Raw genomic sequence first — 55,196 nt, 5'->3', positions numbered from 1 at the left:
GCCTGGGCAGTGGGTCAGCGGGGCCGCACCCACCCTGCTCTGGGGGGTCATGCCATCCAGACGGTCTTTAGGTTGCAGAACTCCCGGATGCCTTCCATGGACAGCTCCCGCCCGTAGCCGGATCGCTTTATGCCGCCGAAAGGCAGCTCTGGGCAAGAGATGGTCATGCCGTTAACGAACACGGCACCTGCCTGGAGTTCACGGACCGCGCGGTCGACCTCGTCGGTGTCGGTGCTCCAGAACGCCGAGCCCAGACCGAACTCGAGGCCGTTGGCGATCTTGAGGGCCTCATTGAGATCTGCTGCCGGGTAGAGGGAGGCTACGGGTCCGAATGCTTCCTCCGACCAGAGTCGCATCTCGGGGGTCAGACCTGTCACAGCTGTCGGAGTGAAGTACCAGCCGCCCGCGCGCTCGTTGTCGGTACCGGCGGCAATGATGGTTGCCCCCTTGGCGCGAGCGTCCTCGACGAGCTCGATGATGTCGCGGCGGCCGGTTTCTGTCGCGAGGGGCCCGATCTCGGTGGCTGGATCGCTGGGGTCGCCGATTACGAGCGAGCACATTCGCTCGGCGAACTTGCGGGTGAACTCGTCGTAGACGTCCTGGTGGACGATGAAGCGCTTGGCGTTGATGCACGCCTGCCCATTGTTGGTCATCCGGGCCTTGACGGCCGTCTGGACAGCAGCGTCGATGTCCGCAGACGGCATGACGATGAACGGGTCGGAGCCTCCCAGCTCCAGCACGGCCTTCTTCAGCACGTCCCCTGCCGTGGCTGCGATGGAGCGTCCGGCTCCTTCGGATCCCGTAAGGGTAACCGCCGTGACGCGCGGGTCCCGAACGACATCCGCAACGCGGCGAGAACTGATGAGCAGGCTCGAGAACGAGCCTTCGGGGAACCCTGCCCGGGTGAAGAGCCCACCGATGTAGACCGCTGACTGCGGGACGTTCGACGCGTGCTTCAGGACGCCGGCGTTGCCGGCCATCAGGGCAGGCGCGGCGAAGCGGACAACCTGCCAGATCGGATAGTTCCACGGCATCACGGCAAGGATGACGCCGAGGGGATCGAACCGTGTGCCGCTGCGGAAGCATTCACGCCACCGGGGTTCTCCAGCGTCCTACCGGTGAGGAACTGCTCGGCGTTATCGGCGTAGAAGCGCATCGTGTACGCCGACTTCGTCACCTCCGCCCGGGACTGGGCGATGGGCTTGCCCATCTCCTTCGTGATGAGCATCGAGACGGATTCGATTTCGGATTCCAAGAGGTCCGCCGCGGTGCGCATCCAGGCGCCCCGTGCATTCCAGCCTGCTGCAGACAGCAGTGGCACGGCAGCAGCAGCCGTCGCGAGCTTGTGCTCCACGACGGCGGCGCTGTCCTCTTCGAATGCCGCCAGTTCGGCGCCGGTGGCCGGATCGATACTACGGATGGTTCCCATAAGGGGTCCTTTCTGAGTCATTGCGGTTTGACGCTGCGCGTCAGATCAGGATCGAGAGGGCGTTCTCGATACGGCGCTGGAAGGCGGCAAGCCACTGGGCGGCAACCGCACCGTCCAGAACGCGGTGATCGGCGGAGAGGGTTACGGTCATGATCGTCCCTACGGCCAGCTCGCCGTCCGGGCCCACGACAGCAGCCGGGCGCGCTGCGCCGATGGCCAGGATCCCGGACTGGGGCGGGTTGAGGATGGCGGTGAACTCCTGGGTTCCGTGCATGCCGAGGTTCGACACCGAGAAGCTGCCTCCCTCGAGCTCGTGCTGCCGAAGAAGGCCCGCGCGTCCCCGCTCGGCGAGGTCGGCTACTGCGGCGCTGACTTCCGACAAGGGCATACGCTCTACGTTCCGGAGCACTGGAGTGGTAAGTCCGCCGTCGGTCGCCACTGCAACTGAGATGTCAATGGACGAATACCGGCGGATTGCCTCCCCGGTCCAGATTGCATTTGCCTCGGGGACGTCACCAAGCGCGCCGGCAACGGCTTTGAGGACGAAGTCGTTGATGGAGATCTTCCTCGTTCCCGTCTCGTTGACCTGACGGCGCAGAGCCAAGAGGGCGTCGACCCTGCAATCAGCCGTGAGGTAGAAGTGTGGAACTGTCGATTTGCTCTCCGTCAGCCGCCGCGCAATGGCCTTGCGCATCCGGTCGAGTGGAACATCCTCGAATGCGGCCGACTCCGGTACGGGGGTTGTACGGGGAGTCTTCGGCTTGGGGTCGGCCGGCTCGACGGCAGCACTGGGCTGCGTCTTCTCGGCTGGCTCTGCGAGGTGGGGTTCTAGGTCACGGTGGACGACGCGCCCGCCGGGACCCGTTCCGGTCACCGAAGCCAGGTCGACACCGTGCTGGCGTGCGAGCCGACGCACGAGAGGGCTCACGAAACGTCGCTCGGAGTCGCCGACGCCCGGGAGCACGTGTGCGACGCGCCCGTTGGGCGTGAGACCCTCAGCTCCGGGGGGCGACTGCCGAGTCGGTTCGGACGTCTGCGGCGCCGATTCCGGTGTCACGGCAGCAGACAGGCCTGCACCAGCAAGTGCGGCCTCGATGGCGCCCTCGGCCTCGCCTTCGCCTAGGAGAACGGCAATGGCATCTCCAACGGCGACGTTGTCTCCCTCTGACACAAGAATCCGTCCGAGTGCGCCGGCGAATTCTGCTGTCAGTTCCACGGTAGCTTTCTCGGTTTCGACCTCCGCGATCGGCTGGTCGACGACGAGCATGGAGCCTGGCGAGACAAGCCAGGACTGGATGGAAGCCTCGGAAGCGCCCGCGAGCACTTCCGGCATGCGCAGAATTTCGGCCATCAGCTTACCCCGAATCCTTCACGTACCGTCTCAAGGGCGGCGACAATTTCTTCCGTCCGGGCAATGGCGGCCCGTTCGAGCACTTTCGAGATGCTGGGTGACGCTTCTTCACCGGTGACCCTGGCGACTGGCTGGTCCAGCCAGTCGAAGTAGCGGCGCTGGATCTCGTCGGCCAGCCACCCGCCGTACGAGGTGCCTTCGGCACCTTCCTCCACGATCAGCACTGCGTTGGTCTTCTTGATGCTCTCACCGATGGTGTCCCAGTCGATGGAGGCACGGTCGAGCCACCGAAGATCGATGAGCTCGGCGTCGACGCCTGTCTGTTCGATGGCTTCGAGGCTGTGTCTGACCATCGAAAGGTAGCTGATCACTGTGAGTTCCGATCCCCTGCGCCTGATTGCGGCGCGCCCCGGCGGGATGATGTAGTCGAGGTCCTCCGCCGGCACGTAGTCCTTGACTCCGTAGAGGTCGACGTGTTCGATCACGAGGACGGGATCCTGCAGGGCAAGCGCGGCGTTCATCAGCCCGACGTAGTCTGCCGCCGTGGACGGGGCGACGATGCGCCAGCCCGGGCTGGTGGCGAAGATTCCCGCTGGATCCATCAGGTGCTGCGACCCGTAGCCGGAGCCCATGGCGACCTTGGTGCGCAGCACAAGCGGTACGGGGTTGTCGCCGCCGAACATGTGGCGGGCCTTGCCGATCTGGTTGAATAGCTGGTCGGCGGCGACCCACATGAAGTCGGGGTACATGAACTCGACGACGGGCCGGAAGCGGCCATCGAGGGCCATGCCGCCGGCGAGTCCGACGAAGGCGTTCTCGCTGATCGGCGTGCCGAGGATGCGGCCGTCGCCGAACTTCTTGGCGAGGCCCTTCGTGGCCCCGTTGGTGCCGCCGTTTAGACGGTGGACGTCCTCCCCCATGACCACGATCCGGGAATCCTGCTCCATGCGCTGATCCATTACCTCGGCGACGGCATCGATGAACTTGACATCGCGGCGGGGACCTTCCATCGTGGCCGGGTCCAGCACGCGGAACTGCTCGAGCTCGCTCGCGTCGCCGCGGACGCCGACGTTCACGAACCCGACATCCGGCCAGAGTTCAGGACGGATGCGACGCTTGCCGGGGCGTTCCGGGTCGCTCTCCAGAAGCTGGTCGACGGCCTGCTTCATGGCCTCTTGGACTCGGCTGCGAAGGGCAGCGACGCGCTCTTCGTCCAGCTGCCCGCGCTCGATCATCTTCCGCGCCACGATGTCCAAGGGGTCGCGTGCCCGCCAGGCAGCCTCTTCTTCCTTCGTTCGGTAGCCGAAGGCGCTTCCGGGGTACGGGCCGTTCTGATGGAAGAAGCGGTAGACCTCCACCTCGATCACGGTGGGGCCTTCGCCGGAGCGCATTCGCTCGGCAGCCTCTTCCATGGCCAAGTACACCGCGAGTGGGTCCATGCCATCGACGCGCCACGATGGGATGCCGAATCCCTGGCCGCGAACGGAGAATCGGGGGTCGGCTGTGATCTCGTTGGCTCTGGTCGAGACGGCGTACAGGTTGTTCTCGATAAAGAAGCACACCGGGAGCTTCCATGCTGCCGCGAGGTTCATCGATTCGAGCACGGAACCGATCTGGGAGGCGCCGTCGCCGAAGTAGTTAATCGTTAGGTCCGTGGTCCGGCTGTGCTTCTGGGACCAGGCATTCCCGGCAGCCATCGGGGCGCCGCCCCCGACGATCGCGTTCGTGCCCAACGCGCCCGCTTCGAACCACTGCAGGTGCATCGATCCGCCGCGTCCGCGGCAGTAGCCCTGGGCAAGTCCAAGGATCTCGGCAAGCGTACGCTGAAGCACCGTCTGGATCGCGGGGGTCACCGGGTCGGAGGGATCGAGCTTGCCGTCGCTGACGTGCGTGAGCGCCTTCGCGAGGAACTGGTGGTGGCCCCGATGGGAGCCGTTGACACCGTCACTGGAACCCAGGCCGACGATCGAGCCGACCGCGCCACCTTCCTGGCCGATGCTCGAGTGGGCGGGACCGTGCACGAGGCCCTCCCCTGCAAGCTCCAGAACCGATTCCTCGAAGGCCCGGATCAGGTGGAGTTCGCTGAGCATCGTGCCCAGCAGCACCGGATCCGCGGCATCCCAGTCGGCATCGGTCGTCGAGAGCTCGACCCAGTCGGCCCCTGTCTGCAATCGTTTCCTATTTGGCATCATCGCCACCTTCGTCATAGTCCGGCGGAAGGCTCCGCCTGAAGTTCTGGTAAGGAGGCTAGCCGATGATTTTATACAATACAAGACAAATTGAGCAGAGATACCGGCTAATCGTCGTTGTTGGCAGCCATATTGGATATAATCGAGGGCCTAGCTCGATGAGGAGATGAAGATGAAAGCAGCAAATCGACCGGGGATCCCTGGTATGCGCGGGACCGACCATATTGGCTTTACAGTCCCCGACCTTGAGGAGGCTCACAGCTTCCTCGTCGATGTGTTGGGATGCGAGGAGGTTTACACGCTCGGGGCGAAGCAGTCCGACGAAGACTGGATGAGCACTCATCTGGGTGTTCACCCGCGCACGGTCATCCGCGAGATCCGGTTCTACCGACTCGGGCACGGATCCAACTTCGAGGTCTTCCTGTACGAATCGGCGGACGGCCAAGATGGGCAGCCTCGCAACAGCGACATCGGCGGCCACCACATCGCCTTCTACGTAGATGACCTCGACGTTGCCGTAGGCTACCTGCGCGAGCGGGGGGTCGAAGTCATGGGCGAACCGACGGCGAGCAAGCAGGCGGCTGCCGGGCAGCACTGGGTCTACTTCCGCAGTCCATGGGGCATGCAGTTCGAGCTCGTCAGCTTCCCTGATGGTAAAGAATATGAGAAGAGCGCCGGGCTTCGGCTGTGGCACCCGGCCCATCCCGCAGAGTGAGGACAAGAATGGCTGCAATCGAGCTGACTGCCCATGGGGCGACCGGGGTGCGGATCGCGGCGACGCTCCGCGACGCCATCCTTGCCGGCGATTACGTTCCGGGCGAGCGGATCAGACAAGACGAGCTGGCAGAACAGCATGGAGCGAGCCGGCTGCCGGTCCGCGACGCGTTGAGGATCCTCGAGGCCGAAGGATTGGTCACCCTTGTGGCCAATGCCGGCGCCTGGGTCTCCCGCATCAGCCAGTCGGAATGCCAAGAGATGTATCGGATGAGGGAGCGGCTCGAGCCCCTGTTGCTCGGGTTGAACATCCCGCTCCTCGCTGACGAGCAGATCGACCTCCTCGCGCGCCTGGCCGATGCTATGGAGGCTACGACGGACGTCGAGCGCTTCTTGCAGCTGGATCGTGAATTCCATCTCAGCTGCCTCAAAGCCGCGCAGACGACCGTTCTCGGCGACACCGTGCGCAGCCTGTGGAACCGGACGCAGCACTACCGTCGGGCCGCTACCCGGCTCTTCTACAGCGCCGGCGACCGGAGTGTGCACTACGACCACCAGCTGCTCGTTGGTGCGATCCGGCGGCGCGACGTCGAAGAGGCCGAGCAGGTGCTCGCCAGCCATATTCGCCGCAGCAGGCTGGGGCTGGGAAGCCATCCCGAGGTGTTCGGTGACAGTTGAGGCGGAGGCATAGCTCAGTTCGGTGTCACGTGACCTTCGCAACCGCCGACCAGTCCAGCCGGCGAAGTCCGAGGAGGCAAGCGTCTGCTCGAAGATCTCCTCCAGGATGGATGCGGTCGGCAAGGCGATGGAGGACTCCTTAGCCGCCGCCCGGGCCAGAGAGAGGTCCTTCAGGCTAAGTGCGATGCTGAAGGAGGGCGATCGTATGAACGGTTGTGATGGCCGGACCGTAGCCGGCGTACGTGATCCCTGTGTACGCGGGCCGAGCCCGTGGCCGAACGGCAGGACGAAGGCCGCCAACTCGTCGGCGAACCCGAATTCGTCTGCTGTCGGAAAGAGCTGGGCGATCTCGTCCGACCTGACGCTGGGGCGCAGTTGGGCAGCGTCGCGGCTTAGTCTCGCCACGCGGGCGCGACGCTTATCAGAAGGAAGTGCCTTCAAAATTGTAGTGTTCTCCCGAAACACATCTGCATGGACCGCCGGAAGGGGTCGTATCAGAGCATCGTCCCGGTTGTGGCGATATTCCAACCATTGCGCCTAACCAATGCCACTGTCCGTCACGGTTCTCTCGGTGTCCGCATTCTGGACATGAGCCCGACGTAGGGGGCGGTTTCTTACCCGAAGTGCTGTTTCCGCGCATTCTAGGAATTCCTCTTGGCAGGAAATTGGGTGGCGAGATGGAGCGACCCGACCCCAAAGTGGACACTTGAGGTCCCAGCTAAAGCCGTAGGTGGCCTGCTGTCAATAGCTCTTCGTAACGCGGGGCCAGGCGCTGAAATTTGTGTTGACTGTGAGACAGATCACCCGTTACTATGTGTGCAATCGATTGCACGATTATCGGCACGAGTGTCCGGAAAGTGTGGTCCCCAGTCTGACAAGGAAGTTGGAAATCGTGAGCATAAAGTTCCGAAAATTGTGGGTCGCAGCCAGTGCGGGCGCGCTGGTCGTGACACTAGCCGGGTGTCAGGCGCCAGCCGCAGGGCCAGAGACGCCGATGCGAATCGGCGCCTCACTGCCCCTGACCGGTGAGTTCAGCCAGGGCGGCGCGGATACCCAACGCGGTTACGAGATCTGGGCCAAGCTACAGAACGAGCAGGGCGGGATCCTTGGCCGAAAGGTTGAGATGATCTACAAGGATGACGCCACCAATCAGAACACGGTGGTGTCCAACTACAACCAGCTGCTTTCCAACGAGGGCGTGGACCTGCTGCTGGGCACCCAGTCCTCGCTGCTGAATATTCCGGCCTCGACAGTCGCCGAACGTGCCGGGATGCTCTACATCTGTGCCTCCTGTGCCTCACCGGAGATGTTCAACCGCGGATTCAAGTACAGCTTCTTCTCGCAGCAGGCCATGGCCTCCGACCAGGGGGCGACGTTCGCCGACTGGATCATTGGCCTCCCCAAGGAGAAGCGTCCGAAGAAGGTGGCCTATCCTTCGTTGGACGATCCCTTCGCCACCCCGGTCGCGGAGGGCATCAGGAAGAAGCTTGAGGCAGCTGGAATCGAAACGGCCTACGCCGACACATACCCCGTGGCAACCAAGAACTTCGACGCGATTGTGACGGCCATCCGAGACTCCGGAGCCGAGGCGGTGGTTCAGGGGGCGCAGTTCGAAGACGGTGTGAACTTCGTCCGCGCCCTCAACCGCGCGAACTTCCATCCAGAAATCCTCTACCAGAGCTCTTCGCCGACCTATGGTCAGCAATACGTCGACGGCGTTGGCAAGGCCAACACCGAGGGTGTGCTCTTCTCCTCCAGCTACCACGTCGACGCCGATACCAAAGGCAATAAGGAGTTCGCCGCCCGATACCGCGAGATCTACGGCGGATACCCTCCCGAGGACGCAGCCGACGGGTACGCGGCCGGCCAGGTGCTGGCCGCGGTCGTCGAGGGCGTCGGCCGCACAGATGACCAGAAGGCGCTGGCCGACTGGCTGCGGGGCAACGAAGTGGAGACCGTGCTCGGGAAGCTGTCGTGGAACGAAGACGGTAGCCCAAGGGGCGATTTCCTCCTCGGGCAGTGGCAAAACAACGTCAGCGAGGTGGTGCTTCCCGGTGAGGCTGCCACTACCACACGCATTACTCGCTGGCGCGGCGAGGCTTTCTAAGACCGAGAGGCACTTGAGATGACAACCCTCCTCCAGCTCCTGATAACCGGCCTCCTGGTCGGTGCGGTGTACGCGCTCATGTCATCAGGGCTCACCCTGATTTTCGGCGTGATGCGTGTCGTCAACCTGGCCCACGGTGCCTTCGCGGTGCTGGCGGCCTACCTCACCTACACGGTCTGGACCTGGACTGGCCTGGACCCGCTATTATCCGTCCCCATCATCGTCGCGGTGATGTTTGGCATCGGCTGGCTCAGCTACAACCTCGTGGTGCGGCACGTGCGCGGAAGCCACATCTCCATGACTGTGCTGGTGACCTTCGGCATCGCCCTCACCATCGAGGGCATCGCCGGATTCGTCTGGGGCAACCAGTCCAGAACGGTCCGCACCAGTTACACGGACACCTCGGTCCAGATCGGACCGTTTTTCCTGCCCACAGCAACACTGCTCGCCGCGGCAATCGCGGTGGCCTTGCTGGGTGCCCTGTTCTTTATCCTCAACCAGACCTGGACCGGCCGGGCAGTCCGCGCTTCGGCCGTCAACGAGAGCGGGGCACTGCTAGTCGGCGTCAGCGTGAAGTCCATAGCGGCCAGTGCCTTCGCACTTGGCATCGCCACACTCGGTGCCGGCGGCGCCATCATCGCCGTGATGTATCCCTTCATCCCCGGAACCCACTATCAATGGATCGCCCGCCTGCTGGCGATTGTGGTCTTGGGCGGCCTCGGTAGCCTGATGGGCGCCGTCATCGGAGCGTTGTCGATCGGTGTGGCGGAACAATTCGCCACCCAGTATGTCGGCGCCTCATGGGTCGAGATTGTGCCCTTCCTCGTCATCATCATCATTCTGATAGTGCGCCCTCGGGGCATTCTCGGGCAGAAACTCAGGGAGGACGCGACGGTATGAATACCACCAACACGCATGCAAAGGCGAGCACACCCAGGTCCGTGACGGTGCCAGACGCGAGTAAGGTCCCGGGTTGGGCGAGGACGGAGACTGTCCGGCGCATAGTCACGGTCCTGCTGGGGATCGCAGCGATTGTCATCGCGCTGTTCCCCGTCGTTCCGAACCGCTCCGCACAATCCACCGTGATCATCGCCCTGGTGGTGGCCGTCGGCGCTGTCGGATTGAACATCATCACTGGCTACACCGGATACCTGTCCATCGGCCACTTCGCCTTCATCGGCGTCGGGGCATACTTCGTGGCGATTTTGGCCAAGGCCGTTCCCGGGGTGGCGCCATTGGTCTGGGTCCCGGTCGCTGGACTGGTCACGGCCCTGTTGGCCGTTCTCCTGGGCCTGGTGACCTACCGCTCTCGTGGACCGTCGTTCGTGATCATCTCGATCGCGATGCTGTTTCTGATGCGGTTCGTCGCCACCGAGTGGCACGCCGTCACCAACGGCACGTCGGGTATCACCCTGCCGATGTACTCCTGGCCCCGCGAGTGGGGCAACTGGCCCATCCACATCTCCCTGGTAGTCCTGCTCGGCCTGTCTCTGGCCCTTTCGGGGTGGATTCGTCGCACGAAGTTCGGCCTCGGTCTCATCGCCATCCGCGAGGACGAGGGCAAAGCCGGCACGGTGGGCGTGAACTCTCCGGTCTACAAGCTGCTCGCCTTTGGTGCCAGCGCCCTGCTCGTCGGCATGGCCGGCGGTGTGTACGGATACTTCATGGGATTCGTGGACCCTGTGAACATGTTCTCGATCCTGCTCAGCGTCCAGTTGGTGCTCGCCGTAATCCTCGGCGGTCGCGGGACACTGTTCGGCCCGGTTCTCGGCGCGTTCATCGTTGTTCCGCTCGATATCTTCGCCAACAACACCGGTGGAGGAGGCAACACGCGACTGGTGATGTTCGGTCTCTTGCTGATTTTCCTAGTGGTGCTGCTGCCCAAGGGCGTTCTTCCCTCCCTGTCGCATCACTTGGAACGGATCCGAACTCGCGGCACGGTCGGCCTGTCCGGCACCCGTCTCGGCGCCGCGGACGAATTATCGATCCGTGACCGTCCCGAGGTGCCCGACCCGGCCGAGCTGGCGGAACGGCTTGAGGCTGCGCCTCCCATCCTCGAGGTGAAAGGCCTATCCAAGTCCTTTGGTGGGAACCAGGCCGTCAATGACTGCACATTCACCGTCCCCGAAGGGTCCATCACCGGACTCATCGGGCCGAACGGCTCCGGCAAGACGACGGTCTTCAACCTCATTTCCGGGACCCTGCTCCCGGACGCCGGCACTGTGCGGATCGGGGGGACCGATATAAGCCGGATGCCCTCCTGGGGCCGAGCACATCGCGGCCTCGGCCGAACCTTCCAGAGCACCAGGCTCTTCAAGGAAATGTCGGTGCTGGAGAACATTGCGGCGCCCCTCGGGTCATTCTCAATCCCGCAGCTGGGTCTGGACGCCGTCAGCGGCAGGGAGGCAGAGCGGGCCCGGGAACTACTGGACTTCGTGGGCTTGTCTCGCTATGAGCAGGCCAAGGCGGGCTCGTTGTCCTATGGCCAGCAGAAGCTCGTCGAGCTGGGCCAGGTCCTTGTCCTGGATCCGAAGCTCATTCTCTTGGACGAGCCGGCCGGCGGCATCAACCCGACGCTCATTGAGCGTATGGGGGACCTCATCCGTGACCTCAACGCCCAGGGCAAGAGCTTCCTGCTGGTCGAGCACAACATGCCGTTCGTCCTGGGACTCTGCAACCCGGTCCGTGTCCTTGCCCAAGGCCACATAATCGCCGCGGGATCCCCGGACGAGATCCAGACGGACGACGCCGTCATCGACGCCTATCTGGGAGACGACTACTTGCTCGACAGCGACAACTCGGCAACCAGGCGGATGGCCATCGAAGGGAGTGCATCATGATCAAGCTCGAAGGTGTATTCGCAGGCTATGGTGGTGGAAACGTCCTGCAAGGTGTGGATTTCGAAGTCGGCCGCGGAGAGCTGGCCTGCATCGTGGGTCCCAACGGGGCCGGCAAGTCCACTGTCCTGCGGGCGGTCAGCGGCCTCATCCATCCCGGCCAGGGACGAATTCTCCTTGACGGAGACGACATTTCCCACCTGACACCGCAGCAGATACTGACCAAGGGCGTGGCCCAGGTCCCGCAGACCAACGGTCTCTTCCCCAACATGACGGTCAAGGAGAACATCCTCCTCGGCGCCTACGTGATCCGCCATGATCGGCAGCTCGTGAAGAAGCGGCTGGCTGAGGTACTGGACGCATTCCCCTTGGTCAAAGGTCGGCTCTCGACCCGGTGCGGACTGCTATCCGGTGGCCAGCGCCGCATGGTCGAGTTCGCTCGCTCGCTGATGCTCAACCCCAAGCTCGTACTGCTCGACGAGCCTTCCCTGGGCCTGGACCCAAAGTCCCTGGGGGTAATCGACGAATCCGTGGCCATGATGCGTCAACGTGGCACGGCCATCCTCATGGTCGAGCAGAACGTCCGCTTCGGGATGCGCATGGCCAGCCGAGGAATCGTCATGGAGTCCGGTCGGGTCCTGCTTGAGGGACCGGCCCAGGAAATCAGCCAGAACCCAGAGATGGTCGCGCTATATTTCGGCGGCGTCATCCAAGGGAGCGGCACCGCTGCCTGACACCCAGATCCCGGCCGGGCTCCCCGGCCGCACCAGAACCACCCACCAACAGAAACACACACGAAAAGGACTATCCCAATGAACACGCAACCCACTATCGGCTGGATCGGCACTGGACGCATGGGCTCGCAGCTGGTGCTGCGCTTGCTCAAGGCAGGATTCGACGTCACGGTCTACAACCGCACCGCATCCAAGGCAAAACCCCTGGTCGACGCCGGCGCAGGCCAAGTCGAGCGACCGGTGGACCTGGCCGACCGGGATATCGTCTTCAGCATGGTTTCCGCGCCCCGGGACCTGGAACAGGTGATGACCGGCGAGGGTGGTCTCCTGACCGATCCGGACCATGCCCCGCGCCTCATAGCAGACTCCTCGACGGTGTCGATTGACGCCTCTGAAAAGCTGCGCGCCGCCGCCGCGGAACGTGGTACCGAACTGCTGGCCACCCCGGTGAGCGGCAACCCGGCGGTCATCGCCGCCGGCAAACTCTCCGTGGCAGTCTCCGGACCACAGGCCGCCTATGAGGAAGCCCTGCCGGTGCTCGAGCACTTCGGTCAAAAGGTCACCTACGTCGGTGAGGGCGAGGTGGCCCGCCTGGTGAAGATCGCCCACAACATCTTCCTGGGAGTGGTCACCCAATCGATGGCCGAGATCACTGTGTTGGCCGAGAAGGGCGGGGTGCGTCGACAAGACCTCCTCGACTTCCTCAACGACTCGGTGATGGGCTCCGTCTTCACCCGCTACAAGACCCCGGCCCTAGTCAACCTCGATTTCACGCCGACCTTCACCCAGGTTCTGCTGCAGAAGGACTTCGACCTCGGGCTGGCGGCCAGTCATGAGCTAGGTGTCCCGATGCCCGTGGCCTCGATGACCCGCAACATCGTTGCGCAGGAGGTCGGTAATGGGAACACCGAGGACGATTTCGCTACCCTGATCCGTACCGTGGCCGACGGAGCCGGCCTCAAGCTGATCCCCGAGGACGCGTCCGTCTCCAACGGACTGGAGCCTCAGGGATGACCCACCACAACCATGGATCGGTCGATGCCGCCCGGTTCCAGCGCCCGTCGCAGCGCCCCCCCGAGGTCAGACCCCTCGGCGCACCAGGCCAGATGGGCGTCGACTACGAGCACCGCGTCGACTTCGACCGGTTACGCTCGTACCGGCTTGGCCGGGCCCAGGAGGTTCTCGAAGCCAGCGAATGCGGCGCGTTTCTGCTCTTCGACTTCTATAACATCCGGTACACCACGCAGACCTGGATCGGTGGTGCGCTCGGAGACAAGATGATCCGGTACGCGCTGCTGATGCGGGGTAAAGATCCCATCCTCTGGGACTTCGGTTCTGCCGTGCGGCACCACCAGCTCTACTCTGACTGGATGCCGACGGAGAACCACCGACCCGGCTTCCTCGGATTCCGCGGTGCCGTTGCTCCTGAAGGCGGTGCAGACCTGATGGTCACAGCCGTGAAAGAGATCAAGTCGCTACTGAAGGAGAACGGGCTGGCACACATGCCGGTCGGATTGGACATCGTCGAACCACCGTTCCTGTTCGAGATGCAACGGCAAGGCCTCACTGTCCGTGATGCCCAGCAGTCCATGCTGGACGCCCGTGTAATCAAGAACCAGGACGAGATCATGCTTCTGAACCAGGCGGCCGCGATGGTCGACGGTGTCTACCAGGACATCACCGAGGTGCTGCGCCCCGGCGTCAGGGAGAACGAGATCGTGGCCCTCGCGAACAAGCGACTATACGAGTATGGGTCGGATCAGGTCGAGGCCATCAACGCGATCTCCGGGGAGCGATGCAACCCCCACCCGCATAACTTCACTGACCGCATCATCCGCCCGGGAGACCAGGCCTTCTTCGACATCATCCACTCCTTCAACGGTTACCGGACCTGTTACTACCGCACGTTCGGGGTCGGGTGGGCCACCTCGGCGCAACGGGATGCCTACGTCACCGCCCGCGAGTGGATGGACCGCGCCCTAGACGCCATCCGCCCGGGGGTGGGGTCGGACGAGGTCGCGGCCGTGCTGCCCAAGGCCCAGGACTTCGGGTTCGACAACGAGCTGGCCGCCTTCGGCCTCCAGTTCGCGCACGGTCTAGGCCTGGGACTGCACGAACGGCCCATCATCTCCCGCTTAAATTCCATGAAGGACCCGGTGGAGATCCGGCCCGGCATGGTCTTTGCCATGGAGACCTACTGCCCTGCCTCGGACGGCATCTCAGCAGCACGAATCGAGGAGGAGGTCGTGGTTACCGACTACGGCATCGAGGTCCTCACAAAGTTCCCCGCCCAGGAGCTCTTCGTGGCCGGACAGTATTGATAGTCGAGAAGGGCGAGGAGCGGGGTCTGCCGTGTTTGCAGGCCCCGCTCTTGCCGTCGGCACAACCGCGGGACCCAGGAGGGCACGGGCCTCTGAACGGATGCCCGTACGCGGTAGAGGGCAGAGGCGCGCGGCGTGCAGGCCCGGTCACGCCGGACTCCTGGCATGGTCCGCGACGAGCTTCCGGTGCACCATGAAATCAGCCGGGCGGGGGTGCGGTGGATCCCCTGACCATGAGCGTTACTGGGAGCGTCAACTCCATCCCCCCACCCCCCTCGTCGTGTAACTGTTGGACAAGTAGCCGGGCACTTTCGATGCCGAGTTGGCGCAGGGGCACCCGGACGGTGGTCAGCGGCGGGGAGAACTCGTCGGCGAACGGCATGTCATTGAACCCGACGATGGACATATCCCCCGGGCAGTGCAGACCCCGGGCACGCAAGGCACGCAGGGCCCCGAGGGCCATGAGGTCGTTACCTGTTACCACGGCGGTCGGCCGCGACCACGCTTCCGGAGAGGCGTCGAGAAGGTCGCTCATGATCTCTTGCCCGCCCTCAGGGGTTAGTGGTCCACAATAGCTTCCCGTGACGGTCACCTCTGGATGCCGCCGGCTCCACTCGTCGAAGGCCGCGCGGCGCCCTTCAGTGGTGGACAGCCACTCAGGACCGTGAAGGTGGGCGATGCGGACGTGCCCGAGGGTTGCCAAGTGGTCGAGGGCTTCCCTCATCCCACCGGCGTCGTCACCGTGCACCACCGGGAATGGACTCGACGCAGCCGCGCGGTTGACGAGCACGGCTCGAACTCCTTGCTCATGCAGCCGATGGAACGACTCCCCCTCGTCCAACTGCGCCGTGGCCAGGATGAACCCATCGACTCTTCGCTGTCGCAAGGACGCCAAGGCCACCTCATAGGCATCCAGGCCGCCCTGGATGTCCGTCACCAGTGCCGTGTAGCCGGCCGGACGGAGGATCGAGTCTATCCCGCTGATGATAGGCGGGAAGATCGGGTTGAGGAGGTCCGGGATGACCACGCCCACAGACATGGACTCATTCGTCCGCAGGCCCCGGGCCACGGCGTTCGGCACGTAACCGAGCTCGCGAGCCGCCCGCTGCACGCGGCGAGTGGTTTCTGGACTCAGCTTGACCTGCGTCCGCGGGTTCAAAGCGCGGGAGACCGTTGACCTATGGACTCCGGCGACGCGGGCGACGTCGTCGATCGTGGCCGTCAAACCACTCACCTCTCTCCGGTGGAGTACGGACCGGCCTTCCGACATGACCGGGACACAATTCGTGACGCCGTCTAAGCACATAATAGGCCAGACCTGACCCTGGAGTGGTCAGCGCCGCGGTTCAAGATTTCCGGACGAGAGACAATGCCGTCCAGTTTCCCAGGCGGACTTCGGCAATGACGCACCGCGTCGCAGGGGTGGCCGGCGCCTGTGAGGTAGCGTGCAAACCCCCATCCGCCAACAAACGCATCGACGCAGCCTTTGCTGTCACATCGGCACCTTGGGTGCATTGATGGAATCCACAGTAGGCCTCCCTGCGCGGCGAGGACTAAAAGGGACATCCATTCAGGCCATCGCAGATGCAACCGGCCACTCAAAGGCGGGGATCCTCAATCGGTTTGCGGAGCGACGACCCGTTCGTCAGGTGCGCATTCAGGTGCATGCAGTTGGGGTAAACCCGGCGGACACCTTGATTCGCTCTGGTGCCGCGGCCCTGCCGACGTCCACCCCCTTACGTAGCGGGTCTCGATGCCGCGGGCATCATCGACGAAGTGGGAGCCGGAAGCGGTGGCGGATCGGAGATGAGGTCACGACATTTCAACTTGGTCGGATACTTCCCCTGGAAGGAAGCGGAAACAGCCACGGAACCGGACCCGAGAAACAATCGAACTACAGCCCGTCAGCGGCAGATCGCCAGCAAGGCACGCACCGTCATCGACGCAGCTCTCGCCACGGCCATTCCTGGCTACGCCAACACCTTCGGGCACAACCCAGACCCTGAAGCTTTGGACGGCTCTAACAGCCCGACGAAAGGTCCATTATCGGCGATCGGTCTGGGCTGAGAGACTCCCGCATCTGGTGGGGAAATGTGCTGGCTCGGGCGAGCTGATGACCCTGTTGTCCACGATCCAGATTTGGGGGGTGGTTGATGTCGACGGAACAGTTATGCCGGGGTCGTCGAAAGATCTGGACGAGGCCCAGTTCTTGCCTAGCCCTAATGCTCCTCGGCCTGCAAAGGTTGGGCGCGGCGCATCGGCCGAACCGTACATGCCTCTGACACTGCCGAAAGTCAGGGTATGTCGACATACATTTAAACGAATGGCTCGACGTCATGACAGGGGGACGCCCCCAACCGTCGCCTGGATACTGGTCATAGCCTTTCCCACGATGAGCTTCGTGACGACTACCTCAAGGATGTCTGGACCCGTCCCGAGAGTGAGGTCCGAAAATACTGCGGAATTTCCTTGGCTACTCCAGGCCGGCAAATTTAGTTGACAAACTTCATCTGCAAAATCTCAGGAGTTTGTCTAAGTCGGCAGTGAAAGATGACCAACAGGAGGATGGTCGCCACGCCTCACGGAGTAGGAACGCCGACTCATTACCAGCGCAACGATGCCACCAGATGCAGCTGTGTGGCAGAAGAGATTTCCAGAGCGAGTCGGAGATCCAGAAGAGTCCTGGTCCGGGACCATTTCAGTCACGCAGCCGCAGTGAAAGATGCCCTTCTGCCTGGCCTCGACTCCGTCTCCTGACGACAGTTCTTCACAGGATCGGAAGAAGATCATTCCCTCGATGCTCACTGCCGGGACCCTTTCAATCTTCGGTGCTCGTCAAGGTGCATGAAGAGCGTCGTCGGTTAGCTCATGCCCTCATTATTAGGAGCCGGATTTCAACCTTGTAGATAGCAGGCTGTCCCGGTTGCGGCCGAGCGGCTATTCAGCTCACTCCTGCGGCTGAGGAATCGGGAAGGTTCCATCGACCTTATGTGTCCTGACAGCGGCCAGATCACGGCCGGCGATATAGCCGAAAGTGAGGGCAGGGCCTAGGTTGATGCCACCAGCGGGGTAATGTCCGCCCATGATGCTGGAGTGGTCGTTCCCGGCGACGTACAGCCCGGGTATGGGGGCTCCGTTTTCGGACAGCACCCTGCCGCGCCCGTCGGCGTCCAGCCCGGCGAAGGTGCCGAAGCTGCCCGGCACCACCCGCACGGCATAGAAGGGCCCCTTCTCGAGGGGGCCGAGAGACGGGTTGGGTGTCTGTGTGGGATCGCCGCCGTAGCGGTTGAACGCGGTCCCGCCCCGCCCGAAGTCGGGGTCAACTCCCCGGCGCGCGTTCTCGTTGAAGCGTGCCACAGTGTCCCGCAGGCCCGCTGGATCGATGCCGCAGGCGACGGCCAGTTCCTCGATCGTGTTGCCCTTCTTCAGGTATCCGGACCTGAGGTAGGGGAAGAGTGGGACCGGAAGGGGTTTGGCCATTCCCAGGGGGAATCTGCGAACGAACCTGCTGTCGGCGATTTGCCATGACTCGACGGTCTCGCCCTCAGGTGTTGCTGCCAGGAGCCCTTCGACGTAGTCGTAGTATCCGTTGGCTTCGTTGACGAACCGTTTCCCTTCTTTGCGGACTCCAATGCTGCCCGGTTTCGCCCGGTCCATGATGTGCGGAAAAACCCCGGTGCGTCCACTGCGGTAAGGCACCTCATGGGCAGCCGCAACAGCCTCAACCTCATCCCGGACGGTCTCGCCCTGCTGGCCAAGTACGCCCAGCAGGCCCAGGCTCTGATGACCCACCGCTTCGCCTTCGAAGATCTTCAGCAGGCCTTCCACCTGATGCAGGACCGCACCGAAAAGGTGGGCAAGACCTCATTGAAATGCCCGCCTCACGGCAGGCGCGCCCTGCTTTGCACAGCAGTGCAGCCGAGCGTGCGACGGCAGGATCGCGGCCATGAACGGCGTCCCGGAAAGCATTCTCACTCCTGCAGACCGGCTCTCCGACACCTATGACATGGTGGTCATGGGCAGCGGCGCCGCCGGACTGGTCGCAGCCATTCGGGCAGCGGACGCCGGACTGTCCGTCGTCGTCCTTGAAAAGGCAGCCCTGCTGGGCGGAACCACCGCCGCGGGCGGCGGCGTGATGTGGGCGCCCAACAACCACCTGGCCAAGGCCGCAGGCTATTCCGACAGCCAGGCCGACGGCATTGCCTATCTAACCGAGGCAGCCGGGCACGTGCTCAGCATGGAGGAGATCGAATGGTATGTGGCCACGGCTCCCCGGGCGGTCAGCTACCTGAATGAGTCCACCAAGGTGGCCATGATTCCCATCTCCCGCCCGGACTACCACATGGAATGGGAAGGATCCGCCGACGGGGGCCGAGGGCTGGACAACAGCCCTTTCGATCCGGCCGGCTACCCTGGCCTGTCAGCCCTGATCCGCCCGTCCTCGTACTTTCCCCTGCTCACCATGACGGAGCGGGACGGCCTGAACGGCCGCGCCGCGGACCCGGCCCTCCTGGCCGAGCGGGCGGCCCGGGGTGTCCGGACCATGGGAGGCGCACTCGTAGGCAGCCTGCTGGCCAGCGCGCTGGACCGGGGAGTGCAGCTCGCCGTCACTGCTCCGGTGAAGGAACTTGAAGAATCGGAAGGACGATGGTCCGTCGACGTTGGTGGACGGGCCGGCCGGGAAGCGGATCATCGCCTCCGCGGTTGTGCTTGCCTCCGGAGGCTTCGAATGGAACAGCAGGCTCCGCCAGGCTTTCCTTCCGTTCCCCGTAACACCCATCAGTGCCCCCTCCAACGAAGGGGACGGGCTGGAACGTGGGCTGAAGGCCGGGGCCGCCGTTGCTGACATGACCGCCATCTGGGGCGTACCGGTGATTTCCACCCCGGAACACGAGTATGACGGCCGGCAATCCGGACGCATGGGCAACGTGGAAATGACCCTGCCCGGATCCATCACGGTCAATGCCAAGGGGCGCCGGTTCGTCAACGAGGCGCTGAATAATCACGATGCCGGCCGGGTCTTCGCCTCGATTGACCCGCAGACCGGCCAGCAGGAAAACAACCCCGCCTGGCTCGTCTTCGACTTCTCCTACCAGCGGAAGTACCCCGTGGCCGGTTCCACACCCGGCCAGCCTGCGAGCTGGATGTCCAGCGCACCTACCCTGGAAGAACTGGCACGGAAAATCGGCGTAGACGCCGAGGGGCTGACCTCGACCGTGCGCAGGTTCAATGCAGACGCCGCCACGGGCGTGGACCGGGAATTCCACCGCGGCGCCACACCCCAGGACCGGTTCCTCGGCGACGCCGCAAGCACCCCAAACCCATGCCTGCCTCCTCGAGCCGCCGTTCTACGCCGTGACCACCCACGCAGGGGTCCTGGGTACCTCCGGGGGTCTCGCCACCGATTTCGACGGGCGCGTCCTTGACCGCCACCAGCAGCCGATCCCAGGACTCTTTGCCGCCGGAAACGTGTCAGACGGCGTCTTCCGAAACAACTACCCCGGCGGAGGCGCCACCCTTGGCTCTGCCATCACGAGGGCCTTCGCCGTCGGGGAACACCTGGCCACGTCCCTGGCCCCCACCTGCCCGCCGCTGCCGGCCAATGCCGGAGCAGCCATACCCGCCGTTCCCCAAGCCGGCTGACCATCCCCACCCACAACCAGGAGCAACAATGTCAATGGAGACTTTGCGCACCGACAGCGCCCCAGCGCGCCAGCGCACCCCCAACCAGGCCAAACGCGCCGCCGCAGCCGCCTACCTCGGCGGCACCTTGGAATACTACGACTACTTCATTTACGCCTCCGCCGCGGCCTTGGTATTCGGCCGGATCTTTTTCCCCTCGGCTGGCGGCGCCGCTACCCTCGCATCCCTGGCCACGTTCGGCGTAGCCTACGTGGCACGACCGTTCGGGGCCATCATCCTGGGCCACTTCGGCGACAAACTGGGACGCAAGAACGTCCTGGTCGTCACGCTCGTACTAATGGGTGGTTCGACATTCCTCATCGGCTGCCTGCCAGACTTCAACACAATCGGCATCTGGGCACCCATACTGCTCGTCGTCCTGCGGATCTGCCAAGGGCTCTCAGCCGGCGGAGAGACCGCCGGAGCCAGCACACTGACCATCGAACAGGCACCGGACAACCGCCGAGGCCTCTACGGTTCGTGGGCCCTAAACGGCATCGTCACGGCCCTGATCCTGGCCAGCCTGGTGTTCCTGCCCATCGCCGCCCTGCCGGAGAAGGACCTTCTCAGCTGGGGCTGGCGCGTCCCGTTCTGGTCCTCGCTGGCGGTACTCGTACTGGCCTACGTGATCCGGCGCACCCTCCAAGAACCCGAGATCTTCGAAGAAACCAAAGACAACCACCAGACCGCCAAACTGCCCCTGGTCACCGTCATCAAAGATCATGGCTGGGACGTGGTCCGGGTCGGCTTCGCCTCCCTGTTCACCGTCACCAACACCGTAGTCACGGTCTTTGCCCTGGCATTCGCGACGCAGACGGTTGGGATCCCGACCATTTCCACCGGCAACTTCATGCTCATCCTCCTCGCGGGCCTGGCTACGACGTCCCTGTTCTACGGCGCGGCCAACGGACTCTACCCGGCGTTCTTCTCCGAAATGTTCGATGTGAAGGTCCGCTACTCCGGAGTGGCCATCGGCCTCCAACTCGGCCTCCTCATCGCGGGCTTCAGCCCTGCCATCGCCACGTGGCTAAACGGAGGAGATAAAGCTGACTGGGTTCCACTGGCAGCCTTCACCGCCGTCGTGTGCTTGCTGGCGGCCGTCGCCGCCGCTACAGCCAAGGAAACGTTCCGCACACCCCTTCATCTCCTGGGACAGAAGTAACAAAAAGAAGAGCCGACGGCGGCGGACCTCCCCCGCCGTCGGCTCTTCACCCACGTCCCAACGACCACAGTCAGGCCGAGAAAAGGTCAAAGAGATTCCAGCTCCGCCCACTACGCGGGCGCGACAGTTCTGGCCCAAATCGATCGCAAGATCAATCGGATGAACCCCGAACATTTCAGCGGCTATGTCATGTAGCCATCCCACCCAAGCGAAATGAACGGTACGAAGAAGACGACCGCTCAGCGGAGCGCCACTCCCCCGGAACCTGCCCCATCATGTCGTCCCGGACAGACGGGCCCATGAAGCAGTAACACGGCAGAAAGGCGGCGTACCTCACGCTGGTCAGCACCGTGGTGAACAAGGGGCAGCAGTTCGACATCTGTGCGGCGGTGTCGTGACAGTCGGGATCTAAGCCCTCGGACGGGCTGCTTCGCCACAATATTGGCCCGCGGGAGCACAGGTCATCGCGGTGGACCAAGCTGTGCCGCAGCATGTGCGGATGAACCGGTCTGTGGTGCGACGAGCAGCCACCTGGTCCGGGCGATAGTGCTGAAGCCAGTAGACGAACCGACCTAGATAAGGGGCGCTCTCCCGCCACGGCTTACGGATCGATGCAGCCCAGTCAAAGAACAGTGCCAACGACGCGGCATAGGACTGGCTGGTGGACTCCGCACCGTCCCGGCCAAACCGGTGGTGCAGCAGGAAGTCATCCGCCTCCACCACTACCCGATACGCCGGATCGAGCACCGTCCAGTAGCGAAAGTCCGAAGGCAGCCTCACCGGGAAAGACCTGAAGGTCGCCATGGCACTTTCACCCCCTGCACCTCATCCCAAGGATGCTAGAGCTCGCGACGTGAAGGACGTGCCCGACACACCGATAGCTGCTGTTCCAGACAGATGTCGCAGGATAGAAATGCGATGTGCGCGACAGCCCCTTTGGGCCCAACAGAACAGGTACTTCCCCGACGTTTTGGCGGCCGCGGTCGAACAAATCCCGCCGGGGTGTGTTGTCGATGGTGAGCTCGTCGTTTGGTCTGAGCACATATTCCCCTATTTTCCCCGGCTCCACTGGTACGGAATGGGTATGCGGGCGGTAGCGGTTGCCCTCGGTAGTGGCATGAGGAGGTCATCTCCGACATGGTGCGAAGAATGAAACTGGCGGCCGCTTCCCCGAGGAGACGCACCACATCCGCAGAACCCTCGCCTTCACCCAGCTCGACTACGTCGCTACGCTTTGGACGCGCCGGAAGTTAGAACCGAATCGCGAGCACGCCCTCGAAGTTCGCCGACAGCTGGTACCACCTGCTCTGCGACGAAGGCCGAACCAGCCCGCGCAGAGACCCCAAGACTCCGGGAGGCGGACCTTGTTGGATCCGCCTCCCAGAGTCTTGAGAGCGCTTACGCTTAGGCCATAGTGGTCTCCGTGACCTTCGAGGCCCTTACTTCAGCGGGAACACCGGGCTCGTCGCGCCCGTACAGCCAGTCGTTGTACTGGAAGTTGTTGTCCCCGCGGCTCTTGAACAGCATGTTCCGCAGCACCCGCGCAACGCCATCGACGTGCCATGACTCGCCCCAGATCCGTGCCGCCCGCTGGACCCGGGCGGTCCGGGCTGCGCGGGCTTCGTTGAAGTCGCGGAAGGCATCTTCCCAGGCGCCGGCGTCGATGCCGTCCTCCGTGAAGACGCGCCCGCGGGTGGCGTCCTGCAGGACGGCTGCATCCTCCAGCGCCTGGCATGCGCCCTGGGCCAGGTACTGGAGCATTGGATGCGCGGCGTCCCCGATCAGCGCCATGCGGCCGGCAACCCAGTTTTCGATCGGATCCCTGTCGTACATGGGCCAGCGGATGCCGGTGGCCAGGTTCTTCAGGGCGTCCTGGACGGCCGGGACGCAATCCGCATAGGCCGCCTCAAGCTCATCAACGCCGCCGTACTGCTCTTCGCCCCGTTCAAACGAGGCAGACTTGAACACGGCCACGGTGTTGAGCAGTTTGCCCTTGCGCAGCGGGTACTGCACCAGGTGGCAGTTCGGCCCAAGGTAGACAATCACGTCTTCGAGGTCCGTTGCAGGGGTCTCCGGGGTGATCGACACGGTCCCGCGGTAGGCAACATAAGCCGACGACACCGGTCCATCATCTGCCACGCTGCCCCTCAAGGTGGACTTCAGACCGTCCGCTGCCAGGACCGCGTCAGCCTCGTACACTGTACCGGCGGCCGTGTAGGCCCGGGCCTTGCCGCCGTCGGTCTCCACCTTCTGGACGAGGACGTCGTTTACAAGCGTGACTCCGGCTTCCTGGCAGGCTTCGAGGAGGATGCGGTGCAGATCGCTGCGGTGAATCACCACGTATGGCGCGCCGTAGCGTTCTTCGAACTCGCCTCCGAGGGTCTGGCGGGTCAGCTCCTCGCCGGTGACGGCGTCGCGGAAGACCAGGCGCTTGGGTTGCACGCCGATTTCCAGGGCCTTCTCCAGCAGGCCCCAGCGCTTGAGCACGCGGGATGCGTTCGGTGCCATCTGCAGCCCTGCGCCCACTTCACCGAAGGCCGGCGCCACTTCCACCAGGGTGACGTCGGCACCGTTCTCCTTCAGGGCGAGGGCTCCGGCGAGTCCGGCCATGCCGCCGCCCACTACCAGGACATCGGTGGACGCGTTGACGTTAGACATTTGAAGCTCCTACTGCTTTTGAGGACGATGTGATTTTGGTGCCGATGAATCCGAGCAGCACGGCTGCTACGGCGGCGGATCCGGCGAATGCCAGGAAGTTTGAATTGACGCCCAGGCCGGAGGCGAGCAGCAGCCCGCCCACCTGTGGCGCCGCAACGGCGCCGATCCGACCGACGCCGAGGGCCCAGCCGAGGGCCGTACCGCGCAGGTGCGCCGGATAGTGGCTGGCGACCGCCGCGATGATGAGGCACTGGGTGCCGTGCGTGCCCACGCCGGCGAGCACCAGCATGAGATACACGACGGCGACCGGCGGCCCCGTGACCAGGACCAGGAGCCCGGCGGCGGCGACGGCGGCCGCTGCGATCGCCGTTGGGATGGGGCCGAACCGCGTGCCAGCCCAGGCGGTGATGACGGAGCCGGCCACCGCTCCGAGATTGAGTGCCAGGGCAAACGTCAGGGCGGACCCGAGGTTGTATCCGGCTAGCTGCATGAGGTTGGGCAACCAGGTTCCCAGTCCGTACCAGGCGAACAGCGTCACCAGTGTGGCGATGGCGTACAGCACGCTCATCCCCATGAACGGGGCCCGGAGCAGGGAACCAAAGCCCGCCGGGTCATTGGCACCCCTGGCGGCGTCGCCATCCCGTTCGGACGCCAGCGTCTCCGGCAGGTACCGCAGTCCCAGCGGGATGACCACCACGAGGGCGAGGACTGCCACGAGGAACATGATGGGCCAGCCGAAGGCGGGAATGAGCGGAATACCGACCAGCGCTGCGATGGAGCCGCCGATGGGAACGCCGGACATCATGAGCGTGGCAATGGTGGACCGCCACCGGGCGGGAACCAGCTCTGCCACCAGTGCGTTCGCGGAAGGCACGAGGCCACCAAGCCCGATGCCAGCCAGGAGCCGCAGTCCGCCGAATACGGCGGCGTTCGGGGCGAAGGCACAAAGGATGGTGAACACGGAAAACAGCACGGCGCACCCGATGATGGTCCGCCGGCGGCCCCAGCTGTCGGACATGCGGCCGGCAAAAATCGCGCCGATCATCATGCCGACGAAGGCCATGGAGCCGACCGTGCCGGCAGTGGCCTTGGTGAGGCCCCAACCTGTGTCATTGATCAGCGAGGCCTGCACCGTTCCGTAAACGATCAGGTCATACCCGTCGAAGACGACCAGCAGCCAGCAGACCAGGACAGCCATCGCGGAACGCCTGGGAAATCCGGCCGGGCCACTTGCGGGCCCGGATCCTGCGGGATCGGAACCCGCACTTGGGCGCTGCTGCACTGCAGCGGAAAGTTTGTGATTCATCCCACTACTGTGCTGGCCGCTGAGTCCCGCCGCCTATAACATTCTGTCATGCAGAATCTTCCCGCCCGGCGGATGCCCACGTACCCCATCGAGGCGGTGGACAACGCCCTGCAGCTCCTTCAACTCCTGCGGGACGTGGGCAGCCTCCGGCTCAAGGATGCGGCACAGGAGCTGGGCGTGGCACCGTCCACAGCTCACCGGCTGCTGGCAATGCTGGTGTACCGCGGGTTCGCCGTCCAGGATGAGTCGCGCCGCTACGTCCCCGGCCCGGCCATGGGCGCAGGCCCCGCGGGCGTGAGCTGGACGCGGCCGCTGCTTGAGATCTCGCGGCCCCATATGGAACTCCTGAGTTCACGCACCAGCGAAACCGTAAATCTGATGATCAGGGTGGGTACCAAGGTCAGGTTCCTCGACACCGTGGAGGGCACCAACGCGCTGCGCGTGGGTGACCGGCAGGGTACCGTCATGCCGGCCAACAAGGCCTCCGGTGGCAAGGCCATGCTCGCAGAACTGGAGCCCTCGATGCTGGAGCAGCTCTTCCGCAGTCCAAACGCGGGAATCGGTGGCGACAACATTCCGGACGACGAGTATCCCGGCTTCCTGCGTGAGCTGGAAACCATCCGGACCAACGGCTTCGCCGCCAACTTTGAAGGCACCGAGGAGGGGATCAGCGCCTTCGGGATTGCCATCCACAACGGCCACGGCGACGTGGTGGGAGCTCTCAGCGTCGCCACCCCGGTAGCCCGGTTCCGGAAGCTGTTCGACGCCGGACTCGTTGCGGTGATGATGGAAACCCGGCGCCAGCTTGAGATCGACATCGCAGCCAACCCGGTGGACCCTGCCGCCCGCGCCTGACAGTATCTTGCCGCCTTATTCTGGACAGCAGAATGTTCTGTGGCCCAGCGGACTTTTCTCCTTAGTGTCGAATCCACGCCGCAATCAGTCCGCATGCAAGGAGAAGGCAACCGTGTCCATCAGCGCTGAAAACCACACGCACCAGTCTGTCGCCGCAGACCAGTCTCTTCCGGAGCCAACACCGGAAGAGGCCGCCCAGCTTGAACAGCTTTACCGCGACTTCGACAAGGAAAACCTGACCCCGTTGTGGACGGAGATTGCCGACCTGATGCCCATGGTCCCCTCCCCCAAGGCGGTGCCGCACGTCTGGCGGTGGAGTGATCTGTATCCGCTGGCAGCCCGCGCGGGGGATCTGGTTCCGGTCGGGCGGGGCGGGGAGCGCCGGGCGATTGCCTTGGCGAACCCGGGCCTGGCCGGCACGCCGTATGCGACGCCGACGCTGTGGGCCGCGATCCAGTACCTGGGCGCCCGTGAGACTGCCCCGGAGCACCGGCATTCGCAGAACGCATTCCGGTTCGTGGTCGAGGGCGAGGGGGTGTGGACGGTGGTGAACGGGGATCCGGTGGCGATGCGCCGCGGGGATTTCCTGCTCACGCCCGGCTGGAACTTCCACGGCCACCACAACGACACCGACCAGCCAATGGCGTGGATTGACGGACTGGACATCCCGTTCGCGCACTATACGGACGCCGGGTTCTTCGAGTTCGGCACCGAGCGCGTTACCGACGAGGCCACCCCGGCCATCTCCCGCTCGGAACGGCTGTGGGCACACCCTGGCCTGCGACCGTTGTCCGGGCTGGAGGACACCACGAACTCCCCGATCGCTGCGTACCGGTGGGAACACACCGACGCAGCACTTCGCGAACAGCTCCTTTTGGAGGACGAGGGGCATCCGGCGACCGTGTCCCAGGGCCATGCCGCCGTCCGGTTCTCGAACCCCACCACCGGCGGGGACGTGATGCCCACCATCCGGGCCGAGTTCCACCGCCTCCGTGCCGGCGCCGCCACCGAGCCACTCCGCGAAGTGGGCTCCAGTGTGTGGCAGGTCTTCGAAGGCACCGGCAGCGTGAGGCTGAACGGCGAAAGCAAGGCCCTGGCCAAGGGCGACCTGTTCGTCGTCCCCTCCTGGACCCAGTGGTCCCTGGAAGCGGACACCGAGTTCGATCTGTTCCGGTTTAGCGACGCCCCCATCTTCGAACGCCTGAACTTCAACCGCACCTACACCGAAGGACGCACCAAATGAGACTCCTCACCCTCCGCACCGCCGAAGGAACCAAAGCTGTCCGCCAGGACGGCGGCACCCTCACCGAAATCAACGGCTTCGCCGACGTCGGGGAACTCCTCCGCACCGAAAACTGGGAAACCACCGCGAAAGCCGCCAACGGCGCAACCCACGCGCTTGACGGCGCCGACCTCGCCGCCGTCGTCCCCTCCCCCGGGAAGATCATCTGCGTAGGCCACAACTACCGCAACCACATTAAGGAGATGGGCCGGGAAGTACCGGAGCACCCCACTCTGTTCGCCAAATACGCCGAAAGCCTGATCGGGCCCAACGATGACCTTGCCCTGCCACAGGAATCGGACGCCGTCGACTGGGAAGCCGAGCTCGCCGTCGTGATCGGCAAAACCGGCCGGCGGATCAGCGAGGCCAACGCCGCGGACCACATTGCCGGGTACGCGGTGCTGAACGACATCAGCATGCGCGACTACCAGTTCCGCACCATCCAGTGGCTGCAGGGCAAGACCTGGGAGAAGTCCACCCCGTTCGGCCCGGCCCTGGTCACCAAGGACGAATTCACCGCCGGTCCCCTGATGACCTCGGCGGTGGACGGCGAGATCCAGCAGCAGACCCCCACCGGCGACCTGGTCTTCACCCCGGAATACCTGGTCTCCTACATCTCCACGATCATCACGCTGAATCCCGGTGACGTGATTGCCACCGGCACCCCCGGCGGCGTGGGCCACGCCCAGGACCCCAAGCGCTACCTCCAGGAGGGCCAGGTCCTGGTCACCTCGATTGAGGGTCTGGGCCAGCTGAAGAACCGCGTGGCCAAGGAAGCCTGATGGTTGCCCGCCACGATCTGACGACGGATCCGCAGCTGCTCGAAGGGCTGCTGCAGGCCCGCCGCGGCACGGCCTTCTTCGCCCGCAAGCTCAATGAGCTTTCCGACGCGGAGCTCGACGGCGATTCGCTGCTGCCGGGCTGGACCCGCCGCCACGTGGCGGCCCACATCGGCTACAACGCGCGGGCCATAGCGCGGCTGGTCGAGTGGGCCGCTACCGGGGTGGAAACGCCGATGTATGCCTCCACCGAAGTCCGCAACCACGAGATCAGTTTCGGCGCCACGCTCAGCCCGATCGCCCTGCGCAACCTCTTTGACCACTCAGCAGTTCACCTGAACGTTGAATGGCGCGACCTGCCCGCCGACGCCTGGCAGCACAAGGTCAAGACCGCCCAAGGCCGCATCGTTCCGGCCGAAGAAACCGTGTGGATGCGCACCCGCGAAGTGTGGGTCCACGCCGTCGACCTGGACAACGGCGCCACATTCTCGGACATCCCGGAGCCCATCCTGGAGCGCCTTCTCAACGACATCACCGGAGCCTGGGCGGCCCGCGGCACCGACAAGAATCTGGTGGGCAGGGTCACCAGCCGGCAACAGGAGCAGGCTTTCGGCGACACAGCGGCTGTTTCACCGCTGGAGATTTCCGGTCCTCTCGCCGACATGGCCTGCTGGGCCACCGGTCGGGCAACAGCAGGTGTCACTGCCAGCCGTGAAGGCAAACACGTCACGCCGGTGCCGCCAGCACCGGCGTGGATCTGAATCGACACCATTTATGTACGAAAAGGGAGGCCAGCAGCGCTGGCGTCCCTTTTCGTGGTTCTACTCGCCCGGCGGTTCTACTGCGCGGCCTTGAAGTCGCCGTCGATAGGCGGCATTTGGCCAGAGATGGCCCGGCCGTGGGGTCCGGTGAGGAACAGCACCAGGGCAGCTATGTCTGCCGGATCGACCAGCCTCTTTACTGACTGGATCGCCAGCGCTTCTTCCAGCTCTTCTTCTGGTGTGCGGCCGGACAATTGCGCCCGGCCTGCGATTACGCTTTGGAAGCGGGGTCCGTCCACGGCCCCTGGGATGAATCGAGATTGCGGTGATTCCGTACTGTCCCAGCTCGAGCGCCAGCCTCTTGGTGAAGCCAACGAGCCCCCACTTGGTGGTCGAGTAGGCCGCCCTGTTGGGATACCCGAAGCGGCCGGCCAGGGAGGACATCACGATCACGGAACCCGCGGCGGATTCCTTCAGCAGCGGGATGGCCCGCTGGGTGACATTGAAAGTGCCGTTGAGGTTCACCGAGATCACGCTCTCCCACGCATCGGCAGGAAAGTCCTCCACAGGGGCAGTGGATCCGGAGATTCCGGCGTTGTTCACCAGCACGTCCAGGCCGCCGAGCTCTTCTTTGACGTCGCAGATGACGCCTGACACACGTCGGCGGCCTTGCTGATGTCCCAAAAAAGCAGACGTAAGTGTGGACAGTAATGCACCAAGGATTTGACCCATGTCGGCAGCGTCACTCGATGGTGCCGTTGCCCGTCGTCGCACCGTCGGTGAATGCCGACTGCTGGTACGGTCTGCCCCGGATGCGCTGGGCATGAAATCCGGTGGTGAAGGGGCAAGAGCGGGCTTGGGACCTAATAGCATGTACCGTCTACGAACCGATCGTCGGGGTGGGCCTGAAGGCGTTCACGGTCCTGTCCAAGACAACCTGGGCGTCGCTTCCGGAGTCGAGGATCGTGTTCCTGGCTGACGCGGAATCGACCATGACGGTTGTGACGGCGAGGCTAACCGACGCCTCGGTGGCCAGCAGGGCGTCCACTTGGGCCGCGAAGCACGAGTCACTCGATTTGGCGGAGACGTCCATGGCCACCACATGGTTGTTGGAGACAAAGTTGCCCGCCCCCGCCGCCAGCCGGATGATCACAGGCGCGGCGCCCGCCGGCCGGATGCTCCCGGAGTCGATGACCTCGGAGAAGTGGTTGCCCACCACGGAATTGTTGCTGCCGCTGACGCTGAGGAGTCCGGTGAGGTCGTCCAGGCCGTTGTCCACACCCAGGAAGGGTGTCCAGGGCTCGTGGTCGCGGAGGAAGTGGTTTGTGGCAACGAGGTTTTCCGAGCTGTTGTCCTCGAGGACCACCATCCCGGGGTAGAAGGAATGCAGGCGGTTGTTGGTGACGCTTGACCGGGTGACGCCTTTGAAGTGGAGGCTGCTGGAACCCCGGGGGAAGACGTTGTTCGCTGTGACCAGGAGCCCGCCGTGGTTCTCGGCGTAGATCGAGTGGCCCTTGAAACCTGCGCCCACCAGGTTGTCGGTGATCTTTGAGGCCTGTCCCCACCCCCGCAGTTCAATGCAGCTTCCGCATTCGGCGATGAAGTTGTCGTGGATGGACAGCGCGTCCGCGTGGTGGATGGTGAGGGCGTGCTCCAGGTAGACGAACCCCATGCCTGTGACCCGGAACGAGTCGTTGGCACTCGCGGCATAGATGCCGGTCTTGCCGTTGACGTAGGTGTTTTCAGGATGCAGCCCCGGGCCGTCCGGAACGAAGTGCAGCCCGTCGATGCAGAAGTTGGAGAACTCCACCGAGCTGATCCGGGGGCTTCCGCTCCGTTCAATGTAGAAGGCGGCGCCCTTGGCTTCCTCCGCTTCCCCGGCAGGAGGAAGGTCCACGATGATCCGGCTCCCGCCGGGCCACAGCTCGTGCAGGTCCGGCCACTCGTCCTCGGGGACGTTGAAGCGGATGCTCGACGACGTGAAGCCGTGCCCCGAGCCCTCGATCCGGAGGAAGCTGACGTCGATCAGCACCTGGGTGCGGAGGTGGTAGTCCCCCGGCGGAATGTAGATCACAGCGCCCGGCTTGCCGCCGTCGTTGACATCGGTGGCGGACTGCCGTTCCTTGATGTCGGCGATGATGCTGTTGATGACTTCGCCCACGTCCTTGGCCGGATTGCCGACCGGCCAGGTGGTCACGTTGTAGTAGTTGTTGCTTGTCATGGGTTCTTCCCTTTGTGTCCTGTCTCTCATGGTGCCACTGTTTGATGCTCCGGGAGTTCGGCCTGCAACTCCTCGGCCGTTGGCGGGTTGGCGCCGGGCCGGCTGACCGTGATGGCCGCTGCCTTGGAGGCCATCCGGCCCAGCGACTCCAGCACGGATGGTGGCAGCCTGTCCGCCCCGCGCATGAGGAGTCCGTAGACCAGGGCGGACATGTAGGAGTCGCCGGCGCCGATGGTGTCCGCCACCTCGGCCGTGACCGGGGGGACGGCCACCTGCGCGCCTGCGGCGGTGAGCAGGGATCCCTCCGCTCCCCTGATGAGGGCGACGAGCCCGGCCCCGAGGTCCAGGATGCGCTGTGAGATGTCCTCCAGGGACAGCCTCGGGTAGAGCCACAGCGCGTCTTCGTCGCTGAGTTTGACCACCTCCGTGAACGGGACGAGTTCCTCGAAGATGGTCTTGGCCTCAAAGTGGCTTCCGAGCAGGGCGGGGCGGATGTTGGGATCGTAGGTGACGATGCATCGCCGGTGTGACTGCTCAAGAAGCTCCTTTACCGCTGCCGCCCCCGGCGCCAGGAAGGTGGCTATGGAGCCGGTGTGCAGGACTTTGGGCAGCGTCGCCGGGGCGATCCGCGGGAGGTCCCAGCGGATGTCGAAGTCATAGTGCGCGGACCCGTCGGACGCCAAGGTCGCCGTTGCCGTGGCGGTGCGGCCGGGCCCCTTTGAACCGGGCAGGAGTTCAACGCCGGCGCTGCGCAGGTGCTGCTCGATGGCCGCGCCATGCGGGTCGTCGCCGATCGAGGTCAACAACGCGGTGGCCGCACCCAGCCGCCCGAGCCCGTAGGCCACGTTTGCCGGTGACCCGCCGGGGTGCTCCACAGTGCCCCCGGACGAGACAACGATGTCCACAAGGGCTTCACCGACAACCACAACGTCAAGGCCCGGTTGGGGGTCATCGTTCGTGTGCATATTTCGGACCTTTCTTGGATTAGCCATCCTGCCGTCAGGTAAGGGTTGAGACCGTAAGTTTCTGGACGGTTGCCGGGCCTCCCCCGGCCGCCAGCCAGTTCTCCTGGCTTTCGGCGTCGGGGAAGATGAGGTCAGTCAGGACCACCGAGCCGCCCTGCGCGAAGACCTCCACCGAGCAACGGTCGACGACGATCTGCAGCTTCAGCACCCCGTCCTCAAGAACCAGCGGGGCTGACTCCACGGAGGAAAACTTTTCGTGGAAGCCCGTGTCCCCTGACCGGCTGCGGTCAAGGACGAGCCTGCCAGTGGCGGCGTTATAGCCCAATGCGGTGCCCGTGCTTCCGTCATCGTTGGCGAACAGATGGAAGGCCACATGTTCAGCACTTCCGGGCAGGATCTCCGCCTCGATGACCTGGGCGCTGCCGGGTGCCGCAACCGGCAACCGCAAAACCGAGTCCTGCAGTTCGAACGTTTCTGTGATGATCTGCTCCGCGGCTGCAGGCGGCGCTTCTCCGGCCGGGGGGCCGGCCAGGACAGGCTGCTGGACTAGGCGGGCGGAGCCGTTGGCTGCGGTGAGGTGCACTTCCCGGGCGAGCGTCATGGAGGACCGCCAGGGCGCGGTGGGCAGCTGGTTGGCGTAGTCCCAGTTGTTCATCCAGCCGATGATGATGCGCCGCCCATCGGGGACGTTGCTGAAGGAGACGGAGGCATAGCAGTCCCGTCCCCAGTCCAGCCACAGGCATTGCTGCAGGGCGGCCGCGGCTGCGGCGGGGTCACCCAGGGCGCTCACCCCGGCCGGCGCGGCCACTGAAGAGGCGTCCGGGACGAACCGGGCGCCGTCGAACTGGCCCACGAAGTACTGGCCGCCGGAACCTCCCGCCACCGCACCCGGGTTGACGTTGACGATCAGGACCCATTTGACGTTGTCCGCGTCCCCGTCCACGGCCAGGGGAAAGAGATCGGGGCATTCCCATTCGCCCTGGTCTGCGTTCATCGGGCCGAAGTCGCTGAGGAAGTCCCAGGTCTTGAGGTCGTCCGAGCGGTAGAAGACCACCTTCTGGTGCTGCGCTTCGACGGCCACCATGACCCAGCAGCTGCCATGCTCCCCCTGGTAGCGGAAGACCTTGGGATCGCGGAAGTGTGCGGAGTTCCGGGTGAGTACCGGGTTGCGCTCGTACTTGTGCCACGTCATCCCCGCGTCCGTGCTGTAGGCCAGGGACTGCGCCTGCGTGCCGTGGTGTTCGGACGCCGCCTTGTACGCGCTGGTGTAGATGGCCACGAGGGCGGGTGCATCCGCCGTGCCAAAACCGGACGTGTTTCCGTGGTCCACCACCACGCTGCCGGAGAAGATGTCCTCGGTTTCGTCGCAGGCGATGGCCACGGGGTGTTCCGTCCAGTGCAGCAGGTCACGGGAGATGGCGTGGCCCCAGGACATGTTGCCCCACACGTTGCCGTAGGGGTTGTTCTGGAAGAAGAGGTGGTAGAGGCCGTCATGGAAGACCAGGCCGTTGGGGTCGTTCAGCCAGGTGTCCCGGGCCGTGAAGTGGACGGCGGGACGGAACCGGGCGGTACCGGCCGGAGGTGTTTCCGGGCGTGCGGCATCAAGGAAAGTGGACATGTTTGGTGCGGTCCTCGTGGAAGTGGAAGGGGCTGGCTGCTAGGGCCGGGGAGCCGCAATGGAATCGCGGCGCACCAGCGGGCAGCCCAGGATGGTCGGGTGGAGTGCCATGAGGGTCAGGTCTGTCTTCCCTTCGACGGCGTCAATCAGGTGCTCAGTGGCCCAGGCACCCATCTCGTAGTGGGGCAGGGCCACGGTGGTCAGGCCCGGGTGCAGGTTGGCGGCAATCAATTCCTGGTCATCGAAGCCGACCACGGAAAGGTCACCGGGGATGCTGAGCCCCAGCTCGGCGGCAGCGCGGTAGGCTCCCATCGCCATCCGGTCGTTGTAGCAGAACAGCGCCGTAGGCATATCGGCGCGGTCCTCGCGGGCCAGGATCCGCCGGGCCGCCTCGTAGCCGCCATGCACTTCGGAGACCTCGGACTCGACAGGTGCCGCATCGCCGTCGAGCCCCGCTTCGGTCAGCATTGCCCGGAAAGCCTGGAGCCGCTGGCGGGTTGCGGGGACGTCATCGGTGTTGTTGATGAAGCCCACCCGGGTGTGGCCCGCCTCGAGGAGCGCCCCCACGGCGGCGCGTGCACCGCCGTCTTCGTCCGGGATCACGGCGGTGATGTTTCCGCCGCGGGCCACCGAGTCCACCAGGACGGACGGCACGCTGCCGAGGTTGGCCGGCAGCTCCACGTTGCGGTGGTACATGGTGGCGTAGAGGATGCCGTCCACCCGGCGTTCCAGGAGGGCCTCGACGTCGGCCCGCCGGGATTCGAGGCTCGCCGAGCCGGAGGTGTTGATGATCATGAGGCCGTACCCCCGGGCCTTGGCGGCCTCGTCGGCACCCAGGATGATGCGGCCGGCGTGCGGGGTGGTCGCAATCTCCTCGCTCACCAGCCCCAGCATGCCGGTCCGCTGCGTGCGCAGGGCCTGGGCAAGGCGGTTGGGGCCGTAGCCGAGCTGCTCGGCGGCGGACTTGACCTTGTTCCTGGTCTCGGGGCTGATGCGGGCGTAGGAAACGTCGTTGAGCACGTGGGAGACAGTTGTCACGGACACGCCGGCAGCGACGGCCACGTCCTTGATGCCGATGTTCTTGTTGCTCATCTGTGTCCCACGTCCTTATGGTTTGTCCGGTATAAGTAGGCTACCGAGGAATGCCGGCGCCTTTGGCTAGCCCTTGACGGCGCCGAGCGTCATGCCCGCCACGATCTTGCGCTGCAAGAGAAGGGTGAGGAGGATGACCGGGATGGAGTACACGGCGGCCAGCGCGGTCATGGATCCCCAGTCCAGGCCGAACTGGGTCTGGAAGTTTGCGATCACTACCGGTGTGGTCTGTGAGCGGATCGCTGTCATCAGGAGTGCGAAGAGGAATTCGTTCCAGGAGGCGAGGAAGGCGAAGATCGCGGTGACGGCGATGCCGCCGGAAACCACAGGGATGACCACCCGCCAGAGGGCACCGAGCCTGCTGCACCCGTCCACGGTTGCCGCCTCCTCCAGGTCCTGTGGAACCGCTTCGAAGAAACTGGACATCAGCCAGATGGAGAGCGGCAGGGAAATAGTGGTGTGCGCGATGGACAGCGCGATGGGTGTGTCCGCCAGGCCCACGGACCCCATCATGGAAGCCAGCGGAATGCCGATCGCCACCGGCGGGACCATGCGCGTCACCAGGGCGGCCATGATGAAGATCCGGCCGCCCAGTGTCTTGTACCGGGTGATCCCGTAGGCGGCGGGAACCGCCAGGACCAGGGAGAGCACGGTGCTGATGATGGCCGTCTGGATGCTGTTGATGAACGACGCCGGCACGCCGCTGCGGCCCAGCGCGTTGACATAGTTCTCCAGCGTCCATTCCCGCGGAAGGATGGTGGGCGGAACGGCGATAGTGTCGATCGGGGTTTTGAAGGACGTGAACAGCAGGTACAGGAACGGGAATCCGTAGAGCACCATGGCTGCCGCGAGGAGGATCCACAGCAGGGTCCTGGTGCTGCGCCGGCCGGCCTCCAGCCCTTCCCTGTTGACGCTGCGGCGCTTGCGGGGACGTGCTGCGGTGGTCCGGGCGGCAGGTTCCGCGGACGCGGAAGCCGGGGTCCCGGCGTCGTGCTTGGTTTTTTCGTCGACGCGCATCAGGTGTCCTTTCCTGGCCGCCAGATCGTGGCCACCGCGAAGAATGCGACGGCGAGCATGGCCAGCAGGTAGATGGTGCCCATGGCGCTGGCCAGGCCGGGATCGCCGAAGCGGATCATGGTCCGGTAGATCAGCAGGCTCATGGTTTCCGAGGCGGACTGGGGGCCGCCGTTGGTTTGGATGAGGATCGTGTCGAAGGCCCTTGCCGCGTCGATGCCGCGGACCACCAGCGCGACGGCGATGACGGGGCGGAGCAGCGGAAGGATGATCCGGAACAGCAGGGCCGGTGCGCGGGCACCGTCCAGCCGTGCGGCTTCGATGAGGTCGCCGGGGATGTTCTGTAGGCCGGCGAAGAGCACCAGGCACATGAACGAGGTGGTCAGCCAGATGTCCGGGATGGCCACCGAGTACAACACGATGCCGGGGTCTGACAGCCAGCCGATCTGGTTGGGATTGTCCAGGATGCCGGCCTGGTGCAGGAGCGTTCCGATGAGGCCGAAGTTGTCGATCATCAGGAACTTCCAGAGCAGGCCTGCCACGATCGGGGCGATCATGAGCGGGTACATGAACACCGTCCGCCAGATCTGGGAGCTGCGGCCCAGCATGGTAAACAGCAGGGCCATACCCAGGCCCAAGGCGAACTCGAGGGTGACCACGATCAGCGTGTAGGCCAGGGTCCGCCATCCGGCGCCGGTGAAGGCTTCCGAGGCGAAGGCCCGGAAGTAGTTGTCCAGGCCCACGAAGTCGCGGGGGCCGCCGGCGACCGGGGAAATTTTGAAAAAGCTGTCCGCCACCAGGCGGAACAGGGGGAAGGCCACGAATATTGCCAGGAACAGCGCCGCTGGTGTCATCAGGAACAATGCGAAGCGGCGGTCGGAGATGCGCACGGTTTTCTCTTCCGCTGGTTGGGGCGGCGGCCGGCACCGGTCACACAGGTGCCGGCCGCGGGGGTTCTTACTTGAGGAGGTCCTCGATCTGCTTCTTGGCGTCAGCGAGGAGGATGGCGGAGTCACCGCCGGCAACGGCCTTCTGCAGCATGGGAACCAGGACGGTGTCGACGATCTGCTGCCACTTCTCGGTGGCCGGACGGGTGGCGGTGGCTTCGCCGTTGAGGGTTTCGATCAGCGGCTTGAAGCTTTCGTAGCCTTCCTTGTCCTGGTACTTCTCGAACGCGGAGATGCGGGAAGCCAGGCCCAGGCTGGATTCGATGCCCATGCTGTTGTGGTCGTAGGCGCACTTCACGAACTTCTTGGCCGCCTCGGTGTTCTTGGTTGCCTTCGGGACCGTGAGGTACCAGGGGCCGGGGACGGCGCCAATACCGGCGGACCCGGCGATCATGGGAGCTGCTCCCACCTTGCCCGCGACCGGTGAGTCCTTGGGGATCTGCCGGTAAGCGTGGGCCCAGAAGCGGGTCATTGCGGTCTTGCCCTGGTTGAACAGGTTCTGCGCTGCGGCCCAGTCCACCTGGGCTGCGCCGGAGGGAGCGTACTTGGCCAGGCCCACGTAGAAGTCCAGGGCTTCCTTGTGGGCGGCGTTGTCGATGACCACCTTATTGTTTTCGTCCAGGACCATGGGTGAGCCGGCCTGCAGGACGTGGGCGAGCCATTCCGTTTCAACGCCGCCCTTGACGTCCGTGCCGTACATGCCGTCCTTGGTGAAGAACTCGGAGATGTCCTGGTACTGCTTCCACGTGGTGGGGGCAGCCAGCTCGTAGCCGTACTTGGCCTGGAAATCGGCCTTGTTCTTGCTGTCCTCGAAGAGGTCCATGCGGTACAGGATGATTTCGGCGTTGGTCCAGGCGGGCAGGCCGATGAAGTGCCCGTCCACGTTGGCTTCTTTGGCCAAGGCCGGGAAGATGTCCTTCTTCGCCTCGTCGGTGAAGATCTCATCGATGGGCTGGAGGGCGTCCTTAAAGCTGGGCAGCCACACGGAGTCCAGGGCGGCCACGTCGAAGGAGACGTTGCCGGAGGAGAATTCGCTGGAAAGGCGGTTGAACATGCCGTCGTAGGGCAGTTCGACGAAGTTGACGTCCACGCCGGCGTCCTTTTTGCACTGTTCGGCGACGCCGGTCAGTTCGGCGCGGCCGCCGGCTTCGACCAGGACGTTGACGGTGTTGGTGCCGGCGGCTCCGGTAGGCGTGGCCGGGCCCCCTGCGCCGCATGCCGAGGCGGACAGTGCGACGGCGGTGCAGATGCCGCCGATGGCGAGCCTGCTGATGAATTTACGAGTGGACATCGCTGTCGACTCACTTTCTCTTGAACGGAAATGGAGAGTGACTCGGTCTGAAAAATCGTTTTGCCAAAACGACTTGGCATCCACCCTAGGCCCGCTTGCGTTCGGGTGTCAAGGGTCACCGCTTTGCCAAAAACCGTCTGCAATTTTGGCGTTGACAGCTCTTGCTCCACCCTCTTAGCCTCAAGGTATCCGGCTAACCAAATCGTTTTGGCAGCCCCCGAAGATTTCCGGCTCTATGGAGAGCACTGACATCTTCCATTTGCAGGCGCATACGGAGGCCACCGGGCTACCCGCCGCCCTGTGCTGCCAAGGCCGGTGCCTTGCGATTCCGGATAGCCCACACATTCCACGCCCATTGAGGAGACAAGCGTTGACTGACAAAAATTCCGTACTGGTGGACCCGAGCCGACGCAGACTGCTTGGCGCTGGCGCTGTTGCCACCCTTTCCGGGGCGCTGGCTTTTGGCGCCACCGCACCGGCGCAGGCCGCGGACAAACCGGAAGAAGCGAACATCTACGATGTCACGTCCTGGAAGATCAAAGGCCGGCCGGAGGTGACGGCACAGGTGGACATTGGCGCCGTGATCAACGACATCATCGCGGACATCAAGAAGCGCCAGGCCACGGCAGACACCCGGCCGGGCGCCGTGATCACCATCCCCCCGGGCGACTACGATCTCCGGACTCAAGTCGTCGTGGACATCAGCTACCTGACCATTGCCGGCTTTGGGCACGGGTTCTTCTCCCGCAGCATCAAAGACAATGTGGACACGTCCGGCTGGTTCGATTCACAGCCCGGCGGCAGCCACATCCGCGTCCTTACTCCGTCAACAGCTCCGCAGGCTTTCCTGGTACGCCGGGCGGGGAGTCCGCGCCTCTCCGGAGTTGTTTTCCGCGACTTCTGCCTTGATGGCGTGGAGTTCCCGCCGGACGGCAACAGCTACCGAAACGGCAGGACCGGCATTGAAGTCGCATCAGACAACGACTCCTTCCACATCACCGGCATGGGTTTTGTGTATCTCGAGCACGCACTCATCGTCCGTGGCGCCGACGCCCTGCGTATCCACGACAACATGATCGCGGAATGCGGCAACTGCGTAGAACTCACCGGCGCCGGACAGGCGACGATCGTCAGCGACAACCTTATGGGGGCAGGACCGGAGGGGGCCACCCTGCTGGCGGAGAACCACGAAGGCCTTCTCATCACCGGTAACAACCTGTTCCCCCGGGGCAGGAGCCTGGTCGAGCTGACCGGCTGCAACAGATGCTCGGTGACCGCGAACAGGTTCCAGGGCTTCTCCCCCGGGATGATGCGGCTCATCAACAACTGCAAGGAAAACCTGATCACCGGCAACCACTTCCGGCGGGGCATGGAAGGATTTCCGCCGTTCCTCGGAACATCCAACGGCCTGGACGATCTGTACGGCGTGGTCCACATCGCGGGAGACAACAACCTTTTCTCCAACAATCTCATTGCCTATGACGTCTCGCCGGACAGGATCGTACCGCCGAACGCCCAGCCCACAATGGTCCTCATCGCCGGGGGTGACAGCAACCTTGTTGCCACCAATCATGTTGTGAGCAACGTTGAAGCACAGCACGTCGTTTTGGATGCTTCCACAGTCCGCTCAAAAGTGCTTGACAGCGGCCCCGCTTCGAAGGTCACTTCCTACAGCGCCGATACTGCCGTCCGGCCAACCCCCTAGGCCCGAAAGCAAAATAGCCGTCTTCACTGCCAGTTGCTCAGCAGTGAAGACGGCTATGCCATGAAGCTCACATATGAGGGCAGCAAATCAGCCGCCCTCATGTCTTGCAATAGGCAGCACGCAGGTCCCCTACCTTCCCTCTATCCCGCACCCCGCAGTGCCCTTCGGGCTCACTCGGCGGCAGCACATCGAGATTAGGACAAGAACGGCAGAACAGCATGTTTGCTGAACCTGAAGTTGCCGGATCTAGCGACTGCCATCTCATCCATCACCCGCTAACGTTCAGGATTGGGTCATCCAAGCATTAGCGAAAAAGCTTTCATTTTAGAGGCCAGATGCCTTCGGTCCCACGTTGCCGCCTAGTGGCGCACACCCCAGCCTGACGCAGTTTGAAGCCCATTAGGCGTCAGAATAGGGCTTCATTCCTGATCAGGCGATCGGCGAAACAGTTCTACGTCCCTAGCCGAACATGCGCGGCCGCTGCAGTGCGCGTCAAGGGAAGGGACTGCCCGGTCGCCTCGCAGGGCCATGTGATTTCCAAAAGCGTCCACGGCCTGTATGGCGTGATGAACGCGCAACGCTGTGCCGCGCCGGGAACGAACGCATTGCCGATGCACAGCGACCTGATGTGGTGGCGGCGTTTCATGCTGGTAACCACCCGAAAACAAAGTAGGCGCGCTCAGGCGGTACCGAAGGGGTTGTCTATGACGAGCTTCCACCCTTGGTCACCCAGGCGAAGAACATCAGCAGCGGTGCCTTTCAGGTCCACTTCATTGCCATCGACTGCAGTGCCTTTGATTGTCCAGTCAACGATCGCTAGTGCTATGTCTGCTTCCTGTAGCACGTGGCGGACAGTCAGGTCGATCGGCAGTCCCATGGCGAGGAACTGCCGCTGGGCTACGAGGTTGTCCTCACCGGTGAGGGCCAATCCGGGCCGAGGGGCGAATACGGCATTTGTGTCCATGAAGCCCGCCATCCCGTCGAAGTCCTGGCGGTTGAAGCATTCGGCCCATGCGGGGTGCACAGCACTCGGATCCGTGATTTTCATTCTGTCCTCCAAGAACGGTCAACGTGGTCTACTCAGCAGTATGGGCGGGAACCATGAGCCCGGCGTGAGGGCAGCATGAAAGTCTTCTCACATACAACGCTCCTGGTTTGGCCCCGGCCGAAACCGCCAATGACGGACGCACCCGCGTTGTCGGTTCATGGGACGACATATGGCCGGATATCGGCTCTCGGTAAATTGACAGGGGGAGTGCTTTAGATGCACAGCACCAAGGACCCTTGTTCAACCCGTGGGCCGTCAGTTCTGCAGCCTGCTCAGCCCGCCACAAGCACCCGACTAAGAGAAGGCGGCCGCCACGCTCGCGGCGAGCATGTCTACCAGCACGGCTGGCGTCCGAGGGATCGATTCTGTGCGGTTAGCGTAGGTTTACTGACGCGACGACGGCGGCGCTGGCCAAGCCTCCCAGGACCGCCGCAACTGCGACGAGCGCGTGAAGCGCCCCGTCGGGCAGGGCGATGCGGTTGCTGTCTGTGGTTGTGAGGCGCTCGTGCTGCTGATCGTAGCGACGGTGCGAGGCGATGAGGATCCCGACGGCTAACGCGATCCCGGCCCCTGCCGGTATGAGCGCCCATGCGCCTAGGAGCGTTGGAAGGACTCGGATCCCGAAGACTGCGGCGACGATCAGTGCTAGTGCTGTCCGCCGCCATGCAAGGGCTGTGCGCTCGGGTTGCAGGCCGACGTCGAACGGGCGCGACGTCCGGTCCTGCGCGCCGCCTTCAGGGCCCTGGTGCCCGGCGGCCCCGCCCGTGTCACCACTCACGCGAGGATGACCCCGAGGAGCACGAGCCCGCCGGTTACGATCACGGCGATCCCGAGCGGAAGCGCGAGGTTCGCGGATGGCAATGGCGTGTTGAGGCGGAGTGCCCGTTCTGAGCGTCTCCATCCGACCCAGGCCTGTACGGGCGTGGTGATTCCGACGACGATGAGAAGCACTGACGCTGCGATACGGGGGCCGGGATGGAGTCCCAGGCCGAGTGTCTCGAGTGCCACTCCGCCGGCAAGGAGCGCGAGCGACGTCCGGATCCAGGCGAGGAAGGTACGCTCGTTCGCTAGGGAGAACCGGGCATCGGGTTCCGTGCCGTGCCGGTAGACGCTCTTCGGGAATCGGCGGTCAGTAGTGCTCATGCGTTCGCCGCCGTCGTGGCCCCGGAACCAGGGCGATCGTCGGGCCTCCGCTCGACGGTGCGGAACCCCGCGTTGCCCATCGACGAGTCCGGCGTGTTTGAGGACCGGGCGGCGTTCCGGTACCGGTTGCAGTACGAATCGTGGCACAGGTACGAGCCACCCCGCATGACCCGGACCTGGCCGCGTTCCGGTCCACGCGGATCGGTGAAGGGAGATACGCGGTAGTAGCCCGGGCTCCACCAGTCCGCGCACCACTCCCAGACATTTCCGATGGTCTGCCAGAGCCCGTAGGCATTCGGCTTGAACGTGCGTACGGGTGCTGTGGTGAGGAATCCGTCCTGCTTGGTGTTCTCGGTGGGAAAGGTGCCCTGCCAGATGTTCATGCGCCAGAATCCGCCGGCCTGCGGCTCAATTTTAGGCGAGGGGAAGGAGACATCGCCGTGCGGGTCATCGCCCCAGGGGAACCGGGCGCCGTCGAGCCCGCCGCGCGACGCGGCTTCCCACTGCGCCTCTGTGGGTAGCGTCCGACCAGCCCACTCGCAGTACGCGACCGCGTCGTTCCAGCTGACATGTACCACCGGGTGGTCTGCGAGCCCATCGATGTCCGACTGGCGTCCCCCTGGGTGACGCCAGTCCGCGCCCTTCACGCCCCTCCACCAGGGCGTGCCGGGCGGAGCGCCCATGACGTCCCCTTCCGGTGCCGCTATCGCGAGATGGAAGACCGCGGAGAAGCCCCACGTCTCCGCTTCAGTCCGGTAGCCGGTCGCCTCTACGAAACGCGCGAAGTCATCGTTTGTCACGCTCGTCGCGTCGATTGAGAATGACTCCAGGCTTACTCCGTGGACCGGAGTCTCTCCGTCGCCCCGGTTTTCGTCCCCCCGCGAATCGCCCATGGCGAACGTCAGGGCAGGAACGATCGCCTGCTCGATCCGGTGACGACTAAGACCGGCGTCCCCGTCGGCAGCGGTCGGGACGGAACGGGGCGGAGCGGCGACGAATGCTGTGCGGCCGATCGGCGCGCAACACCCTGCACCGGGGTTCTCCGTCCGGACGGCAGGCCGCTCCGCCGCATACTCCGCATTATGAGCCGCGCCCATTTCAGCAGGATCACTCACTGTATTCGGCCTACCGTTCTCATTCATCCATTTCACTTTCCTACACCGCTCCAAGCAGCACCGGTTCCGCCTCTGGAGCTTGGGAATATCCTGCGTCAGCTGGAGGCCCGGATGTCGGTGACGTATGACTCGACCTGAGCGAACAGTTCTGCGTCGTACGGCCCCCAGGTCGGATGCGGTGTGTCCTCGCCGCGGTACGGTTCGTCAGCGTATCGACTCTGATACTCGGCGAGTTTCTGCTGCATATCGCTCTTGATGCCGGCATACGCAGGATCGTCGGCGACGTTGCGTACCTCGGTAGGGTCGTTGCGCAGGTCGTAGAGTTCCCACTCGGGATCGAAGTGCCGTTCCGACGCTCCAGGTACGCCGAGACCGGCACCATAGTAGTAGATGAGCTTGTGATCCCGGGTGCGGATGCCGTAGTGGGCGGGGGCGGCGTGAATGGGATCATCGTGTTCCCAATACCGATAGTAGGCGGCGTCGGGCCAGTCTTCGATGCTCTCCCCGCGCAGCAGCGGCAGGAAACTGCGCCCCTGCGACGTCGGCAACTCCTTCATTGCCTCGATGTCGCAGGCGTCCAGGAACGTCGCGGCGAAATCGACGTTCGTGATGATCGCCTCGCTGCGGCTCCCGGCCTCGATCTGTGCGGGCCAGCGGATGAGCATCGGCATCTGCAGGGACTGGTCGAACATGAGCCGCTTGTCGAACCAGCCGTGATCGCCGAGGAAGAAGCCCTGGTCGGAGGTGTAGACGACGAGCGTGTTCTCGGCGAGTCCCTTGGCTTCCAGATGGTCGAGCATACGCCCGACGTTGTCGTCGATCGACTGGATGCACTGGAGGTAGTCGCGCATGTAGATCTGGTACTTCCACCGCATCCGCTCCTCGCGGTTCTCCTCGCCGCGAAGGTGCTCCGGCACCTCCATCTTGAGGTCATCGGCGCCCATGTCGTCAGCGATGGTCATGTGAACGCCGCGTACGGCCTTGCTTCGGGTCTCGTAGTCATCAAAGAACGTCTCGGGTTCGGGGATAGTCCCGTCGGCGTAAAGATGCTTGTGCTTCTCGTCGGGCACCCACGGGCGGTGCGGCGCCTTGTGGTGCACGAGAAGGCAGAACGGCTCGTCCTCGCCGCGCTCGTCGATCCAGTTCAGTGACAGATCGGTGACGATGTCCGTCGCGTAACCCTTCTCGATACTGCGGCCGGACGGATCAATCATCTCGGGGTCCACGTAATCGCCCTGGCCGGGGAAGACCTTCCAGGCATCAAATCCGCGCGGCTCCGAGACCTCCTGCTCACCGAGGTGCCACTTGCCGAACAGCGCTGTGCGGTAGCCGTTGTCGCGCAGCACGTCGATGAACGTCGGGACCCGGTAGTCCATCTCGGTCCAGATGGATGAGACACCGTTGACGTGGGAGTAGGTGCCTGTGAGGATCGACGCCCGTGACGGCGAGCAGATCGAGTTCGTGCAGAAGACAGCGTCCATACGCATGCCGCCCTCAGCGATCCGATCCAGGTGCGGTGTCTTGTTCACCCGGCTGCCATAGGCCGAGATGGCATGTGCCGCATGGTCGTCGGACATGATGAAGATGATGTTGGTGCGGGGCATGGTGCCTACTTCCTTGCTTCTATTTCTCATCTGCTGCTCTGTTTCGCGCGAATGTCTCTGGATTCCGGATCTGACCGGCGTCAATCACCGGCGGCAGAAGAAGATGTTCATGATCGGCGGACGGACTGGTCTCGCCCACGATCAGGCGCGCACATTCCCGGCCGGCGTCCTCGAGCGGGAGCCTCGAGTAGATCAGGTTCGGCCAAAGCCCGGTGGTGAGGGTGCCGGCGGCCAGTCCGGCCACCGTGAAACGAGGATCGCGTCGCTGCGCCACCCGGTACACGGCCTCCACATCCGCGCCCCAGGAGCAGAGGAGCGTGGTGTGCTCGGGGTCGGTCCCGTCGGCCTCGAGAGCTTGCTCCACACGGCTCACGATCTCGTGGGCGTACGCTGTCTGTTGGTCCGTGTCCTCATCGACGCGCTTCAGGACGTCCGCCGTGATTCCGGTGGGAATCACCTGCAGGGCGACCTCGGGGCGTTGACCGAGCGCGGCGAGTACGGCCCGCTCGCGGATTCTTTCCGCACGTGAGACGACATCGGGGCGTAGGTAGTACACGATGCGCGTCCCTCTCCGCTCGAGTTCGGCCATGAGCACCTCGACACCGGCTCCGTAGTCGAAATCGACCGTCGAGTACGGGCGCTCCTCGCCGAAGGCACCGCAGTCGAGCGCTACGAAGGGGACGCCGTGTCTGGCGACGAGCTCCGTGAGTTCACCTGGCACCTCATGGTCGTCGTGGCCGATGAAGATGAGGCCGTCCAGTTGGTATCCCCGTACCGCATTGACCCACTGCGACGCTGGTCCTTTGTGGAGGAGGGCGAGGTGAAGGCCCTGCTCGGTCAGTCCTTCGCTGAGACCCTGCACGATAGCCGCGTACCGCGGCGTGGTGAGCGGCTTGTCCAGCAGCACGCCGATGGTGCGGCTGGAGCCAGCCTGCAGCGATCTGGCAAGCCCGTTGGGTACATACCCGATTTCCCGGGCAATCTGCCGAATAGTTGCCTTCGTGGTGTCGCTCAGGGGGAGAGTGCTGTGTTCATTCAGCGCGTAGGACACCGTTGACACAGACACGCCTGCGCGGACGGCGATGTCCTTAAGGGTCGGCCTGGCCCCGGCGATCATTCCCCGTGGCCCCGTCGTGATTTCAGCTCCGCGACGTTCGCAGCGACCCGTTTCCGGTCGAGCGGGTAGATGAACAGCAGCAAGAGCGCGGCAACGGCGTAGAGGATGCCGGGCACGAGTGTCGATACGAGATAGATTCCGTCGATAGTCTCCTGCGTCTGCGTGGCCGAGCCGGGCTGGAAACCCACCGCCGACAGGGCGAACCCGGCGAGACCGCCGGCAAGGGCGAGACCGACCTTGCGAGCCCAGGTGTTGACGGCGTAGACAGTGCCGTCATCGCGCTCACCGCTGCGCACCTCTTCATGGTCGATGACATCACCGATAAGCGCCCACACGAGCAGCGTGTACGTACCCATACCGAAGCCAGCGAGCACCGTAATGACTATGAAGGCCCAAGGGGACGTGACGTGAGTGACGGCGAGGACCACGTAGACGGCGGCCGAGAAGAAAATACCCGCGACGATGACTTCCTTCTTGCCAAAGCGCCGTGCGAGCCACGCCGCGATCGGGGCGAGCAGGAGGGCCGGAAGGTAGTTCGCCAGCTGCGCCGGACCAGAAAGAGCACCGTTGTTGAAGTAGTTCAGCCAAAGGTACGCCGCCATTGACATCGTAAGGAGCGACGCGAGCATGAGGACCAGGTTTCCGGCCATGAGACCAAGCAACGCCCGATTTCCTGCGAGTGAGCGCAGGAGGGCCAGGAAGCTGCGCTTGTCCTGAACGGGCACTGCCTGCACGCGTTCGCGGACCTGGGTGTAGCAGACAGCGTAGAAAACGAGTGCGGCGATGGAGAACATGATGCCCGTGATGAAGAAAGAACTCGGAATGACCTGTGAGACGCCGTCGACCGTCGCGTAGATCAGGAGCGGAGGAACGAGTGCGACGAACAGGCCGGCGACGTTCGCTCCGAAGGCGCGGAACACCGAGAGGGAAGCGCGCTCCCCAGGATTGGGACTCATGACCGACGCAAGGGAACCGTAAGCGATGTTGACCATCGTGTAGAAGACGGAACCCCACAGCAGGTAGGTGACAGCAGCGTAAGCAAGCTTCAGGCCGTAGTCCCAGTCAGCGATGAACGGCGCGTAGAGGAGCGCGCTCACGACGACCAGGGGCAGGGCCGCGCGGCCTATCCAGGCACGGAAGCGGCCGGCACGCGACGGGCGATGCCGGTCCAGGAAACGGCCCCAACCCACATCCGTGAAAGCGTCGACGAGTCTGGCCGCGAGGAACAGGACGCCGACGTGCGCTGGTTGGAGTCCTGCCACATTCGTGTAAAAAACGAGCAGGTAGGAAGAGGCGAGCAGGAAGGTGAAATCATTTCCGAGGTCGCCGAAAAGGTAACCGATCTTATCGCGCCAACCGAAGGGGCGCGTCGTGGACTGGATTGATACAGGTGCGGCGGCGGTGCCGACTGATTCGCTCATGAGACTCCTCGTTGAGTGCGTGTTAGAAACTACGATAAGCAGTTCAAACGTTTGAAGCTAACCTTCAATCGTTTGAAGTTTCGGTCCCGATATCTGCTACCGGGTGAGCGCGATTCACGGCCGATGGTCCAGGCATGATTCCAAGGCTGAATCCCCAGCTGGACGGCATTCCGCCCGCGCGGCTGCTGCGCGACGGCCAGGTCGAGGGTGCGGCACAGGCGGTCCTTGCCGTCGCCCGGGCGTTCACACCAGGGGGTTGACGGGTAAGTTTTGAACGGTTGAAATCAACAGTTGCGGGCAGCCGGTTAGGGCGGACGGGATTCCGCCCGGATCCTCAGCCCCGGTTTGCCGGCCCTTGACGCCGCAGCGTTGAAAGACAACCGACCACGCGAAACCTACCCCGGCAATCAAGGCTTGGATCTACGAGAACACAGACCTCGACGGCGTTACGTTCACCTCCCGCCACGGCGGTCAGCTGCGGTTGTGGGCCATCTTCCAAGCGACGGTTTTGTCCGCCCGAAGATTCCGCGCAGCAGGTCTGAGGAACTCCACCACGACAGCTACGTGATCATCCACGCCTTTCAGACGCTCGGCCAAATCTGGAACAGCGAATAGGCCACTCCCCTGCCCCTCGCCCGCCTAGCTTGACGGAGAACGTGGGAGCCCTCATGAGGCGGTGTAGGACCGGCTTGTTGCTCTCTGCGGCGCATCGGCTCGCCCTGCAATGGTCGATTACGGCTTCCTGCACGGGACGCGGCACGTTTCGACCGGGTGATGGGTTCGTCCGTTCATCGTGTGAAAACGCCGGCGTGCCCGTTGTTCAGGAACTGCGGAACCACACGAACTGTGGTGCGGCAGGGCCGCACCTCGGGCACGTCATGCAGGAGAGCTACCGGCAGTGCTACGGCGCAGCCTTTGAGGACGTCACTGCCTCGCTGGCCGGGTTCCCCGTTGGCACTCTCAACGCCTGACAGTACGCCTGCGAACACAAAGCGGGCCGGGCCGGATCCCGATAAGGGGAGCCAGCCCGGCCGTCGCAGGGGTGCAGCGTTAGCGGATCCCGATCTCCAAGGCCTGGAAGTCATCGGCCGCGTGGCGACCCACCAGGATCCGGAACGTGCCCGGTTCGAACTGCCAGCCGCCGTCGTAATGTCCAAAGGACCGTGCCGGAATGCGGACCGCCACGCTGTCCGTGCCGCCCGGAGCAAGGTGCGTTCCCGCGTAGCCTGCCAGCCAGCGGACGGGGCGTTCAACCGCTGACTCCGCCCGCTCCAAGTACACTTGGACCACTTCGCGGCCGGAACGGGCGCCGGTGTTGCGGACGGGAACGTGGACCACCACGTCGTTGCCGGCCGGGACCGACTGTGGTGCGTGCGGCGCACCTAGTTCGAACGTGGTGTAGCCCAGGCCGAAGCCAAATGGAAGCGCAGGGGCGGCGCCGCCTTGGGCCTGCTGCTTGAGCCAGGCCCGGTAGCCGACGTGGATGCCTTCGGAGTAGACAACCTTGCCGTCAACGGGCGTGGTGTTGAGCACCGGCACGTCCCCGAGCGCGGCGGGCCAGGTGGTGGGCAGGCGGCCGCCCGGTTCCTCAATGCCCAGCAGGATGTCCGTGATGGCCCGGCCGAATTCCTGGCCGCCGAACCAGCCCAGCAGGACTGCGCCCACCTTGTCGAGCCATGGCATCAGGACCGGCGACCCGGAGTTGACCACCACGATGGTGCGCGGGTTCACCGCGGCGACCGCCTCCACCAGCTGGTTCTGGAAGCCAGGAAGGTCCAGGTCCTCGCGGTCGAAGCCCTCGGACTCGATGGCGGCACTTGTTCCCACCACCACGATCGCCACATCAGCGGTTTTAGCTGCTTCCACTGCCGCATCGATCTCGGCCTGGGGGTCCGCCAATACGGTTTCCTCGCCGAGGAGGATGGCGGTAAACGGGATGACCCGCTGCTTGGGCAGCTCGTAAACCGCCTCGATGCGGACTGATTCGCCTGCAGCGGTTTCCACCGGGTGGACGGTCTTGGGCGGGTCGAAGAGTGCAGCACCGAGCACGTCGGTGTCGTCCTCGATCTCGCCGTTGAACACCTCATCGCCCTTGAGCGACAGCCGGATGTGGCCCACCGTTCCGACGCCCAGGTGGTGCACTCCCGCCGTCGAGGCAGTCCAGTCGGCCTCCATGCGGATGGCTGCGGCGCCTTCCGGGATCCCGACGCCGAACCAGATCAGGTGCGATGCGAGCCGGTCTTCGCCGGAGATGTCCGAGCCGTCCTCGGCCAGGAAAGTAACCCGCATGCCGGGAACGTTCGATACCGGGTTGCGCAGGGATGTGCGTGGGAAGGCCTGCAGCCCTTCGGCCACCTTGGCGCCGCGGGCGTAGCTCAGGCTAACGCCTTCGGGTAGCGCTTCACGCAGGCCCTCGAGGGGTGAGACGGTGTACTTCGGCATGACGGTGGCGCTGCCGCCGCCCTGCGTGCGGGCCTCCTCTGCGTTGTGCCCGCTCACGGCCACGCTTGTGAGTGCTGACGGGTCCAATGGCAGCAGGCCGTCCCTGTTGCGGACTAGGACCGCGCCGCGGACTGCCACTTCACGGGCGACGGCGGCGGCGTTGAGGGCTGCCGGAAGTTCAGCCACGGCAGGGGCGACGCCTTCGAGGGAACCGACTCGGGCCGCGAGGCGGAGGATGCGGATGACTTTTTCAAGGATGGCGGACCGGCTGACGCGGCCGTCGTTCACGGCGGCGAGCAGCTTGGGGCCCCAGTGGCCAACCGGCCCCGGCATCTCCAGGTCCTGGTTCGCGTTCGCAGCCTCCACCGAGCGGACGCCGGTCCAGTCCGAGACAACAACCCCGTCGAAGCCCCATTCGGTGGACAGCGGCGTTTCCAGGAGCTTGTTCTCGCTGGCTGTGGTGCCGTTGATGGAGTTGTAGGAGCTCATGACCAGCCAGGCGCGGGCCTCCGTGATGGCGTCCTCGAAAGCGGCCAGGTACAGCTCGCGCAGCGGGCGCTCGTCCACAACGGAATCGGCCGTGAATCGGTCGGTTTCGGCTTCGTTGGCGAGGTAGTGCTTGGGCGTGGCACCGACACCCATGGACTGCACTCCGGCTACATAGCCGGCCGCGAGGGTTGCCGTGAGGCGGGGGTCCTCGCTCATGCACTCGAAGTGCCGGCCGCCCAGCGGGGAGCGGTGCAGGTTGACGGTGGGGCCCAGTACGGCGTGGACGCCCTTGCGGCGGGCTTCCTGGCCCAGCACCTGGCCGTAACGGTGGGCTGTTTCAACGCTCCACGTGGCGGACAGGGCAGACGACGACGGCAGTGAGACTGAGTCATGCCGTTCGTCGAAGTCTTCGCCGCGGACGCCCGACGGGCCGTCGGAGAGGACAACGCGGGAGAGCCCGATGGAGGGAAGCGCGTGGGTGGCCCACACGTCGGCACCCGTCAGCAGCTGGATCTGCTGTTCTAGGGGAAGGTTTTCGGCGAGTTCGCGGATGCGGGCTTCGGCATCGGGCGAACCGGCGGCCGCGGCTGTGGCGGCATGGGAAAGGGAGGGGTTCATTACTTAACTCCTTGGATGCGGGTAATTAGGACGGCGCGATGAAGAGGGCGGGGTAGCCGCCACGTGGGATCACGGGCACCGCGACGGCGGGGACGAGCGACTGGGGCAGGCCCATGGCGAGCCAGTGCTGGCGATGGGCATGCCGATGACGTACGCGCAGGGCGTTCTGGTGGGCGTTCCCGGAGCGGGAGCCGATGAAACGGCGGTGCCGGATTACGTTCCGTGGGCGGGCAGCCCCTGCGAGTCCTCCCCGGTGGTTGTTTTGACGGCCACTTTGCCTCCTGACATAAATGACCCTCCGTGGGGTCCTGCAGAAGATCGTACAGACAAAAACCGAGTCTGACTAGGTTTTCTGTCGGATCCGTGAAATACACTGGCCAGATGTCTTCATCAAGGCCACGGGGTCAGTACGCAAAAGGCGCGGAACGCCGCGAGCAGATCATCCAGACGGCCACCGACGTTTTCGCTACGGAAGGCTTTGAAGGCACAGCACTGAAGCGGGTGGCCGAGCTGGTGGGAGTGAAAGAGGCGACCCTGTTCCACTACTTCCGGGGCAAGCAGGAGCTGCTTACTGCGGTGCTGGCCGAAAGGGACCGGCGCGGCGTCGCAGCTGGCGGAGATGGCATAGGGCTGCCCCTGATGATCCGGTCCGCTAAGCGGAACCGAGACGAACCCGGGCTCACCACGCTGTACGCCGTGGCATCAGCAACGGCAAACGACCCGGGTCATGATTCCCACGGGTTCTTCAAGGAACGTTATGCCGAGTTGGTGGACGTCCTGGCCACGGACATTGAACGTCGTCAGGCTGCAGGTAAGGCACGCTCCGACCTGCCCGCCAGGGAACTGGCCCGACTGGTGGTTGCCGTTTCCGACGGCCTGCAGCTGCAGTGGCTCTACGACAAGGAAGTGGACGTGGCGGGCGGCCTGTCGCGGTTCATCGACGTGCTGATGAAGCCCTAGCCGCCTACATGGAGTCCGCGCCGGCCCTGCTTCGCCGGCTAGCTGCGGGAGCAGTCAGCAAGGCAGCTACGGAAACTGCAAGTGCGTCTACCTGCCGGAGTATCGGGAACCACCTCGAGCAGCTGGTGTACAGGCCAAAGATCTCCTGAACACCTCGTCCCTTGTCACTTGCCTGGATTGCCGTTGATCGCGTCCCTGACGAAGTCATCAAAAACGCGCTGTACTCACGCTGGCGCCTTAAATACGTAAAGGTCCCGCCAGTCGCCTCTATGCGGGCATGCGGCGGTAGCACCAGGAGGTGTTGCCCTGAAGCTATCCCCGCGGGCTGCATTGTCCAATCGCGGGGGTTTCTGGCGTTTTTCCCGAGCGGGAATTCCGGCTCCTTCCTGGCGCTTAGGTTGACGAAAGATCCATTATCGGCGTTAGATCTGAGCCGTCACTAGACAAGAGAATTCCGCATCCACGGCCCCGCAAGATCGCTGCCGCCTAATGCATTCCTCGCGAACTCTTCGCAAAAGAGGGCGCCGCCGCGAAAGTGGCGGAGCAGTTGAATCTGGAGGACTTCGCCCCCAATCCCCACGTCAATGCAGAGGTCGCTACCGCTGGGGTTGGTGCCAACATAGAATTTTCCGTCTTCCGAAGAACCCTGCAGCCGCAACGATGCTCGATCGACGCCCTGTCCAATGTTCCGGGAAACTTGGCCTCGGGCACGTCGCTGGCCTCATGCGGCAAGCCCAATGCAAATACGAGCTTTAACGGGTTCGATTGATACCCGTTCGGCAGCGGTGGTTGGTTCCGCTCCTGCAGCTAGGGCAGCTGCCGCGAGAACTGACACCGGCACCCGCTGCACTTCGGCGGGGAGGCTTACGGGGGCGAGCCGCGTCTGGGGCGGAGTCCGCCCAGGTCGATTTCGAAGGCGAGCTCGCCGTCATCATCGGCAAGACAGGTCGCCGCATCACCGAACACGACGCCGTGGAGCACATCTTGGGGTATTCCGTCTCCAATGACGTAACGACGCGCGACTACCAGAACAAGTCCCACCAATGGCTCCAGGGCAAGGTCTGGGACAACACCACCCCGCTCGGCCCTTACATCGTCGCCCCTGCCGAAGCTGACATCAGCAAGGCCGGCGTCAGCACAACAGTGAACGGAGAGGTGGTCCAAAAATCCGACCTCTCCCACCTGATCTACAGCATCCCCACACTCATCGCCACCATTTCCGAATTCACCACTCTGGAACCAGGAGACGTTATCCTCACCGGCACACCACCAGGAGTCGGCTGCCGCCGGAACCCCCTGCTCTTCCTGAAAGACGGCGACACCATCACAGTGACCGTCGAAGGAGTCGGCAGCATCACCAACACTGTCAGGGCGGAACGTGGCTGACGCGAACCCACTTTACGTATCCCTTAGAACAACAGCTCTAAAAACGCCACCCCATGCGCCAAAGCACAGAGCCGCAACCGCAGCTCTCGAAATTAGTCAAGTCCTAGCAACGCAAAGCACGAGACCTACCTCGGAAGGCAGGCTCGGTCGCCGCAGGTCCTCAGACCAGACTGCGCGACGAAGCCATCCAGCCAAGCCTCCCGCAGGCGGCCTCGGGGCTGTCCAGAAAGGTCACACCTAAAGCTGACGTCAAACAACCACGGGGGTAGTCAGAATAAGGTTCGATCCCTTTCCTCTGACAAGGGGTTGGGAAGAAGGAAACCTGACCCTACTGACTCGGCCCAAACGACAGTGCAACTAGCCTTTGATCGGGCCCGATCACTCGTCGGTACTTCCGGCCCTAAAGGTTCCGAATTAAGTACTCGGCGAAACTGCGCGGCGAAATCGCTCAGGCCACCAGCGGCCGCGACCCGCCAGGATGCCTGGCGGGTCGAGGACTCGATGTTTCAGAAGTCGGGGCACTCCGTCCGGTTAGCCGTCATGGCGCCCCACTCCCCCGCGCTATTGAACCACCAGGAGTCACCTTCGCAATTTGTCATTCTGATCTTCATGGTCCCTGGTCGACTGCCATGCGCAATGAGTGCGCTACCCGCCGCTCGCATCGAAAATTGCTCAGGCTTCTACGTCCACGGACATTCAAATAAAGCAGACGTAAGTGTGGACAGTGTCCACACCCCCTTTGGCAGGACAAACCGAGTTCATACGGCTCGCGTGACGTCTAAGAGGAGCCCTGCAAGAAAAGTTTCGGACCAGAGTCGGCGACGTCATGTGGTGCCCGCAACCCCGGACCATGAATAGGTGTTGGCCACCCCCGACCGACCCCACAGAACAGGATCAAGAAACGTATAAACCCAGCCACAGCAGGCGGAGGGCCCACTAGCCAGGGTCTTGCACCCGCCACCCACACACCTGAATAAGCCACCGCGGCGGCCAGGCCACAGCCCGCGAACCTAGCGTCAGAGGGACGCCACCACAAGCTATGTACACACGTTAAAGCAAAAACCCCTCTGACGAGAGGATATGCTGTGCCCGAGGTGGGACTCGAACCGGGCGCCAACCCTTGAAAACCCGCCACTCCCCCGAGAACATCCCCAGTCCGGCCCAGTCCGATGCCGGTACAACCGAATCCGAAGTGTCCCGAGACACAACACAACCGAATCCGAAGCCCAAGGTGTGCACATTGTGCACGCCCTCTTTTTTGCGCACTTTGAGCCCCAACCCATCCGAGTGGGACGGCCCTTTCGGGCCGTTGGGAATCCCTTTCCACCACCGTTCGCCGCACTGCCCACTGTGATGAAATTCCTGGGCTCAGCAAGAATCCGACTCGCACTCACGAAATGGGCTGGGCTTCGAACATCTCATGGACGGAGACTACAGAAGAAGGCATGACCCGAACCTCGTCGTATCGAGCACCGGACTGCCACAACGCCCGACGCCTTCCAACACGACGGAATCCCCGCGTCGCTGGTGCTGGCGCACGGTTGTGACGCTCGGGAGGCGGTCAACAAGCGGTTACGGGTCACAAGCGTAGGCTCAGCCGGGGCCCCGTGGCGCTAAGTGGTACTTCTTAGTGGTTGGCCCCGATATCGATCTTCTGGTGGTGCGTCGTTGGAGCTCGCGATACACCGTCATCCGAGGCACACGGTTCAGCTCCGCCGGTTCAGCCTGCGTGTGCTCGCCGGCGTCGTGCAGCGTCAGACGATGCTTCCGCCTAGTTTTCGACAATCTGGGCTGCTTGGCTTTCAATCGCCCCCTTCGGCGCTCGGGGAATTTGAGGTCGTCCCGGCCGCCCGGATGGACCGGTGCGGCTATTTCAACCTATGTTAAGCGCTGTCCAGGAGACCGGAGGCAGGGTGATTTCCACAACGCCGTTTCGCACCACCGCACTCTTATTCGGGTGCAGGCCGACGCGGTCCGGATCTTCGAGTGTGTTCTTGGCGTAGACATCCGTGTCCGAGAGCGTCTGCGCATCCAGAACGATGACGCTGTTCAGGGCTGTCAGGTCGATGGTTACCGTTGCCTCCTCGGTCCGTGACCGGTTGACGAGGAAGACCGATGTTGTTACAGCATCCGGGTCGAACGTGGCGACCGCGTC

The 55,196-nt window shown here is 64.0% G+C and carries 47 protein-coding genes and 3 pseudogenes; 23 read left to right on the top strand and 27 right to left on the bottom strand.

The annotated features are described in order from the left end of the window. Nucleotides 1–47 precede the first annotated feature (47 nt). Genes J7E80_RS22365 through J7E80_RS22355 form a run of 4 tightly spaced genes read right to left on the bottom strand, consistent with a single transcriptional unit; the run spans nt 48 to nt 4,969 of the window. Nucleotides 48–1,034, bottom strand: a complete 987-nt coding sequence (locus J7E80_RS22365; RefSeq protein ID WP_251037246.1) for an aldehyde dehydrogenase family protein — start codon at nt 1,032–1,034, stop codon at nt 48–50. After that, nucleotides 1,034–1,429 carry an aldehyde dehydrogenase family protein gene (locus tag J7E80_RS24095; RefSeq protein ID WP_251037245.1) on the bottom strand — a complete coding sequence of 132 codons (396 nt, stop codon included), beginning with the start codon at nt 1,427–1,429 and terminating at the stop codon, nt 1,034–1,036. The genes J7E80_RS22365 and J7E80_RS24095 overlap by 1 nt, the downstream gene beginning before the upstream one ends. Before the next feature lie 40 nt (nt 1,430–1,469). Continuing rightward, the gene (locus J7E80_RS22360; RefSeq protein ID WP_215054405.1) at nt 1,470–2,780 is read right to left on the bottom strand and encodes a dihydrolipoamide acetyltransferase family protein; all 1,311 of its coding nucleotides are present in this window, start codon (nt 2,778–2,780) and stop codon (nt 1,470–1,472) included. Further along, entirely contained in the window at nt 2,780–4,969 is a 2,190-nt protein-coding gene (locus J7E80_RS22355) for a thiamine pyrophosphate-dependent enzyme (protein WP_215054409.1), read from the bottom strand. Before J7E80_RS22355 ends, J7E80_RS22360 begins: the two co-directional genes overlap by 1 nt. A 172-nt stretch (nt 4,970–5,141) precedes the next feature. On the opposite strand from J7E80_RS22355, the gene J7E80_RS22350 reads away from it, so the two are divergent. The 8 genes from J7E80_RS22350 to J7E80_RS22315 all read left to right on the top strand — a co-directional run bounded on the left by J7E80_RS22350 (nt 5,142) and on the right by J7E80_RS22315 (nt 14,360). After that, a complete protein-coding gene (locus tag J7E80_RS22350) occupies nt 5,142–5,684 on the top strand; it encodes a VOC family protein (protein WP_251037243.1) in 543 nt (180 codons plus the stop codon). Nucleotides 5,685–5,692: 8 nt separating this feature from the next. After that, nucleotides 5,693–6,361: a GntR family transcriptional regulator gene (locus J7E80_RS22345; protein ID WP_215054404.1), complete on the top strand. Its 669-nt coding sequence runs from the start codon at nt 5,693–5,695 to the stop codon at nt 6,359–6,361. A gap of 892 nt (nt 6,362–7,253) precedes the next feature. Further along, nucleotides 7,254–8,468 carry an amino acid ABC transporter substrate-binding protein gene (locus J7E80_RS22340; protein WP_215054403.1) on the top strand — a complete coding sequence of 405 codons (1,215 nt, stop codon included), beginning with the start codon at nt 7,254–7,256 and terminating at the stop codon, nt 8,466–8,468. Between the two features lie 18 nt (nt 8,469–8,486). Further along, nucleotides 8,487–9,368, top strand: coding sequence for a branched-chain amino acid ABC transporter permease (locus J7E80_RS22335; RefSeq protein WP_215054402.1), 882 nt, complete (start codon nt 8,487–8,489; stop codon nt 9,366–9,368). After that, nucleotides 9,365–11,308, top strand: coding sequence for a branched-chain amino acid ABC transporter ATP-binding protein/permease (locus tag J7E80_RS22330; protein WP_215054401.1), 1,944 nt, complete (start codon nt 9,365–9,367; stop codon nt 11,306–11,308). The genes J7E80_RS22335 and J7E80_RS22330 overlap by 4 nt, the downstream gene beginning before the upstream one ends. Beyond that, entirely contained in the window at nt 11,305–12,039 is a 735-nt protein-coding gene (locus J7E80_RS22325; RefSeq protein ID WP_215054400.1) for an ABC transporter ATP-binding protein, read from the top strand. Before J7E80_RS22330 ends, J7E80_RS22325 begins: the two co-directional genes overlap by 4 nt. 78 nt (nt 12,040–12,117) lie before the next feature. Beyond that, a complete protein-coding gene (locus tag J7E80_RS22320) occupies nt 12,118–13,053 on the top strand; it encodes an NAD(P)-dependent oxidoreductase (protein WP_215054399.1) in 936 nt (311 codons plus the stop codon). Then, complete coding sequence (locus tag J7E80_RS22315) at nt 13,050–14,360, top strand: Xaa-Pro peptidase family protein (protein WP_251037242.1); 1,311 nt, start codon at nt 13,050–13,052, stop codon at nt 14,358–14,360. Before J7E80_RS22320 ends, J7E80_RS22315 begins: the two co-directional genes overlap by 4 nt. Nucleotides 14,361–14,559: 199 nt before the next feature. Here J7E80_RS22315 and J7E80_RS22310 read toward each other — a convergent pair whose 3' ends face one another. Then, nucleotides 14,560–15,585, bottom strand: coding sequence for a LacI family DNA-binding transcriptional regulator (locus J7E80_RS22310; RefSeq protein ID WP_215054398.1), 1,026 nt, complete (start codon nt 15,583–15,585; stop codon nt 14,560–14,562). Nucleotides 15,586–15,877: 292 nt separating this feature from the next. Between J7E80_RS22310 and J7E80_RS24765 the strand changes: the two genes are divergently transcribed. Beyond that, nucleotides 15,878–16,366, top strand: a complete 489-nt coding sequence (locus J7E80_RS24765; protein ID WP_396020843.1) for an alcohol dehydrogenase catalytic domain-containing protein — start codon at nt 15,878–15,880, stop codon at nt 16,364–16,366. Between the two features lie 940 nt (nt 16,367–17,306). On the opposite strand, the gene J7E80_RS22305 is transcribed toward J7E80_RS24765, so the two are convergent. Next, nucleotides 17,307–18,152, bottom strand: a complete 846-nt coding sequence (locus tag J7E80_RS22305; RefSeq protein WP_311380916.1) for an FAD-binding protein — start codon at nt 18,150–18,152, stop codon at nt 17,307–17,309. 154 nt (nt 18,153–18,306) lie between these two features. On the opposite strand from J7E80_RS22305, the gene J7E80_RS24505 reads away from it, so the two are divergent. From J7E80_RS24505 to J7E80_RS22290, 5 genes and pseudogenes are all read left to right on the top strand, one after another. Then, nucleotides 18,307–19,206: an FAD-dependent oxidoreductase gene (locus J7E80_RS24505; RefSeq protein ID WP_215054397.1), complete on the top strand. Its 900-nt coding sequence runs from the start codon at nt 18,307–18,309 to the stop codon at nt 19,204–19,206. Further along, nucleotides 19,103–19,624 (top strand): annotated as a pseudogene (locus J7E80_RS24085) (FAD-binding protein); the annotation flags it as partial. The gene J7E80_RS24505 and the pseudogene J7E80_RS24085, both read left to right, overlap by 104 nt. Then, nucleotides 19,590–19,820: pseudogene (locus J7E80_RS24500) on the top strand (FAD-binding protein); the annotation flags it as partial. The pseudogenes J7E80_RS24085 and J7E80_RS24500, both read left to right, overlap by 35 nt. A gap of 9 nt (nt 19,821–19,829) precedes the next feature. Further along, on the top strand, nt 19,830–20,003 hold the full coding sequence (locus J7E80_RS24080; RefSeq protein WP_311380920.1) for a hypothetical protein: 174 nt from the start codon (nt 19,830–19,832) through the stop codon (nt 20,001–20,003). A 34-nt stretch (nt 20,004–20,037) separates the two neighbouring features. After that, nucleotides 20,038–21,204, top strand: a complete 1,167-nt coding sequence (locus J7E80_RS22290; protein ID WP_251037251.1) for an MFS transporter — start codon at nt 20,038–20,040, stop codon at nt 21,202–21,204. A 408-nt stretch (nt 21,205–21,612) separates the two neighbouring features. Here J7E80_RS22290 and J7E80_RS22285 read toward each other — a convergent pair whose 3' ends face one another. From J7E80_RS22285 to J7E80_RS22275, 3 genes are all read right to left on the bottom strand, one after another. Next, nucleotides 21,613–21,984: a hypothetical protein gene (locus J7E80_RS22285; RefSeq protein WP_215054394.1), complete on the bottom strand. Its 372-nt coding sequence runs from the start codon at nt 21,982–21,984 to the stop codon at nt 21,613–21,615. 624 nt (nt 21,985–22,608) lie between these two features. Continuing rightward, complete coding sequence (locus J7E80_RS22280; protein WP_215054393.1) at nt 22,609–23,862, bottom strand: FAD-dependent oxidoreductase; 1,254 nt, start codon at nt 23,860–23,862, stop codon at nt 22,609–22,611. Then, nucleotides 23,855–25,168 carry an aromatic acid/H+ symport family MFS transporter gene (locus J7E80_RS22275; protein WP_215054392.1) on the bottom strand — a complete coding sequence of 438 codons (1,314 nt, stop codon included), beginning with the start codon at nt 25,166–25,168 and terminating at the stop codon, nt 23,855–23,857. The genes J7E80_RS22280 and J7E80_RS22275 overlap by 8 nt, the downstream gene beginning before the upstream one ends. 48 nt (nt 25,169–25,216) lie before the next feature. On the opposite strand from J7E80_RS22275, the gene J7E80_RS22270 reads away from it, so the two are divergent. The 4 genes from J7E80_RS22270 to J7E80_RS22255 all read left to right on the top strand — a co-directional run bounded on the left by J7E80_RS22270 (nt 25,217) and on the right by J7E80_RS22255 (nt 28,845). Beyond that, nucleotides 25,217–26,023, top strand: coding sequence for an IclR family transcriptional regulator (locus J7E80_RS22270; RefSeq protein WP_215054391.1), 807 nt, complete (start codon nt 25,217–25,219; stop codon nt 26,021–26,023). A 112-nt stretch (nt 26,024–26,135) separates the two neighbouring features. Continuing rightward, complete coding sequence (locus J7E80_RS22265) at nt 26,136–27,266, top strand: cupin domain-containing protein (protein WP_215054390.1); 1,131 nt, start codon at nt 26,136–26,138, stop codon at nt 27,264–27,266. After that, nucleotides 27,263–28,087, top strand: a complete 825-nt coding sequence (locus J7E80_RS22260; protein ID WP_215054389.1) for a fumarylacetoacetate hydrolase family protein — start codon at nt 27,263–27,265, stop codon at nt 28,085–28,087. Before J7E80_RS22265 ends, J7E80_RS22260 begins: the two co-directional genes overlap by 4 nt. After that, nucleotides 28,087–28,845, top strand: a complete 759-nt coding sequence (locus J7E80_RS22255; protein ID WP_215054388.1) for a maleylpyruvate isomerase family mycothiol-dependent enzyme — start codon at nt 28,087–28,089, stop codon at nt 28,843–28,845. Before J7E80_RS22260 ends, J7E80_RS22255 begins: the two co-directional genes overlap by 1 nt. A gap of 77 nt (nt 28,846–28,922) precedes the next feature. On the opposite strand, the gene J7E80_RS24495 is transcribed toward J7E80_RS22255, so the two are convergent. From J7E80_RS24495 to J7E80_RS22215, 9 genes and pseudogenes are all read right to left on the bottom strand, one after another. Continuing rightward, complete coding sequence (locus J7E80_RS24495) at nt 28,923–29,144, bottom strand: hypothetical protein (RefSeq protein ID WP_311380919.1); 222 nt, start codon at nt 29,142–29,144, stop codon at nt 28,923–28,925. A gap of 61 nt (nt 29,145–29,205) precedes the next feature. Continuing rightward, nucleotides 29,206–29,577 (bottom strand): annotated as a pseudogene (locus tag J7E80_RS24490) (SDR family NAD(P)-dependent oxidoreductase); the annotation flags it as partial. Nucleotides 29,578–29,725: 148 nt separating this feature from the next. Then, entirely contained in the window at nt 29,726–31,066 is a 1,341-nt protein-coding gene (locus tag J7E80_RS22245; RefSeq protein WP_215054387.1) for a right-handed parallel beta-helix repeat-containing protein, read from the bottom strand. A gap of 26 nt (nt 31,067–31,092) precedes the next feature. Further along, nucleotides 31,093–32,031: a carbohydrate kinase gene (locus J7E80_RS22240; RefSeq protein ID WP_215054386.1), complete on the bottom strand. Its 939-nt coding sequence runs from the start codon at nt 32,029–32,031 to the stop codon at nt 31,093–31,095. Nucleotides 32,032–32,065: 34 nt separating this feature from the next. After that, entirely contained in the window at nt 32,066–33,649 is a 1,584-nt protein-coding gene (locus tag J7E80_RS22235; protein ID WP_215054385.1) for a glycoside hydrolase family 32 protein, read from the bottom strand. Nucleotides 33,650–33,688: 39 nt separating this feature from the next. Beyond that, nucleotides 33,689–34,741, bottom strand: a complete 1,053-nt coding sequence (locus tag J7E80_RS22230) for a LacI family DNA-binding transcriptional regulator (RefSeq protein WP_215054384.1) — start codon at nt 34,739–34,741, stop codon at nt 33,689–33,691. Nucleotides 34,742–34,807: 66 nt separating this feature from the next. Further along, nucleotides 34,808–35,758 carry a carbohydrate ABC transporter permease gene (locus J7E80_RS22225; protein WP_215054383.1) on the bottom strand — a complete coding sequence of 317 codons (951 nt, stop codon included), beginning with the start codon at nt 35,756–35,758 and terminating at the stop codon, nt 34,808–34,810. Next, on the bottom strand, nt 35,758–36,645 hold the full coding sequence (locus tag J7E80_RS22220; protein WP_215054382.1) for a carbohydrate ABC transporter permease: 888 nt from the start codon (nt 36,643–36,645) through the stop codon (nt 35,758–35,760). The genes J7E80_RS22225 and J7E80_RS22220 overlap by 1 nt, the downstream gene beginning before the upstream one ends. A 67-nt stretch (nt 36,646–36,712) precedes the next feature. Further along, nucleotides 36,713–37,993: an ABC transporter substrate-binding protein gene (locus J7E80_RS22215; protein WP_215054381.1), complete on the bottom strand. Its 1,281-nt coding sequence runs from the start codon at nt 37,991–37,993 to the stop codon at nt 36,713–36,715. A 370-nt stretch (nt 37,994–38,363) separates the two neighbouring features. Between J7E80_RS22215 and J7E80_RS22210 the strand changes: the two genes are divergently transcribed. After that, entirely contained in the window at nt 38,364–39,698 is a 1,335-nt protein-coding gene (locus tag J7E80_RS22210) for a NosD domain-containing protein (RefSeq protein WP_215054380.1), read from the top strand. Between the two features lie 679 nt (nt 39,699–40,377). Here the strand turns inward: J7E80_RS22210 and J7E80_RS22205 are convergent. From J7E80_RS22205 to J7E80_RS22175, 7 genes are all read right to left on the bottom strand, one after another. Next, complete coding sequence (locus J7E80_RS22205) at nt 40,378–40,746, bottom strand: nuclear transport factor 2 family protein (RefSeq protein ID WP_215054379.1); 369 nt, start codon at nt 40,744–40,746, stop codon at nt 40,378–40,380. Nucleotides 40,747–41,119: 373 nt separating this feature from the next. Then, nucleotides 41,120–41,524 (bottom strand): DUF202 domain-containing protein, encoded by a 405-nt coding sequence (locus J7E80_RS22200; RefSeq protein ID WP_215054378.1) that lies wholly within the window; start codon nt 41,522–41,524, stop codon nt 41,120–41,122. Next, nucleotides 41,521–41,889, bottom strand: a complete 369-nt coding sequence (locus J7E80_RS22195) for a YidH family protein (protein ID WP_215054377.1) — start codon at nt 41,887–41,889, stop codon at nt 41,521–41,523. Before J7E80_RS22195 ends, J7E80_RS22200 begins: the two co-directional genes overlap by 4 nt. Next, nucleotides 41,886–43,004, bottom strand: coding sequence for a formylglycine-generating enzyme family protein (locus tag J7E80_RS22190; RefSeq protein WP_311380913.1), 1,119 nt, complete (start codon nt 43,002–43,004; stop codon nt 41,886–41,888). The genes J7E80_RS22195 and J7E80_RS22190 overlap by 4 nt, the downstream gene beginning before the upstream one ends. Before the next feature lie 95 nt (nt 43,005–43,099). Further along, nucleotides 43,100–44,608, bottom strand: coding sequence for a sulfatase (locus J7E80_RS22185; RefSeq protein WP_215054376.1), 1,509 nt, complete (start codon nt 44,606–44,608; stop codon nt 43,100–43,102). Between the two features lie 19 nt (nt 44,609–44,627). Further along, nucleotides 44,628–45,725 (bottom strand): LacI family DNA-binding transcriptional regulator, encoded by a 1,098-nt coding sequence (locus tag J7E80_RS22180; protein ID WP_215054375.1) that lies wholly within the window; start codon nt 45,723–45,725, stop codon nt 44,628–44,630. After that, nucleotides 45,722–47,146, bottom strand: a complete 1,425-nt coding sequence (locus J7E80_RS22175) for an MFS transporter (protein ID WP_215054374.1) — start codon at nt 47,144–47,146, stop codon at nt 45,722–45,724. Before J7E80_RS22175 ends, J7E80_RS22180 begins: the two co-directional genes overlap by 4 nt. Nucleotides 47,147–47,280: 134 nt before the next feature. Between J7E80_RS22175 and J7E80_RS24375 the strand changes: the two genes are divergently transcribed. Together J7E80_RS24375 and J7E80_RS22170 are read left to right on the top strand one after the other, a co-directional pair. Continuing rightward, the gene (locus J7E80_RS24375) at nt 47,281–47,406 is read left to right on the top strand and encodes a hypothetical protein (protein WP_285291905.1); all 126 of its coding nucleotides are present in this window, start codon (nt 47,281–47,283) and stop codon (nt 47,404–47,406) included. Nucleotides 47,407–47,955: 549 nt separating this feature from the next. Beyond that, a complete protein-coding gene (locus J7E80_RS22170; RefSeq protein WP_396020838.1) occupies nt 47,956–48,117 on the top strand; it encodes a hypothetical protein in 162 nt (53 codons plus the stop codon). Nucleotides 48,118–48,196: 79 nt separating this feature from the next. On the opposite strand, the gene J7E80_RS22165 is transcribed toward J7E80_RS22170, so the two are convergent. Beyond that, nucleotides 48,197–50,695, bottom strand: a complete 2,499-nt coding sequence (locus J7E80_RS22165) for a beta-glucosidase (protein WP_215054373.1) — start codon at nt 50,693–50,695, stop codon at nt 48,197–48,199. Nucleotides 50,696–51,076: 381 nt separating this feature from the next. Between J7E80_RS22165 and J7E80_RS22160 the strand changes: the two genes are divergently transcribed. Together J7E80_RS22160 and J7E80_RS22155 are read left to right on the top strand one after the other, a co-directional pair. Beyond that, nucleotides 51,077–51,655: a TetR/AcrR family transcriptional regulator gene (locus tag J7E80_RS22160; protein WP_215054372.1), complete on the top strand. Its 579-nt coding sequence runs from the start codon at nt 51,077–51,079 to the stop codon at nt 51,653–51,655. A gap of 789 nt (nt 51,656–52,444) precedes the next feature. Beyond that, nucleotides 52,445–53,041 carry a fumarylacetoacetate hydrolase family protein gene (locus tag J7E80_RS22155; protein WP_215054371.1) on the top strand — a complete coding sequence of 199 codons (597 nt, stop codon included), beginning with the start codon at nt 52,445–52,447 and terminating at the stop codon, nt 53,039–53,041. Between the two features lie 1,873 nt (nt 53,042–54,914). Here the strand turns inward: J7E80_RS22155 and J7E80_RS22150 are convergent. Further along, the coding region (locus J7E80_RS22150; protein WP_285291904.1) for an alpha-L-arabinofuranosidase C-terminal domain-containing protein at nt 54,915–55,196 on the bottom strand (282 nt) is incomplete at its 5' end.

Origin of the sequence: Arthrobacter sp. ISL-28, from assembly GCF_018613875.1 — a bacterium.
Taxonomy (GTDB): Bacteria; Actinomycetota; Actinomycetes; order Actinomycetales; family Micrococcaceae; genus Arthrobacter.
The sequence above is the reverse complement of the archived record's forward strand: the minus strand, read 5'-3'. Positions and strand labels throughout refer to the sequence as shown.

Excerpts from the sequence above, each read along its gene's own strand:
- J7E80_RS22165 (WP_215054373.1), bottom strand. The coding sequence starts at position 50,695 with ATGAACCCCTCCCTTTCCCATGCCGCCACAGCCGCGGCCGCCGGTTCG.
- J7E80_RS22160 (WP_215054372.1), top strand. The coding sequence starts at position 51,077 with ATGTCTTCATCAAGGCCACGGGGTCAGTACGCAAAAGGCGCGGAACGC.
- J7E80_RS22255 (WP_215054388.1), top strand. The coding sequence starts at position 28,087 with ATGGTTGCCCGCCACGATCTGACGACGGATCCGCAGCTGCTCGAAGGG.
- J7E80_RS22320 (WP_215054399.1), top strand. The coding sequence starts at position 12,118 with ATGAACACGCAACCCACTATCGGCTGGATCGGCACTGGACGCATGGGC.
- J7E80_RS22345 (WP_215054404.1), top strand. The coding sequence starts at position 5,693 with ATGGCTGCAATCGAGCTGACTGCCCATGGGGCGACCGGGGTGCGGATC.
- J7E80_RS22180 (WP_215054375.1), bottom strand. The coding sequence starts at position 45,725 with ATGATCGCCGGGGCCAGGCCGACCCTTAAGGACATCGCCGTCCGCGCA.
- J7E80_RS22175 (WP_215054374.1), bottom strand. The coding sequence starts at position 47,146 with ATGAGCGAATCAGTCGGCACCGCCGCCGCACCTGTATCAATCCAGTCC.
- J7E80_RS24765 (WP_396020843.1), top strand. The coding sequence starts at position 15,878 with ATGGAATCCACAGTAGGCCTCCCTGCGCGGCGAGGACTAAAAGGGACA.
- J7E80_RS22215 (WP_215054381.1), bottom strand. The coding sequence starts at position 37,993 with ATGTCCACTCGTAAATTCATCAGCAGGCTCGCCATCGGCGGCATCTGC.
- J7E80_RS22240 (WP_215054386.1), bottom strand. The coding sequence starts at position 32,031 with ATGCACACGAACGATGACCCCCAACCGGGCCTTGACGTTGTGGTTGTC.
- J7E80_RS22185 (WP_215054376.1), bottom strand. The coding sequence starts at position 44,608 with ATGCCCCGCACCAACATCATCTTCATCATGTCCGACGACCATGCGGCA.
- J7E80_RS22260 (WP_215054389.1), top strand. The coding sequence starts at position 27,263 with ATGAGACTCCTCACCCTCCGCACCGCCGAAGGAACCAAAGCTGTCCGC.
- J7E80_RS22245 (WP_215054387.1), bottom strand. The coding sequence starts at position 31,066 with ATGACAAGCAACAACTACTACAACGTGACCACCTGGCCGGTCGGCAAT.
- J7E80_RS22325 (WP_215054400.1), top strand. The coding sequence starts at position 11,305 with ATGATCAAGCTCGAAGGTGTATTCGCAGGCTATGGTGGTGGAAACGTC.
- J7E80_RS22230 (WP_215054384.1), bottom strand. The coding sequence starts at position 34,741 with ATGAGCAACAAGAACATCGGCATCAAGGACGTGGCCGTCGCTGCCGGC.
- J7E80_RS22235 (WP_215054385.1), bottom strand. The coding sequence starts at position 33,649 with ATGTCCACTTTCCTTGATGCCGCACGCCCGGAAACACCTCCGGCCGGT.
- J7E80_RS22365 (WP_251037246.1), bottom strand. The coding sequence starts at position 1,034 with ATGCCGTGGAACTATCCGATCTGGCAGGTTGTCCGCTTCGCCGCGCCT.
- J7E80_RS24095 (WP_251037245.1), bottom strand. The coding sequence starts at position 1,429 with ATGGGAACCATCCGTAGTATCGATCCGGCCACCGGCGCCGAACTGGCG.
- J7E80_RS22330 (WP_215054401.1), top strand. The coding sequence starts at position 9,365 with ATGAATACCACCAACACGCATGCAAAGGCGAGCACACCCAGGTCCGTG.
- J7E80_RS22270 (WP_215054391.1), top strand. The coding sequence starts at position 25,217 with ATGCAGAATCTTCCCGCCCGGCGGATGCCCACGTACCCCATCGAGGCG.
- J7E80_RS22225 (WP_215054383.1), bottom strand. The coding sequence starts at position 35,758 with ATGCGCGTCGACGAAAAAACCAAGCACGACGCCGGGACCCCGGCTTCC.
- J7E80_RS22350 (WP_251037243.1), top strand. The coding sequence starts at position 5,142 with ATGAAAGCAGCAAATCGACCGGGGATCCCTGGTATGCGCGGGACCGAC.
- J7E80_RS22280 (WP_215054393.1), bottom strand. The coding sequence starts at position 23,862 with ATGTCTAACGTCAACGCGTCCACCGATGTCCTGGTAGTGGGCGGCGGC.
- J7E80_RS22290 (WP_251037251.1), top strand. The coding sequence starts at position 20,038 with ATGGAGACTTTGCGCACCGACAGCGCCCCAGCGCGCCAGCGCACCCCC.
- J7E80_RS22275 (WP_215054392.1), bottom strand. The coding sequence starts at position 25,168 with ATGAATCACAAACTTTCCGCTGCAGTGCAGCAGCGCCCAAGTGCGGGT.
- J7E80_RS22205 (WP_215054379.1), bottom strand. The coding sequence starts at position 40,746 with ATGAAAATCACGGATCCGAGTGCTGTGCACCCCGCATGGGCCGAATGC.
- J7E80_RS24505 (WP_215054397.1), top strand. The coding sequence starts at position 18,307 with ATGAACGGCGTCCCGGAAAGCATTCTCACTCCTGCAGACCGGCTCTCC.
- J7E80_RS22195 (WP_215054377.1), bottom strand. The coding sequence starts at position 41,889 with ATGAGCACTACTGACCGCCGATTCCCGAAGAGCGTCTACCGGCACGGC.
- J7E80_RS24375 (WP_285291905.1), top strand. The coding sequence starts at position 47,281 with ATGATTCCAAGGCTGAATCCCCAGCTGGACGGCATTCCGCCCGCGCGG.
- J7E80_RS22355 (WP_215054409.1), bottom strand. The coding sequence starts at position 4,969 with ATGCCAAATAGGAAACGATTGCAGACAGGGGCCGACTGGGTCGAGCTC.
- J7E80_RS22335 (WP_215054402.1), top strand. The coding sequence starts at position 8,487 with ATGACAACCCTCCTCCAGCTCCTGATAACCGGCCTCCTGGTCGGTGCG.
- J7E80_RS22360 (WP_215054405.1), bottom strand. The coding sequence starts at position 2,780 with ATGGCCGAAATTCTGCGCATGCCGGAAGTGCTCGCGGGCGCTTCCGAG.
- J7E80_RS22315 (WP_251037242.1), top strand. The coding sequence starts at position 13,050 with ATGACCCACCACAACCATGGATCGGTCGATGCCGCCCGGTTCCAGCGC.